The 57,069-nt window shown below is 60.2% G+C and carries 56 protein-coding genes (2 of these 56 only partly in view); 43 read left to right on the top strand and 13 right to left on the bottom strand.

All coding sequences use genetic code 11. The features are described from left to right. The 7 genes from gatC to CCK88_RS05330 form a co-directional block, all read left to right on the top strand. Nucleotides 1-163, top strand: partial view of an Asp-tRNA(Asn)/Glu-tRNA(Gln) amidotransferase subunit GatC gene (gatC, locus tag CCK88_RS05360; RefSeq protein WP_086469460.1) — the 3' portion only. Its footprint begins 125 nt before the window's first position; 163 of the gene's 288 nt are visible here — the last part of the coding sequence; the start codon falls outside the window, past its left edge; its stop codon occupies nt 161-163. Continuing rightward, nucleotides 164-646, top strand: a complete 483-nt coding sequence (locus CCK88_RS05355; protein ID WP_086469459.1) for a GNAT family N-acetyltransferase — start codon at nt 164-166, stop codon at nt 644-646. Then, complete coding sequence (locus tag CCK88_RS05350; protein WP_140048895.1) at nt 643-1,137, top strand: hypothetical protein; 495 nt, start codon at nt 643-645, stop codon at nt 1,135-1,137. The genes CCK88_RS05355 and CCK88_RS05350 overlap by 4 nt, the downstream gene beginning before the upstream one ends. Next, a complete protein-coding gene (locus tag CCK88_RS05345; protein WP_086469457.1) occupies nt 1,125-1,595 on the top strand; it encodes a hypothetical protein in 471 nt (156 codons plus the stop codon). The genes CCK88_RS05350 and CCK88_RS05345 overlap by 13 nt, the downstream gene beginning before the upstream one ends. Then, the gene (gatA, locus tag CCK88_RS05340; protein WP_086469456.1) at nt 1,588-3,072 is read left to right on the top strand and encodes an Asp-tRNA(Asn)/Glu-tRNA(Gln) amidotransferase subunit GatA; all 1,485 of its coding nucleotides are present in this window, start codon (nt 1,588-1,590) and stop codon (nt 3,070-3,072) included. Before CCK88_RS05345 ends, gatA begins: the two co-directional genes overlap by 8 nt. A gap of 130 nt (nt 3,073-3,202) precedes the next feature. Beyond that, nucleotides 3,203-3,520, top strand: a complete 318-nt coding sequence (locus CCK88_RS05335) for a hypothetical protein (RefSeq protein WP_086469455.1) — start codon at nt 3,203-3,205, stop codon at nt 3,518-3,520. Between the two features lie 22 nt (nt 3,521-3,542). Next, nucleotides 3,543-3,905, top strand: a complete 363-nt coding sequence (locus CCK88_RS05330) for a hypothetical protein (protein ID WP_086469454.1) — start codon at nt 3,543-3,545, stop codon at nt 3,903-3,905. Between the two features lie 50 nt (nt 3,906-3,955). Here CCK88_RS05330 and CCK88_RS05325 read toward each other — a convergent pair whose 3' ends face one another. Further along, nucleotides 3,956-4,675, bottom strand: a complete 720-nt coding sequence (locus CCK88_RS05325; protein ID WP_170926360.1) for a DUF998 domain-containing protein — start codon at nt 4,673-4,675, stop codon at nt 3,956-3,958. A gap of 122 nt (nt 4,676-4,797) precedes the next feature. On the opposite strand from CCK88_RS05325, the gene CCK88_RS05320 reads away from it, so the two are divergent. From CCK88_RS05320 to gatB, 3 genes are all read left to right on the top strand, one after another. Continuing rightward, nucleotides 4,798-5,112 (top strand): chorismate mutase, encoded by a 315-nt coding sequence (locus CCK88_RS05320; protein WP_086469452.1) that lies wholly within the window; start codon nt 4,798-4,800, stop codon nt 5,110-5,112. A gap of 9 nt (nt 5,113-5,121) precedes the next feature. Continuing rightward, nucleotides 5,122-5,631, top strand: a complete 510-nt coding sequence (locus CCK88_RS05315; protein ID WP_086469451.1) for a GNAT family N-acetyltransferase — start codon at nt 5,122-5,124, stop codon at nt 5,629-5,631. Nucleotides 5,632-5,712: 81 nt separating this feature from the next. Continuing rightward, entirely contained in the window at nt 5,713-7,212 is a 1,500-nt protein-coding gene (gene gatB, locus CCK88_RS05310; RefSeq protein ID WP_086469450.1) for an Asp-tRNA(Asn)/Glu-tRNA(Gln) amidotransferase subunit GatB, read from the top strand. A gap of 2 nt (nt 7,213-7,214) precedes the next feature. Here the strand turns inward: gatB and CCK88_RS05305 are convergent, their stop codons facing one another. The 5 genes from CCK88_RS05305 to purM all read right to left on the bottom strand — a co-directional run bounded on the left by CCK88_RS05305 (nt 7,215) and on the right by purM (nt 10,368). Beyond that, the gene (locus CCK88_RS05305; protein ID WP_086469449.1) at nt 7,215-7,403 is read right to left on the bottom strand and encodes a hypothetical protein; all 189 of its coding nucleotides are present in this window, start codon (nt 7,401-7,403) and stop codon (nt 7,215-7,217) included. 1 nt (nt 7,404) lies between these two features. Next, nucleotides 7,405-7,620: a hypothetical protein gene (locus CCK88_RS18205; RefSeq protein WP_140048894.1), complete on the bottom strand. Its 216-nt coding sequence runs from the start codon at nt 7,618-7,620 to the stop codon at nt 7,405-7,407. 51 nt (nt 7,621-7,671) lie between these two features. Continuing rightward, a complete protein-coding gene (locus CCK88_RS05300; RefSeq protein ID WP_086470825.1) occupies nt 7,672-8,562 on the bottom strand; it encodes a DMT family transporter in 891 nt (296 codons plus the stop codon). 148 nt (nt 8,563-8,710) lie between these two features. Further along, complete coding sequence (gene purN, locus CCK88_RS05295) at nt 8,711-9,295, bottom strand: phosphoribosylglycinamide formyltransferase (protein WP_086469448.1); 585 nt, start codon at nt 9,293-9,295, stop codon at nt 8,711-8,713. Beyond that, nucleotides 9,292-10,368: a phosphoribosylformylglycinamidine cyclo-ligase gene (purM, locus tag CCK88_RS05290; protein WP_086469447.1), complete on the bottom strand. Its 1,077-nt coding sequence runs from the start codon at nt 10,366-10,368 to the stop codon at nt 9,292-9,294. Before purM ends, purN begins: the two co-directional genes overlap by 4 nt. A 133-nt stretch (nt 10,369-10,501) precedes the next feature. On the opposite strand from purM, the gene CCK88_RS05285 reads away from it, so the two are divergent. From CCK88_RS05285 to CCK88_RS05270, 4 genes are read left to right on the top strand one after another with little or no spacing between them, the layout of a single operon-like run. Next, a complete protein-coding gene (locus CCK88_RS05285) occupies nt 10,502-11,593 on the top strand; it encodes an AI-2E family transporter (protein ID WP_086469446.1) in 1,092 nt (363 codons plus the stop codon). Then, complete coding sequence (locus tag CCK88_RS05280) at nt 11,580-12,308, top strand: P-loop NTPase family protein (protein WP_086469445.1); 729 nt, start codon at nt 11,580-11,582, stop codon at nt 12,306-12,308. The genes CCK88_RS05285 and CCK88_RS05280 overlap by 14 nt, the downstream gene beginning before the upstream one ends. Beyond that, on the top strand, nt 12,301-14,466 hold the full coding sequence (locus CCK88_RS05275) for an RNA degradosome polyphosphate kinase (protein WP_086469444.1): 2,166 nt from the start codon (nt 12,301-12,303) through the stop codon (nt 14,464-14,466). The genes CCK88_RS05280 and CCK88_RS05275 overlap by 8 nt, the downstream gene beginning before the upstream one ends. A gap of 2 nt (nt 14,467-14,468) precedes the next feature. Continuing rightward, nucleotides 14,469-16,004, top strand: a complete 1,536-nt coding sequence (locus tag CCK88_RS05270) for a Ppx/GppA phosphatase family protein (protein WP_170926359.1) — start codon at nt 14,469-14,471, stop codon at nt 16,002-16,004. Between the two features lies 1 nt (nt 16,005). Here CCK88_RS05270 and rnd read toward each other — a convergent pair whose 3' ends face one another. Continuing rightward, nucleotides 16,006-17,175, bottom strand: coding sequence for a ribonuclease D (gene rnd, locus CCK88_RS05265; RefSeq protein WP_140048893.1), 1,170 nt, complete (start codon nt 17,173-17,175; stop codon nt 16,006-16,008). Nucleotides 17,176-17,359: 184 nt separating this feature from the next. Here rnd and aspS point away from each other — a divergent pair, with 184 nt between their 5' ends. The 15 genes from aspS (at nt 17,360) to CCK88_RS05190 (ending at nt 33,988) form a co-directional block, all read left to right on the top strand. Further along, the gene (gene aspS / locus CCK88_RS05260; protein WP_086469442.1) at nt 17,360-19,150 is read left to right on the top strand and encodes an aspartate--tRNA ligase; all 1,791 of its coding nucleotides are present in this window, start codon (nt 17,360-17,362) and stop codon (nt 19,148-19,150) included. Nucleotides 19,151-19,302: 152 nt separating this feature from the next. Next, nucleotides 19,303-20,901 (top strand): EAL domain-containing protein, encoded by a 1,599-nt coding sequence (locus CCK88_RS05255; protein ID WP_140048892.1) that lies wholly within the window; start codon nt 19,303-19,305, stop codon nt 20,899-20,901. Nucleotides 20,902-21,088: 187 nt separating this feature from the next. Next, the gene (locus tag CCK88_RS05250; RefSeq protein ID WP_086469440.1) at nt 21,089-23,374 is read left to right on the top strand and encodes an NADP-dependent malic enzyme; all 2,286 of its coding nucleotides are present in this window, start codon (nt 21,089-21,091) and stop codon (nt 23,372-23,374) included. Beyond that, nucleotides 23,371-23,661: a Dabb family protein gene (locus CCK88_RS05245; RefSeq protein WP_086469439.1), complete on the top strand. Its 291-nt coding sequence runs from the start codon at nt 23,371-23,373 to the stop codon at nt 23,659-23,661. The genes CCK88_RS05250 and CCK88_RS05245 overlap by 4 nt, the downstream gene beginning before the upstream one ends. Nucleotides 23,662-23,733: 72 nt before the next feature. Next, nucleotides 23,734-24,132, top strand: a complete 399-nt coding sequence (locus CCK88_RS05240; RefSeq protein WP_086469438.1) for an FtsB family cell division protein — start codon at nt 23,734-23,736, stop codon at nt 24,130-24,132. A 113-nt stretch (nt 24,133-24,245) separates the two neighbouring features. Beyond that, the gene (gene pdhA, locus CCK88_RS05235; protein ID WP_086469437.1) at nt 24,246-25,265 is read left to right on the top strand and encodes a pyruvate dehydrogenase (acetyl-transferring) E1 component subunit alpha; all 1,020 of its coding nucleotides are present in this window, start codon (nt 24,246-24,248) and stop codon (nt 25,263-25,265) included. 8 nt (nt 25,266-25,273) lie between these two features. Further along, nucleotides 25,274-25,534 carry a hypothetical protein gene (locus tag CCK88_RS05230; protein WP_086469436.1) on the top strand — a complete coding sequence of 87 codons (261 nt, stop codon included), beginning with the start codon at nt 25,274-25,276 and terminating at the stop codon, nt 25,532-25,534. Nucleotides 25,535-25,542: 8 nt separating this feature from the next. Next, the gene (locus tag CCK88_RS05225) at nt 25,543-26,397 is read left to right on the top strand and encodes an alpha/beta hydrolase (protein ID WP_086469435.1); all 855 of its coding nucleotides are present in this window, start codon (nt 25,543-25,545) and stop codon (nt 26,395-26,397) included. After that, the gene (locus tag CCK88_RS05220) at nt 26,398-27,795 is read left to right on the top strand and encodes a pyruvate dehydrogenase complex E1 component subunit beta (RefSeq protein WP_086469434.1); all 1,398 of its coding nucleotides are present in this window, start codon (nt 26,398-26,400) and stop codon (nt 27,793-27,795) included. Nucleotides 27,796-27,806: 11 nt separating this feature from the next. Further along, on the top strand, nt 27,807-29,189 hold the full coding sequence (locus CCK88_RS05215) for a pyruvate dehydrogenase complex dihydrolipoamide acetyltransferase (protein WP_086469433.1): 1,383 nt from the start codon (nt 27,807-27,809) through the stop codon (nt 29,187-29,189). Nucleotides 29,190-29,201: 12 nt separating this feature from the next. Continuing rightward, the gene (locus tag CCK88_RS05210) at nt 29,202-29,852 is read left to right on the top strand and encodes an SGNH/GDSL hydrolase family protein (RefSeq protein ID WP_086469432.1); all 651 of its coding nucleotides are present in this window, start codon (nt 29,202-29,204) and stop codon (nt 29,850-29,852) included. 24 nt (nt 29,853-29,876) lie between these two features. Continuing rightward, nucleotides 29,877-31,316: a dihydrolipoyl dehydrogenase gene (lpdA, locus tag CCK88_RS05205; protein ID WP_086469431.1), complete on the top strand. Its 1,440-nt coding sequence runs from the start codon at nt 29,877-29,879 to the stop codon at nt 31,314-31,316. Between the two features lie 86 nt (nt 31,317-31,402). Beyond that, nucleotides 31,403-32,443 carry a Gfo/Idh/MocA family oxidoreductase gene (locus tag CCK88_RS05200; protein WP_086469430.1) on the top strand — a complete coding sequence of 347 codons (1,041 nt, stop codon included), beginning with the start codon at nt 31,403-31,405 and terminating at the stop codon, nt 32,441-32,443. Between the two features lie 149 nt (nt 32,444-32,592). Next, a complete protein-coding gene (gene lipA / locus CCK88_RS05195) occupies nt 32,593-33,543 on the top strand; it encodes a lipoyl synthase (protein WP_086469429.1) in 951 nt (316 codons plus the stop codon). 1 nt (nt 33,544) lies between these two features. Beyond that, nucleotides 33,545-33,988 (top strand): type II toxin-antitoxin system RatA family toxin, encoded by a 444-nt coding sequence (locus CCK88_RS05190; RefSeq protein WP_086469428.1) that lies wholly within the window; start codon nt 33,545-33,547, stop codon nt 33,986-33,988. A gap of 103 nt (nt 33,989-34,091) precedes the next feature. Here CCK88_RS05190 and CCK88_RS05185 read toward each other — a convergent pair whose 3' ends face one another. Continuing rightward, nucleotides 34,092-34,598 (bottom strand): CinA family protein, encoded by a 507-nt coding sequence (locus CCK88_RS05185; protein ID WP_086470824.1) that lies wholly within the window; start codon nt 34,596-34,598, stop codon nt 34,092-34,094. Continuing rightward, nucleotides 34,598-35,788 (bottom strand): bifunctional 2-C-methyl-D-erythritol 4-phosphate cytidylyltransferase/2-C-methyl-D-erythritol 2,4-cyclodiphosphate synthase, encoded by a 1,191-nt coding sequence (locus CCK88_RS05180; protein ID WP_086469427.1) that lies wholly within the window; start codon nt 35,786-35,788, stop codon nt 34,598-34,600. The genes CCK88_RS05185 and CCK88_RS05180 overlap by 1 nt, the downstream gene beginning before the upstream one ends. A 178-nt stretch (nt 35,789-35,966) precedes the next feature. On the opposite strand from CCK88_RS05180, the gene dusB reads away from it, so the two are divergent. From dusB to hflX, 7 genes are all read left to right on the top strand, one after another. Next, nucleotides 35,967-36,968: a tRNA dihydrouridine synthase DusB gene (dusB, locus tag CCK88_RS05175; protein WP_086469426.1), complete on the top strand. Its 1,002-nt coding sequence runs from the start codon at nt 35,967-35,969 to the stop codon at nt 36,966-36,968. A gap of 14 nt (nt 36,969-36,982) precedes the next feature. Beyond that, entirely contained in the window at nt 36,983-38,104 is a 1,122-nt protein-coding gene (locus tag CCK88_RS05170; protein ID WP_210189935.1) for a two-component system sensor histidine kinase NtrB, read from the top strand. Further along, on the top strand, nt 38,101-39,546 hold the full coding sequence (ntrC, locus tag CCK88_RS05165) for a nitrogen regulation protein NR(I) (protein ID WP_086469424.1): 1,446 nt from the start codon (nt 38,101-38,103) through the stop codon (nt 39,544-39,546). The genes CCK88_RS05170 and ntrC overlap by 4 nt, the downstream gene beginning before the upstream one ends. A 234-nt stretch (nt 39,547-39,780) precedes the next feature. Then, entirely contained in the window at nt 39,781-42,114 is a 2,334-nt protein-coding gene (locus CCK88_RS05160; protein ID WP_086469423.1) for a sensor histidine kinase, read from the top strand. Further along, nucleotides 42,115-43,497 (top strand): nitrogen assimilation response regulator NtrX, encoded by a 1,383-nt coding sequence (gene ntrX / locus CCK88_RS05155; RefSeq protein WP_086469422.1) that lies wholly within the window; start codon nt 42,115-42,117, stop codon nt 43,495-43,497. A gap of 181 nt (nt 43,498-43,678) precedes the next feature. Continuing rightward, a complete protein-coding gene (hfq, locus tag CCK88_RS05150; RefSeq protein ID WP_086469421.1) occupies nt 43,679-43,930 on the top strand; it encodes an RNA chaperone Hfq in 252 nt (83 codons plus the stop codon). A gap of 8 nt (nt 43,931-43,938) precedes the next feature. After that, on the top strand, nt 43,939-45,306 hold the full coding sequence (gene hflX / locus CCK88_RS05145) for a GTPase HflX (protein WP_086469420.1): 1,368 nt from the start codon (nt 43,939-43,941) through the stop codon (nt 45,304-45,306). Here the strand turns inward: hflX and mazG are convergent. The 3 genes from mazG to CCK88_RS05125 all read right to left on the bottom strand — a co-directional run bounded on the left by mazG (nt 45,303) and on the right by CCK88_RS05125 (nt 49,185). Next, nucleotides 45,303-46,112, bottom strand: a complete 810-nt coding sequence (mazG, locus tag CCK88_RS05140; RefSeq protein ID WP_086469419.1) for a nucleoside triphosphate pyrophosphohydrolase — start codon at nt 46,110-46,112, stop codon at nt 45,303-45,305. The two genes, hflX and mazG, sit on opposite strands and share 4 nt — an antisense overlap. A 433-nt stretch (nt 46,113-46,545) precedes the next feature. Beyond that, complete coding sequence (locus CCK88_RS05130; RefSeq protein ID WP_086469417.1) at nt 46,546-48,426, bottom strand: bifunctional sugar phosphate isomerase/epimerase/4-hydroxyphenylpyruvate dioxygenase family protein; 1,881 nt, start codon at nt 48,424-48,426, stop codon at nt 46,546-46,548. A gap of 87 nt (nt 48,427-48,513) precedes the next feature. Then, nucleotides 48,514-49,185, bottom strand: a complete 672-nt coding sequence (locus CCK88_RS05125) for a TetR/AcrR family transcriptional regulator (RefSeq protein ID WP_086469416.1) — start codon at nt 49,183-49,185, stop codon at nt 48,514-48,516. 187 nt (nt 49,186-49,372) lie between these two features. Here CCK88_RS05125 and CCK88_RS05120 point away from each other — a divergent pair, with 187 nt between their 5' ends. Then, on the top strand, nt 49,373-50,242 hold the full coding sequence (locus tag CCK88_RS05120) for a shikimate dehydrogenase (RefSeq protein ID WP_210189934.1): 870 nt from the start codon (nt 49,373-49,375) through the stop codon (nt 50,240-50,242). Here the strand turns inward: CCK88_RS05120 and CCK88_RS05115 are convergent. Continuing rightward, nucleotides 50,239-50,949 carry a GntR family transcriptional regulator gene (locus tag CCK88_RS05115; RefSeq protein WP_244557432.1) on the bottom strand — a complete coding sequence of 237 codons (711 nt, stop codon included), beginning with the start codon at nt 50,947-50,949 and terminating at the stop codon, nt 50,239-50,241. The genes CCK88_RS05120 and CCK88_RS05115 overlap by 4 nt on opposite strands. Nucleotides 50,950-51,122: 173 nt before the next feature. Here CCK88_RS05115 and dctP point away from each other — a divergent pair, with 173 nt between their 5' ends. The 6 genes from dctP to CCK88_RS05085 form a co-directional block, all read left to right on the top strand. Next, nucleotides 51,123-52,103: a TRAP transporter substrate-binding protein DctP gene (gene dctP, locus CCK88_RS05110; protein WP_086469414.1), complete on the top strand. Its 981-nt coding sequence runs from the start codon at nt 51,123-51,125 to the stop codon at nt 52,101-52,103. 86 nt (nt 52,104-52,189) lie between these two features. Then, nucleotides 52,190-52,708: a TRAP transporter small permease gene (locus CCK88_RS05105; RefSeq protein WP_086469413.1), complete on the top strand. Its 519-nt coding sequence runs from the start codon at nt 52,190-52,192 to the stop codon at nt 52,706-52,708. After that, nucleotides 52,705-54,024, top strand: a complete 1,320-nt coding sequence (locus CCK88_RS05100) for a TRAP transporter large permease (protein WP_086469412.1) — start codon at nt 52,705-52,707, stop codon at nt 54,022-54,024. Before CCK88_RS05105 ends, CCK88_RS05100 begins: the two co-directional genes overlap by 4 nt. Further along, a complete protein-coding gene (locus tag CCK88_RS05095; protein ID WP_086469411.1) occupies nt 54,021-54,452 on the top strand; it encodes a type II 3-dehydroquinate dehydratase in 432 nt (143 codons plus the stop codon). The genes CCK88_RS05100 and CCK88_RS05095 overlap by 4 nt, the downstream gene beginning before the upstream one ends. A 730-nt stretch (nt 54,453-55,182) precedes the next feature. Next, nucleotides 55,183-56,067 (top strand): helix-turn-helix domain-containing protein, encoded by an 885-nt coding sequence (locus CCK88_RS05090; RefSeq protein WP_086469410.1) that lies wholly within the window; start codon nt 55,183-55,185, stop codon nt 56,065-56,067. Between the two features lie 201 nt (nt 56,068-56,268). Further along, nucleotides 56,269-57,069, top strand: partial view of an ABC transporter substrate-binding protein gene (locus CCK88_RS05085; RefSeq protein WP_086469409.1) — the 5' portion only. 240 nt of this gene lie beyond the right edge of the window; only the first 801 of its 1,041 coding nucleotides appear in the window; its start codon is at nt 56,269-56,271; its stop codon lies beyond the right edge, outside the window.

Below are 57,069 nucleotides of genomic sequence, written 5' to 3'. Positions count from 1 at the left end.
CGAGGTGAATGTCGATGGCGTCGAAGCCATGACGTCCGTTACTCCGATGAGCTTGCGCAGGCGGGATGATGTTGTGACGGACGGCAATTATGCCGAGAGTATCGTCAAGAACGCACCGCTTACTGAAGACAATTTCTTCATGGTGCCGAAGGTCGTCGAATAAATGTCCATCGCGATAGTCGTCGAGACGCCGCTGCAGGACGATGTTCGGGGTCTCGTCTCGCGGCTGAATGATCATCTGCTACCGCTGTCGCCGGTCGAATTCCAGTTCAAGATGACCGTCGAACAGATGGCGGACAGCGACACGACGCTGTTCGTGGCGCGCAATGAGACGGGCAGGGCCGTCGGGATGGGTGCGCTCAAGATGCATGGCCCGCAGCTCGGCGAGGTCAAGCGCATGTACACGGTGCCGGAAGTGCGCGGGCAGCGCGTGGGACGGCAGTTGCTCGACCGGATCGTCGATCTCGCCCGCCAGCGCAATGTGCCCGTGATCATGCTCGAAACCGGTACGGGCGAGGGCATGGCAGAAGCACACCGTCTCTATTCGCGTTACGGATTTGTGACGCGGGGGCCGTTTCTCGATTATCCGGACAGCGAATGGTCGGCGTTTTTCGAGATGCGCCTCGATGCGGAGAAGGCAGCGTGAGGCTCATGATCGGCACGGCGCTGGTGCTTTTTGCAACGGGCGCTGCTGCGGCCAGCGACTACTATGACGCGGCTTACGTGTCCAAAGAGACGGTCTGTGAACGAGCCGGCGAAAAGCCGTTGGTCGATATTCTGTTCGAAGAAGATGCCTGGCTGGTGCTGCCGAGACAGACGATCATGGCGGCCGAGATCGGCTGCCGCTTGAACAATGTGCAGGAAATCGACAGCGCTTTCGGCGATGTGCCCGAAATCCTGGCTACGGCGCGGTGCCATGGGTTCGAGATCGATTTTCTCGACCAAATCGTGATCGAGGCGGACAGCTTTGGCATTAACCAGTCGTTTGGCGACGACGGTGTCGAACACCAGATCGGCGAGAAGGTGGAGGTGCTCTCTATGCGCGCCGATACCGGACCGGAGGACTACGAAAACTACGCGGGCGTCTACACCCGTTGCGACGCCCTGACCGAGGAAGCGCTGACGTGGGGCGAGTAAGCGCGGTCTTCGCGTTTGCCGTTGTTCTGATCGGGACGGTTCCCGCTCAGGCCCAGGAAGATCTGCGGATCGACCAGAGCAAGATCCACGTCACCGACCCGGCGGCATGCACTTTGATCGAGACAAAGGGCATCGAAGCCTTCATGGGCGGCGATTTCCTGGCGCTGAATTTTGCCAAGGGCATCCAGTCCATGGAATTCCAGTGCAACTTTTTCGACGTGAAGGGCCGCGAGGGGTCCTCGCATCTGTTTGTCAGTGCGGTCTGTGAGTTGCCCGGCGAGATCTATCCTGACACTCTGTCGATAAGTCCATATTCGGAGACCGAAATCATGGTTGTGTCGTCTTTCGACGCGGCCATGGTTGCTGCTGGCCTCTATGAACCATCCGGCGATGTTGCGATGCCGGGCGGAAGCCTCTACACACGCTGCGACAATCTTAGCGAGATTACCGTTGACTGACCTGACCAAGCTGAGCCTCGCCGATGCCCGCAAGGGCCTCAAGGACAAGAGCTTTACCGCACTTGAGCTGACCGATGCCTATATCGGCGCGATCGAGAAGGCCAATCCAAGCCTCAATGCCTATGTCGCCACGACGCCTGAACAGGCGCGCGACATGGCCAAGGCGAGCGATGAGAAGCTCGGCAAAGGGCAGGGTGGAACGCTGGAAGGCATCCCGCTGGGCATCAAGGACCTGTTCGCGACCAAGGGCGTACACACCCAGGCGGCCAGCCACATCCTCGACGGTTTCCAGCCCGAATACGAATCGACGGTGACTGCCAATCTCTGGCGGGATGGCGCGGTGATGCTGGGCAAGCTCAACATGGACGAATTCGCCATGGGCTCGTCCAACGAGACATCCTATTACGGTCCGGTGATCAGTCCGTTCCGCGCCGAGGGCAGCAATGCTAACCTGGTGCCGGGCGGCTCGTCGGGTGGATCGGCGGCGGCCGTGTCGGCCTGGCTCTGCGCCGCCGCGACAGCGACTGACACCGGCGGTTCCATCCGCCAGCCCGCAGCCTTCACCGGCACCGTCGGCATCAAGCCGACCTATGGTCGTTGTTCGCGCTGGGGCACGGTGGCCTTCGCCTCGTCTCTCGACCAGGCTGGTCCCATCGCGCGCACAGTGGAAGACGCGGCAATCATGATGACGTCGATGTCGGGCTTCGATGCCAAGGATTCGACCAGCGTCGACTTGCCGGTGCCCGATTTTGCCGCTGCGGTCGAGCGTGGTGTCAAAGGCCTCACCATCGGTGTTCCCAAGGAATACCGCATGGATGGCATGCCGGCAGAAATCGAGAAGCTGTGGGCCGAGGGGCTCAAGTGGCTCGTAGCCGAGGGCGCAACTGTCAAAGACATCTCTCTGCCGCACACCAAGTATGCGCTGCCGGCCTATTACATCGTGGCGCCAGCCGAAGCGTCATCGAACCTGGCGCGCTATGACGGTGTGAAATATGGCCTGCGCGTTTCGGGCAAGGACATCACTGACATGTACGAGCTGACCCGCGCCGCCGGTTTCGGCCGTGAGGTCAAGCGCCGGATCATGATCGGCACTTATGTGCTGTCAGCCGGCTATTTCGACGCGTACTACGTCAAGGCGCAAAAGGTGCGCACGCTGATCAAGAAGGACTTCGAAGACGCCTTCAATGCGGGCGTTGATGCGATCCTGACCCCGGCAACGCCGTCGGCTGCATTCGGTATCGGCGACGAGGCCCTGGCGGCCGATCCGGTGGCGATGTACCTCAACGACGTCTTCACCGTGACCGTCAACATGGCCGGTCTGCCGGGCATTGCCGTGCCGGCCGGCAAGGACACGCAGGGATTGCCCCTGGGTCTCCAGCTGATCGGCAAGCCATTTGACGAAGAGACGCTGTTCGCGGCCGCGCGTGTCATCGAAAAGAGCGCCGGCGGCGGCTTTGCCCCCAAGCAGTGGTGGTAACGCGTAACCTGTTACGCAAGCGGTGGCGCTTGATTGCGCCGCCGTTCCGCACTATTTGCGGCCCATGCACAAGTTGAAACTGGTGGAGACGCGCCCCGCTGCAGCGTCCGGGCCAACAGGAAATCTGCCAATGGCCTTTGATATCTTTACTTCGCTCGACTGGTCCGAGCCCCCCAAAGACATGAGCAAGCCCCTGCAGGCGCTGTGGTGGCTCAAGAAGGGCGAGTTGCGCGTGGGCCCCGAGTGGGAGAAAGCGCACAACATCGTTCAGGCGATGGAGGGCGTGCAGGCATTCGACTGGGTCCACGCCCTGATGCACTGGATCGAGGCAGACATGGGCAATGCCGACTACTGGTATCGTCGCGCCGGAAAGCGCCGTGCGACGGCAAGTGTCTCCCAGGAGTGGGAACATATCGCCGCGGCGTTGAGCGACGTCACCAAGCATTGAGTCCAGGAAGCGGGATAGCGCGATGACCCTCGAACAACGCATCGAGCATCTGGAACGACTGGTCGCAGCGCAAGGCGAAGTGATCGAGACGCTGACGACCACCGCGACCAACATGTACAACGTGCTGGTTGAATTGCAGACAACGAACGAGCGCCAGATCGTCGTCAACGAAACGACGCAGGCTTTCGTGGGCCAACTCTCGGCAGACCGGAGCTTTCAGGGCCTGATGTTCTACTGGCTGCTGCATTTCATGCAGGAGATCGATCACGTCGTGCCGGCGGGCACAGTGGATCTGATGCTCAACACGGTCGAGGAGAGCCTCGATCCGTCTGATGCAACATTTTACGACATGTGGAACGACCTGCGCGGCACGTCGTCCTTGTGACGATCCAGGCTGCCTCAGCATTGCCAGGTGAGAATGCGGGGCACGCCATCCTAGTTCGACGGGGCTGGGCGGCGTCGGAGCGCGGTCGATCCGGCGACGACATTGCGCGCAGCAATCCTTGGCCGGAAGTGCGCGCCAGCGGTTACTGACTGCGTCAACATTGCCGCGCCCAATCCAATGTACCAAAGGGTCTGGGGCCACACCGCCAGGCGTTCCATCGTCCCGCGGCCGAAGGGTTGGCCGCCCAGAGCGTGGCCGAGGCCGGCCAGCAGAACTATTACACCCACCATCAGTGTCCAGCGCGCGAGCGACGGGGCGTGATCCCAGAGCGAGCGGGCAAGGAGAAGGAATGCCACGCCAGGCCCGGCGATGGCCGTGACGGCGCCGACAATATGGAGCAGCATGTGGTCATCGACCGGAAAAGCGCCGACCATCATCGCCCCAATGCCTCCCAGGCCGAGGAGCAGGAGGCCCCAGGAGGCGAACAAATCCGTTGGCCAGAGGTTCCGCGTCAGCCAGACACCCAAGATGATGAGCGCTCCCTGCAGGACGATACCGACATTGAACACGTGATGTAGCGGCGAGCATACGAGGTCGGAATTGCCCGAGGTCGCAACCTCGAAAACACCACAGCTGGATATGCCTAAAAGGCTGATGTCATAGAGAAAGAGATCGTGGCCCGGCGCAGCCAGATGGGCGATCAACTGAGCGGCGAAGAATTCGGCGCTCAAAAGCCAGCAAATCGCGCCCCATCGTTCCTGGCTCGTCATCGGCTCCTCCGTAGAGGGAAAATGACCAACCTGCCGATGCGTTCCGATTGCGACGCATGGCCGGGTTGAAATCGCGCCGCCCCCAGTGCAAACCAGCACCATTCAACCAGAGAGGACAGGCCGTGACCGCTGCCAAGCTGCCCGCAGAATGCCAGACCAAGGACGACGTTCGTGCCGAGATCGACCGTATCGATCAGGCCCTGCTCAATCTGTTTGCGGAACGCCATGGTTACGTGACGCGCATGGCGGAAATAAAGACCGACCCGCACGAGGCCTACGATCCAACCCGGATCGAAGCCATCATCGCGAAAGTCCGCTCGCGCAGTTTGGACCTTGATCTCGACGAAGATCAGGCCGAACTTATGTGGCGGACCCTGATCAACTGGAACGTCAACTACGAGAAGGGCATCATCGCGGCGCGCAAACGCGCCAAGTAGGAGGCGACTATGCCGGGCATTCGGATACGCAAAGCGGAAATCACCGATGCCCCTCGTCTTGCCGATATCGCTTACCGGGCCTGGGAAAAAGGCATCCTGCCGATCCTGGCCGACCGGCCGGGCATGCGCGAGGCGGAACGCCGAAGGTTGTCACATGCCGTTGGCCATGGATGGCGAAGCACCATTGTGGCCGATGTGGATGGTGTTGTCGTCGGCTGGTGTTCGCGCGCGCCGGGGCGGAGCTACATACCGTACCTCTTCGTCGTACCTGAGCTGCAGGGGCACGGCATCGGTTCGGCCCTGCTTGATAGAATGGAAACCCTGCTCGAACTTCATGGGGCCGAACGTGTGCACCTCGAAACTCCAGCTGACCATGTGCGCGCAGTTAGGTTTTACGAGCGGCAGGGCTATCGAATCCTGGCCCTGCGACCCGACGGACGCGACGGACACGATCCATTTGTGAGCGTGCACCTGGAGAAGCGGCTCAAGCCCTATGACGGTGACATCGGCGAGGAGTGAGGCAGCGCCGAAGCTGTTGCAACACCCTGGCAAGACCGGTAAGCAGAAGGCCAGATTTGCCTTGTCTTTCAGGACTGCCCCGTGACCCTCGTTGATACCCGCACCCCCGACAAGAAACGCCTGATTTCCGGCTCGACCGGCGACTGGGAAGTGATCATCGGCATGGAAGTGCACGCGCAGGTGACCAGCGAGAGCAAGTTGTTCTCCGGATCGTCGACGGCCTTCGGCAACCCGCCCAATGCGAATGTGAGCTTCGTTGATGCGGCCATGCCGGGCATGCTGCCTACGATCAACGAAGAATGCGTGCGCCAGGCAGTGCGGACCGGGCTGGGGCTCAAGGCGCAGATCAACAAGCGCTCGGTCTTCGACCGCAAGAACTACTTCTATCCGGACCTGCCGCAGGGCTACCAGATCAGCCAGTTCAAGGATCCCATCGTTGGCGAGGGCAAGGTGCTGCTCGACGTCGACGGTGAGCGGATCGAGATCGGCATCGAGCGCCTCCATCTGGAACAGGATGCCGGCAAGTCGATCCATGACCAGCACCCCAACATGAGCTTTGTCGATCTCAACAGGTCCGGTGTCGCCCTGATGGAAATCGTGTCCAAGCCCGACCTTCGGTCTTCGGAAGAAGCAAAGTCATATCTCGCTAAGCTGCGCACGATCCTGCGCTATCTGGGGACCTGCGACGGAAACATGGAGCAGGGCTCCATGCGCGCCGACGTCAACGTCTCGGTGCGCCGCCCGGGTGGCGAGTTCGGCACGCGCTGCGAGATCAAGAACGTCAATTCGATCCGCTTCGCCGGCCAGGCCATTGAATACGAGGCACGCCGGCAGATCGACATTCTGGAAGATGGCGGCTCCATCGACCAGGAGACCCGCCTCTACGATCCGAAGACAGGTGAGACGCGGTCGATGCGATCAAAGGAAGAAGCGCACGACTATCGCTATTTCCCCGATCCCGACCTGCTACCCCTCGAATTTGACGACGCTTTCGTCGCTGCGATGGCGGAAGGTTTGCCGGAACTGCCGGATGAAAAGCAGGCACGCTTTATCGCGGACTACGGCGTGACAGCATATGACGCGATGGTGCTGACTCTGGACAGGGAAACAGCAGATTACTACGAGGCGTGCGTCGCCCATGGTGGCACCAAGCGTGACGGCAAGGCAGTCGCCAATATTCTCAACGGCGACGTAGCGGCGTTTGCCAATAGCCAGGGTCTGGCTGTTTGGGAAACCCATCTGCGGCCCGCGCAGATCTCCGGGCTCGTCGACTTGATCGCCGGTGGCACGATTTCGTCCAAGGGCGGCAAGGACGTCCTGCAGATCCTGATCTCGGAAGAGCCTGAAGCCGATCCGGCGGAGGTCGTCGAGCGTCGGGGGCTCAAGCAGGTGACCGATCTCGGAGCGATCGAAAAGATCGTGGATGACATCATCGCGGCCAACCCGGACCAGGTCGAGAAGGTGAAGGCCAAGCCCACGATGATCGGATGGTTTGTCGGTCAGGCCATGAAGGCTTCCGGTGGCAAGGCCAATCCGCAGGCCCTCAACGATCTCATGAAGGCAAAGCTCGGCATCGAATAGGCTCAGGGCGCCTTATCGCGGCTCGGTTCGGACGGGAGATCCGGATCGAGTTCGTCGTGATCTATATCCTTGCGCAACGGCGTGCTGTGTGGGTTGTCCGTGTCCTCGGTCGGCAGGTGCGTCGGCATGGACGGCGCGTGATCAGGGACGATTTCACGATTTTCGGGACGGCGTTCCAGTGGATCGGGCATTTCAGATTTCCCTTGGGCGTGGTTCGTGTCCGGGCTCCGGCGGAATTTCCGGGGTCCGGGGCGGCAACGGTTCTTCAACCGGCTGATCGGGCGTTGGTGGCATTTCCTCGGGGGCCTGAGGAAAGGGCTCGATCGGCTGCGGCGGTTCGGGCTGGGGCTGCGGCACGATCTCAGGGATCGGGCGCGGATCGATATCAGGTGTCATCGGATCGGGCATTATGGGTCTCCTGCCCAACCAACGGGAGGAGACCCTGAGAGTTCCTGCCGATCAGACCGGCGCGCGGCGCCAGATCTGACGGATGCGGCCGTCAATGAACAGGAGGCCGAAGAAGATTACCAACATGCCGACGAGCTGGATCGGCAGGATGGCTTCCCCGAGAACGGTGACGCCGATGATGAGTGCCGAGATCGGCGCGATGAACGTCGTGGTCGCGAAGTTGGTGGCGCCGACCCGCGGTAGGATGCGATACATAATCTGGAACGTGAAGGCCGTGGACAACAGGCCAATGGCGAGGGCTGCGCCGAAGGTTTCAGGCCGGTTCATGTGCGGTACGCCTTCTGTAAAGAATGCGACCGGCATGGCGATGACGGCTGCTCCAGTCAGAGCGATCGACGCGAAGGCTGTCGGCTCCACATGCTTGAAACTGCGCGTGATGTTAAGCGTCAGCGCGTAGCAGCATGTGGCGCCCAGGCAGGCTGCCACGGCCCACAGTTGGGATGTGCCGCCTGAGGACAAGGCAGGGGAGACCAGTATTGCGGCGCCAATGAAACCGATGCCGACGCCGGTGAACTTCGTTCCCGACGCTTTCTCTCCCCCGATCCAGAAATGCGAGATGACGGCCGTGACCATAGGTGTCAGAGCGTTGATGATGGCGGCAATGCCACTGGCAAGATGCGCCTGGGCGAGTGGGAAGAGTGCGAACGGTATGGCATAGGCGACGACGCCCAGCCCGGCGAGTTGCAACCATAGAACCGGATCACGCGGAACGGGTTTGCGCAGCGCGAACATCACGCACCAGCAGCCCAGGGCGCCGATGCCAACGCGGAGTGATGTCACCCAAAGCGGACCCAGTTCGCGGATGAGGATCGCATTGAAGACGAATGAGCAGCCCCAGATGGCGCCCAGCAGAACGATCCAGAACCAGTCGCGCAGACTCATGAAACCACCCATCTGAAACGCGCGGCACGCTACGCCCGGCACGAACAAAGGTCGAACCGATTTTCACAATGGCATCATCAAAGTTCGTGATGGCGCTAATTCAGACCTCATTGTGCTGACGCGAGGTGAGCGCCAGTTGGCGGATCGGCTAAAGCCGTACCTCGCCCGAGGCCAACAGTCGCAAAGCGTCCGGGTAGATCCTGTGTTCTTCCACCAGCACACGTGCCGACAGGGTTTCCGGCGTATCGCCGGCAAGCACGGGGACGCGAGCTTGGAGAATGACAGGACCCTCATCGAGCCCCGGCGTCACGAAATGGACCGAACATCCATGCTCCGTGGCGCCATCGGCCAGGACGCGTTCGTGGGTGTCTAGACCCTTATAGGCGGGGAGCAGGGATGGATGGATGTTGATCATCCGGCCCATCCAGCGATTGACGAAATCTTCGCCGAGGATACGCATGAAGCCGGCGAGGCAAACGTAGTCGGTCTCCCAGCTTTCGAGCACCCGGGTCATGGTGTCCTCGAACATTTCGCGTGATGGAAACTTACTTTGGGCCAGCGATGCCGTGGCGATGCCGTTGGCAGCGGCTGTGTCCAGCCCCGCGGCCGCGGCCCTGTTGGACAGCACACCCGTGATTTCGGCCGGATAGTCAGGAGATTTTGCGGCTTCGATCAGGGCGGCCATATTGGAGCCGCGACCTGAGATCAGGACGGCGACGCGCTTGCGGCTCACAGCGCCAGCTTGCCCGTGAACGTCACCGGTTCGCCGGTGCGCTCGGTCAGCTTGCCGACCACGCTGGCAATCTCACCCGAGGAAGTCAGGCTTTCAACGAGCTTCTCTGCGTCTTCAGGGGCAACTGCGACAAGCATGCCCACACCGCAATTGAACGTGCGGAGCATTTCTCGCTCGCTCATACCGCCGACCTTGGAAAGCCAGCCGAAGACGGCCGGGACGGATACAGCTCCCAAATCGATGTCGGCTGCGAGTGCGTCCGGGAGGACGCGCGGGATGTTGTCGATAAAGCCACCACCGGTAATATGGGCGAGAGCCTTGATGCCGATGCCTGCCTTGAGAGCGGCCAGCAGAGGCTTGACGTATATGCGGGTGGGTTCAAGCAGGGCTTCGGCCAGGGACTTTCCTGCCGAAAACGGCGCTTCGGCATCCCAGGCCAGACCGGAAACTTCGACTATCTTGCGGACCAGCGAATAACCGTTTGAATGGACACCGGAAGAGGCGATGGCGACAAGTGTGTCTCCCGGCGCGATATCCTTGCGTGGCAGCAGAGCGCTGCGTTCGGCGGCGCCCACGGCGAAGCCGGCAAGATCGTAGTCGTTGCCGTGGTACATGCCCGGCATCTCGGCGGTTTCCCCACCGATCAAAGCGCAGCCGGCGAGACGGCAGCCATGAGCTATGCCTTCGACAATTGCAGTCCCCTGAGCTACGTCGAGCTTACCAGTGGCGAAATAGTCGAGGAAAAAGAGGGGCTCGGCACCCTGGACGACCAGATCGTTGACGCACATGGCCACGAGGTCCTGCCCGATCGTGTCGTGCTTGCCGGTATCGATTGCGATTTTGAGCTTCGTACCCACGCCGTCATTGGCCGCAACGAGGACTGGATCTACGAAGCCTGCGGCCTTGAGATCGAAAAGGCCGCCGAAGCCGCCGATCTCTCCATCGGCCCCGGGCCGGCGCGTCGAGCGCACCGCCGGCTTGATGGCCTCGACCAGGGCATTGCCCGCATCAATGTCAACGCCAGCCTGCTTGTACGACAGGCCGTTTGATGGCAGGTTTTGTGCGTCGCTCATGAGCCTCGTGCCATGCTGGGGATTGCGGGCGCAAATGGCTGCGCGCGAACCGGGTTGCTTGAATATTTCGGTGTTGGCCGTTAGAGGGCCTGATAGCTTTTCGATTATCTAGACGCAAGGGCTGCCCGGCTTCATGGCACTCAGAAATCAAGTGTTCATCTGGATCGGGCTGCTGATCGCCCTCGTCCTCGTGCTTTGGATCTTCCGCGGCATTCTTTTGCCTTTCGTCGTCGGTGCGGCGCTGGCCTATCTTTTGAACCCGCTGGTCAATCAGCTGCAGAAGTGGCGGTTCAGTCGCGCTTGGGCGACTGTTGTGGTGCTGTTGAGCGTCCTCACCATCGTGGTGAGCCTGTTCTTCATGTTCGTTCCGCTGATCGGCCAGCAAATCATCGGCCTGATCCAGCGCCTGCCGCGCTATGTGACCGACCTCCAGCAACTTGCCGTAACCTGGTCGCCCGAAATCAACGAATGGCTGGGGCCGGAACGGGCCGCCCAGCTGCAATCGAGCCTCAACGACCTGGTGCGCCAGGCGCTCGGCTTCATCGCGACGCTTCCTGCTGAACTCGTCAATATCGGGCTTACCGGGGCGGCGGTTGTCGGATTCACGGTGCTGGCGCCTGTAGTAGCGTTCTACCTGCTGCTGGACTGGGAAGGGATGGTACGCGGCATCGACGACCTGCTGCCCAAGCAGCACAAGGGCGAGGTCAAGGGCATCCTGCGCGAGATCGACAAGTCAATGGCGGGCGTCATTCGCGGGCAGGGCAGTGTGCTGCTGCTCGACGCGGCATTCTATGCCACGGCGCTCAGTGTCATCGGGCTCAACTACGGACTGGCTGTCGGCCTCATCGCCGGTCTTTTCAGTTTCGTGCCGTTTGTCGGCTTTGCACTGGGGCTGGGCCTCTCGCTCGGTATTGCCCTCGTACAATTTTCGCCGAACTGGTGGATGATCGCTCTCGTGGCCGGCATCTACCTGTTCTGGCAGTTCATAGAAGGCAATGTGCTTTATCCCAAGCTGGTGGGCTCTTCGATCAACATCAACCCGGTGTGGATGATGTTTGCCCTGCTGGCCCTGGGTGCGCTGTTCGGTTTCGTCGGACTGCTGCTGGCGGTGCCGATGGCGGCGATTGCGTCGGTGCTGGTGCGCTACGGGGTGCGGAAGTACAAGGAGAGTACGCTCTACCTCGGCCCGCGAAACCGCATCCTGGATGAAAATGCCAAGCCCTGATCGAGGTCCCCGGCAACTGCCGCTCGACCTCGGCCATGAGCCTTCCCACGCCGAAGATGATTTTCTCGTCGGCGAAGGCAATTCCCTTGCCTATGCGCGCATTCTCGCCTGGCCGCACTGGCCCGATGGCGTCACGTTGCTGATCGGGCCGGCAGCATCGGGAAAATCTCATCTGGCGCGGATCTTCGCGGACCGCAGCAATGCGCTGCTCGCGACAAGCGACACGATACGAGACATAGCTTCGAGCCCGAGCCAGCGTGCCGTCGTTGTTGAGGACGTCGACCGGCTTGGCCACGATGAGCACGCCCTGTTTCACCTGTTGAACCAGGTGATGCGTGGCGAGCGCACGTTGCTGCTGACAGCGCGCGTCGAGGTTGCGCTTTGGCCCCTCCGCACCGATGATGTCCGCTCAAGGGTGCGGCGAGCACCTGTTTTCAGGCTGGAAGCGAGCGACGACATCGAACTGTCACAGATGTTCGTGAAACTGTTTGGCGATCGACAGATCAAAGTCGATCCCAAGGTCATCGGCTATGTGGTGCCGCGCATGGAGCGTAGCCCCGAGGAGGCCGCTGCCCTTGTCGACCTCATGGACAGGCTGGCCCTTGCAAAGGGGTCGGCCATTACCCGCGCGATAGCATCGGAGGCACTGGAGCAGCGGCAGGCTGCGCAGAAGCCGGACCGAAGAGAAGATTGGGACGCCCAGACCGATGAATGAGATGAGCGAGTATGCCGAGACCGAAAGCCCGGTTCCGGATGTCGAGGCACTGCGCATCAGCCCCGCGCGGTTCGTCAATCGTGAAGTGAGCTGGTTGCAGTTCAACATGCGGGTTCTGGAGGAAGCTGGCAACGCTTCCCACCCGCTGCTCGAGCGCCTGCGCTTCGTGTCCATTTCGGCCAACAATCTCGACGAATTCTACATGGTCCGCGTGGCCGGCCTCAAAGGCCAGATTCGTGCCGGACTGACCAAGCAGAGCGCGGATGGCCTTTCGCCAGCCGAACAGCTCGAAGAAATCGCAACGCTGGCCCAGCACCTGCAGCTCGAGCAACAGGACCACTGGAAGGACCTGCGCGAGGAACTGTTCGCACAAAACGTCGTCATCCACGAGGAGAACGATCTGACAGCCGAGCAGATCGCCTATCTGCAAAAGCTGTTCCGTGAGGAAATTTTTCCGGTCCTCACGCCGATCGCGGTCGATCCGGCGCATCCGTTTCCGTTTATTCCGAACCTGGGCCTGGCCCTGGCGTTCGAGCTCAAGCGGCCAAATTCGGATCAGCACCTGACCGCGCTGGTTCGCATCCCCGGCAATCTCGACCGGTTCATCAATCTGCCGAGCGGCCTCGTGTCGGAAGGCCGGTCGGAAGTCGTCACCATCGACACGCTGGTCAAGCTGTTCTTCCACAAGATGTTCCCGGGCCACGAGGTGGTCGGTTCGGGCGCCTTCCGCATCATCCGCGACAGTGAAATCGAAATCGACGATGAGGCGGCAGACCTCGTCGTGGAGTTCGAAAGCGCGTTGCGGCAGCGTCGTCGCGGGCAGGTGATCCGCCTCGAAATCGAGCGCACCATGCCGCGCGCTCTCAAGCGCCAGATCGGAGAACAGCTGGGCGTCAAGGAAGCCGATGTGTTCGAGGTCCACGGCTTCCTCGGGCTTGCCGATGCCCGCAAGATTTGTGACGTGGACAGGCCGGACCTGAAATTCCAGCCGTATCATGCGCGCTTCCCCGAACGTATCCGTGACTACAACGGTGACAGCTTCGCCGCCATTCGCGCCAAGGACATCCTGGTCCACCATCCGTTCGAAAGTTTCGACGTGGTGGCACAGTTCCTGATGCAGGCCGCGCGCGACCCGGACGTGGTCGCGATCAAGCAGACGCTGTATCGCACCTCATCGGACAGCCCGATCGTCAAGGCCCTGGTCATGGCAGCGGAAGCGGGCAAGTCGGTGACCTGTCTCGTCGAGCTCAAGGCACGGTTTGACGAAGAGGCCAATATTCGCTGGGCGCGCGATCTCGAACGCGCGGGCGCGCAAGTGGTTTTCGGGTTCGTGGAACTCAAAACCCATGCCAAGCTTAGCCAAGTGGTGCGCCGCGAGAAAGGCAAACTGGTCAGCTACTGCCATATCGGCACAGGGAACTACCACCCGATCACAGCCAAGATCTACACCGATCTAAGCTACTTCACGATCGATCCCTCGATTACACGCGACGTGGCGCGCGTGTTCAACTTCATCACGGGCTATGCCCGGCCCACCGAACTCGAGACCATTGCGGTGTCGCCGGTCAACCTTCGCCAGACCCTGGTCGACAATATCGGCCGGGAAATCGAACTGGCCCGCAGCGGCCAGCCAGCTTCGATCCTGCTCAAGATGAACTCGCTGGTCGATCCGCAAGTGATTGACGCGCTCTACGATGCGAGCCAGGCCGGCGTGAAAGTCGACCTCATTGTGCGCGGCATTTGCTGCCTGCGGCCCGGAATTCCGGGTTTCTCCGAAAACATCCGCGTCAAATCGGTGGTCGGACGCTTCCTCGAACACAGTCGCATCTACTGTTTCGGTAATGGCGAGGCGATGCCTTCACCGCGCGCCAAGGTCTATATATCGTCCGCGGATCTCATGGGGCGCAACCTCGACGGGCGCGTGGAAGTTATGGTGCCGATCCTCAACGAGACTGTGCACAAGCAGATACTCGATCGGATTCTGGTTGCCTATCTGAGGGACAACCAGCAGAGCTGGGAAGTGCTTCCCGATGGCAGCTCGCATCGTGTAAAGGTGGGCGAGGGTGAGGAGCCCTTCAACGCGCACGACTACTTCATGACCAATCCGTCCCTGTCCGGTCGCGGCAGTGCAGGCATGACGGAGAGCGACGAGGGATAAGTTTGACACAGTTCTGGGGCGTCGACGCCGATCCAACCGCGCAGGGGCGCATCAAGGGCGCCCGCCCAGTGGCTGTTCTGGACATCGGTTCGAACTCAGTTCGTCTCGTCGTTTACGAACGGCATGCGCGTGCACTGACGCCCCTTTACAACGAAAAATCCGCCTGCGCCCTCGGGCGCGGGATGGCCCAGACGGGCCGCCTCGCCGAATCCAATATGGCTATTGCGCTCGAGGCGATGAAACGCTTCGCGCTTGTCGCGCGCATGATGCGCGTGGGGAAGGTTTATGTCCTGGCGACTTCGGCGGTGCGCGATGCGGCGAACCGTGCCGAGTTCGTGAGTGCGGTCGAAGCTGTCATGGAAGCCCCTGTCAGAGTGCTGAGTGGTGAGGAAGAGGCCCACTATGCGGCGCTCGGCGTTGTCGCCGGTATTCCGGGGTTCGCCGGTGTCGTCGGGGACCTGGGGGGCGGCAGCCTCGAATTCTCGGACATTGCCAACGGGCTCGACACCAACGGCGAAAGCTTCGAACTCGGGGTGATCCGGCTGCAGGATGATGCCGACGGCTCGCCAAAGAAGGCCGCTGCGCTGGTGCGCGAACGGCTGGTCGGCTCCATCATCGACGGTGACGAGCAGGGCGGCCAGTTTGCCGCGATCGGCGGAACCTGGCGGTCGCTGGCCAAGCTTCATCAGGGCCATTGCGATTATCCGCTGCACATGGTCCAGGACTACGTTGTTCAGGCCGACGAGATGATCCGCTTCTGCGACGACATCGTTGCTGCGGACTCGCTCAAGAATTATCCAGGCTCAGGCAACGTCAGCAATTCGCGGCGTGAATTGGTGCCTTTCGGAGCCGCGGCGCTGTCAGAATTGCTCAAGGTCGGGAAGTTCGGAAGCGTCGTATTCTCTGCGCTCGGTGTCCGTGAAGGGTATCTTTACGGCAAACTAGACGACCGGGAGCGCGCGATAGATCCGTTGATCCAGGGTGCTGAAGAGCTCTCGATCCTCCGCTCGCGATCGCCTGCCCACGCGAACGATCTCATCGAATTCACCAGCCAGTATTTTGATTGTGCGCATGTAGCAGAAACACCGCAGGAGATGCGGCTGCGCATCGTGGCTTGTCTTCTCGCCGATATTGGCTGGCGGTCACATCCCGACTATCGCGGACCTCAGAGCGTCGATGCCGTGGCCTATGGATCGCTGACGGGCGTGGATCATCCGGGCCGGTCGTTTCTGGCTCAGGTCATGGCCATTCGCTACGACGGCCTCAAGAGCAAAGCGGCTCAGGCGCTGACGCCCCTGGGGGCGCCGGAGCTCACCGCGCGGGCCCGTTTGATTGGGGCGCTGATGCGCGTGGCGTATCCGATGACGGCAGCGATGCCAGGGATACTGCCCCGGGCGCATTTCAGCACTGAGGGCAAGTCGCTGCTGCTCAACCTGCCCAGCGACTTCGCTTTCCTCAATGGCGATCATCTGCGCAACAGACTAAGGCAGTTTGCAGAAGAAGCGGGATTTGCTGAATCCCGCGTCGTCGTGAGCTAGTTCACTCTGCTGCCTGGGTCGAGTTGACCGCAAACTCGATGATGCCCTTTCGGGTGGCGACGAGGCCTATGCGGCCATGCTTGATGGCCAATGCCTTCTCGCCAAAGAGCTTGCGGCGCCATCCTTTGAGGGCAGGCACGTCGGCGTCGTCATCGAGGACCAGAGCGTCGATTTCATCCGACGTGGCGATGATGCGGGCAGCTACACCATGTTGTTCGGAAACGGCCTTGAGCAGGACGCGGATCAAATCGCCAACCGCACCCTTGGGCGACGGGCCGCGGTAGCGTTCCGGCATGGCGGGCAGGGCGCCCTTGGGCAAGGCTTCGACGTCCCGAAGCAGGGACATGATTTCGCCGGCGGAGGCGCTGCGACCGAAACCGCGTGGCACGGCGCGAAGCTTCTCGAATGCGTCGGGCGTCAGCGGACGCTGGGCGGCCAGTTCTCCAAGCACGTCATCTTTCAGAATGCGGCTGCGCGGCTGGTCAGTGTCCTGCGCCTTCTGTTCGCGCCACTGCGCCAGCACTTTGAGGGCAGCGAGATCGCGCGGCCGGTTGAACTTCATCTTGAGACGTTCCCACGCCTGCTCGGGCTGCACGACATAGGTGTCGATGCTCCGGAGCGTGGTCATCTCGTCTTCGACCCAATCCCAACGACGTGTTTCCTCTACCTGCTTGCGCAGTTCGCGATAGATATCGCGCAGGTAGGTGACGTCGGCGAGCGCGTAGGTACGCTGCTTTTCTGTGAGCGGACGGGCAGACCAGTCGGTGAAGCGCGAGGATTTGTCCAGCTCGACCTTGCAGATGGCCCGCACGAGACTGTCGTAGGACGCGCTATCACCAAAACCGCAGACGCTGGCCGCCACCTGCGTGTCGAAGATATTGTGAGGCACGGCGCCGGTCAGCTTGACGAAGATTTCCACGTCCTGGCGCGCGGCGTGGAAGACCTTGGTCACGCCGGGATTGGCCAGCAGCTTGAAAAAAGGTGCGAGCTTGATGTCCGGCGCAAGCGGATCGATCAAAACCGCTTCGTCGTCTGTCGCTACCTGGATCAGGCAAAGACGCGGCCAATAGGTGGTCTCACGCAGAAATTCGGTATCGACCGTTACAAATTCAAACTGTGCGGCGCGCTCACAAAATTCGGCAAGCACGTCTGTGGAAACAATCAGGTCCATTCCGATACCGTCTCAAATTCGTCAATATTCTTCCTAGCAGGTGCTAGCCAATTGCTCCACCTTCGATTTCCCTTGCGATAAAGGTCCGAAAACCGATATGCCGCCGTTGCTTGACAAGCGGCGGCTGCCATGCGCTTTTCCCGCCCTAGATTCCGGCCTTTCTCCAGCATTTTCGAGACCTGACATGACCCTTCATCGTTACCGTTCCCACACGTGTGGTGCCCTTACGGCCGGTGATGCCGGCAATAATGTCCGCCTCAGCGGCTGGGTTCACCGCGTACGCGACCATGGCGGCCTGCTGTTTATCGACCTGCGCGACAACTACGGGATTACCCAATGCGTGATCGATCCTGATTCTGCAGCCTTTTCGGCCGCGGAAAAGGTTCGCTCGGAATGGGTGCTTCGTATCGATGGCGAGGTAAAGCTGCGCGATGCCGCGGCGGTCAATCCAAACATCCCGACCGGGACTATCGAGGTGTTCATTCGCGAGATCGAAGTTCTCTCGGAGGCCAAGGAACTGCCGCTGCCGGTGTTCGGTGATGCCGATTATCCGGAAGATATCCGTCTCAAATACCGCTTCCTCGACCTGCGTCGCGAGAAGCTGCACGCCAATATCCTGAAGCGCACAAAGATCATTTCTGCAATGCGCGCCGGAATGGGCGGGGCAGGGTTCACCGAATTTTCGACGCCGATCTTGACCGCGTCTTCGCCGGAAGGCGCCCGTGACTTCCTGGTGCCGAGCCGCATTCATCCCGGTACGTTCTTTGCGCTCCCGCAGGCACCGCAGCAGTACAAGCAGCTGCTGATGGTCGCTGGCTTTGATCGCTACTTCCAGGTTGCGCCCTGCTTCCGCGATGAAGATCCGCGTGCCGATCGCCTGCCGGGCGAATTCTACCAGCTCGACCTTGAAATGAGCTTCGTGACCCAGGAAGACGTGTGGAACACGGTCGAACCTGTGATCACCAATGTTTTCGAGCAGTTTGCAGATGGCAAGCGCGTGACCAAGGGCTGGCCGCGCATCCCCTACGACACCGCGATCCGCAAATACGGTTCGGACAAGCCTGACCTGCGCAACCCGATCGAGATCCAAGGCGTCACCGAGCATTTTGCCGGTTCGGGCTTCAAGGTCTTCGCCAACCAGATCGAGGCCGACTCCAAGGTCGAAGTCTGGGCGATTCCTGCCAAGAACAAGCCCGGCGCCGAGCCAATCGGCCGGGCATTCTGCGACCGCATGAACGCCTGGGCGCAGGGTGAAGGCCAGCCGGGGCTTGGCTACATCTTCTTCAAGGATGGGCAGGGCTCCGGCCCGATCGCCAAGAACATTGGCGAGGAGCGCACTGCTGCCCTCAAGGCCCAACTCGGGCTTGACGACGGCGATGCGGTGTTCTTCGTCGCCGGTCGCCCCGACAAATTCTACAAGTTCGCTGGCGAAGCCCGCACCAAGGTCGGCACCGATCTCGGCCTCGTCGATTCTGAACAGTTCGCGCTGTGCTGGATCGTCGATTTCCCGTTCTATGAGTGGAGCGAAGAAGAAAAGCGCATCGACTTCGCCCATAATCCGTTCTCGATGCCGCAGGGTGGCATTGACGGGCTCAATGGCGACGACCCGCTGTCGCTCAAGGCCTATCAGTACGACGCGGTGTGCAACGGCTTCGAAATCGCATCCGGCTCCATCCGTAACCAGGAGCCGGAAACCATGATCAAGGCGTTCGAGCTTACGGGCAAATCGCGTTCCGAGGTTGAAGAGCAGTTCGGCGGGCTGTATCGCGCATTCCAGTACGGCGCGCCGCCGCATGGCGGTGCAGCCTTCGGCATCGACCGCATCGTCATGCTTTTGTGCGGCGTGGCAAACCTGCGCGAAATCACCGCCTTCCCAATGAACCAGCAGGCACAGGACCTGCTGATGGGCGCGCCCAGCCAGGCTTCCGCCAAGCAACTTCGCGAACTCAGCATTCGTCTGAACGTGCAAAGCTAAACAGGTTTTCGGCCAAAGCGTTTGAGGTGGGGCGTCCAACAGGGCGCCCCATTCGTTTTCGAGTGGTTATCGGCAGTTAATCAGCATTAACGACCCGTTAAAACTTCACTTGGTAGTCAGGTAGGCAAGTTTTTCCGGGTGCGGATTCGCCGGTGAAGTCGAGATTTTCACATGTCCTGATGCTGATGGGCGCCATTCTGGCGTTCGTGCCCATTGTTGCGGTGGACTACTTGCTGGACGCTTATGTTCAGTACAGGCAGAAAGCGTATGCACAGCAGTATGTTGAGACGATCAGCTCGCGAATAAATTCGGGTGCAATGGATGGCGTGAGTACGCTACGCCAGGTGATCGCGGCCAGCCCTTCCCTATGTACGCCGACCTTTGTGACCAATGCCCAGACGGCTATCGAGGGCAGTCTCAATCTCAGACAGGTGCTGGTCGAGAACCTGGATGGCGTTCAATATTGCGATGCCTATGGACGTGTCGTCAGCTACTCGCCCCTTTCGCAGCCTTTGCCTATACCCGGCCTCACCGAAACCATGACTGTGGTCAAGCTGGGTGACCTGGACATGCCGGCGCTGAAAGTGACCCAGACCTTCGGCGAAACGCGGCGTGTCTCGGCATTCGTGCCCATGCTCGGCCAGTCCGAGACCTCACTTTCGGAGAACCTGCCCAACGGCGCCATGATGCGCGTGACGCTGACCAATGGGTTGTCGATCATGACGATCGGGGATCCGTCGGGATTTGACCGGAGGGTCGCCGGGTCAGACTACGTTAGCGCGCAAGGCTATGCCGGTCAGTTCCCGATCAAGGTTGAGTATGCCGTGCCATTTGCCATGGTGCGGGCGGACTACGCAGATCTCGACGTCGTATTCACGATCATTGCCTGCGTTTCGAGCGCTGTCTTCCTGCTCCTGAACCTGAGCTATGTGCGCCGCTCTCGCGTACCTGCCTTCGACCTCGAGCGTGCCATCGAGCGCAATGAGATCAAGCCATACTACCAGCCGGTCATCAATCTGCGCACAGGCGAACTCGTGGGTTGCGAAGTGCTGTGCCGTTGGGAAAAACGCAATGGCCAGGTTATTCCGCCCGGTGCGTTCATCGACTATGCAGAGGTTACTGGCCTTGCGATACCGATGACGGTCTCGCTGATGCAGCAGGTCCGAAATGATCTCGGCGACCTGTCCAAAACGATGCCAGACATGAAGATTTCGATCAATCTGTTCGAGGGACATTTCCGCGACGTCGGCATCGTAGAGGACGTGCAGGCAATTTTTGGCCAGTCGCCGATCAGTTTCCGGCAACTGGTGTTCGAAATCACCGAGCGTCGCCCGCTCAATAATTCAATGACGACGACCAGCGTTATTTCCGGTCTCCACGCCCTGGGAGCGCGGCTGGCAATGGACGATGCGGGAACGGGACACTCCAATCTCGCCTACCTTGCCACGTTGGGTGTCGACGTCATCAAGATCGACCGCATCTTCGTCGACATGATCAAGCCAGGGACAACGCAGGTGCCCGTGCTGGATGGGTTGATCGCGATGGCGAAGGACCTCGATTGCGAAATCGTAGCCGAGGGCGTCGAGACCGAGGAGCAGGCGCTTTACCTTCGCTCACGCGGGGTGCTGCATGCCCAGGGTTACATCTTCGCGCCGGCGTTGAAGATCGGGGCCTACAGGGAGCTGGCTTTAGCACTCCATGCAACGACCAAGAACCAGCCACGACTAGAGGTTGTCGCATCGGCCGCCTGAGTCCAGGTGTGACCTATTGCTACGCAGGCTGTCGCGAGCCTGTCACTGAAAACGTTGTAATCGCCGTCCGTCTCTTCCAGAGCCGTATTTTTGCCTTCGACTCGCTGGCTTAGGCTGATCCGGTCTTTTCAATCCCGATGATTGATGGCACCAACGCGGCCAACTGGACTGCCTGGGAGAGAGTTTCGTGTCGACCGATATCACCGAACAGCGCAAGGCCCTTCGTGAGGCGGCGCTGCATTTCCATGAGTTCCCCAAGCCGGGCAAGCTGGAAATCCAGGCGATCAAGCCGCTTGGCAACCAGCGCGACCTGGCCCTTGCCTATTCTCCCGGCGTTGCTGCCCCCTGCGAGGAAATCGCAGAATTCCCCGAGGCCGTGGCGCGCTACACGTCGCGCCAGAATCTTGTTGCGGTGATCTCCAATGGGACAGCCGTGCTCGGGCTTGGCAATATCGGCGCGCTGGCAAGCAAGCCGGTGATGGAAGGCAAGGCGGTTCTGTTCAAGAAGTTCGCCGGGATCGACGTGTTCGATCTCGAGATCGACGAGATCAATCCCCAGAAATTCATCGATGCCGTGGCGCCGCTGTGGCCGACCTTTGGCGGCATCAACTTGGAAGATATCCGGGCGCCGGACTGTTTCGAGATCGAGGAAACGCTGCGCGAGCGCATGCCGATCCCCGTGTTCCATGATGATCAGCATGGAACGGCCATCATCGTGGGCGCGGCTGTGCTGAACGGTCTCGAGCTTTCGGGTAAAAAGATCGAGGACGTGAAAATCTGTACGTCCGGAGCAGGGGCCGCAGCCATCGCTTGCCTCAACGTTCTGGTGGCGCTCGGCGCCAGGCACGAGAATATCTGGGTCGCCGACAAGGATGGTCTCGTCACCCACAAGCGCAACGACGTGAATGACAAGTGGCGCGGACAGTTTCGTCGCACCAGCGACGCCACAACGCTGGCCGAGGTTATTGAGGGCGCCGACGTCTTCCTGGGACTGTCAGCAGCCGGCGCGCTGAAGCCGGACATGCTGGCGAGAATGGCGCCGCGCCCGTTGATCCTTGCTCTGGCCAATCCGAACCCAGAAATCATGCCTGAAGTGGCGAAGGAAACGCGGCCGGATGCAATGGTCTGCACCGGGCGGTCGGACTATCCCAACCAGGTCAATAACGTTCTCTGTTTCCCCTTCATTTTCCGTGGTGCGCTTGACGTCCATGCGACCACCATCAATGAGGAGATGAAGCTTGCTGCGGTTCGTGCCATTGCCAAGCTGGCTCATGAACCGGGCCTTGAGGTTTCTCCTTCGGGGGCGCCCGCCGTTTATGGGCCGGAACACATCATTCCCAACCCGTTCGACCAGCGGCTGATTCTGCGGATCGCGCCCGCCGTAGCGCGTGCTGCGATGGACACGGGTGTAGCCAAGAAGCCGATCGAGGATTGGGAGGCCTATCTCGACAGCCTCAACCGCTTCGTGTTCCGCTCCGGCCTCGTGATGAAGCCGATCATTGATCGCGCACAGGGGCAGGGGAAACGTATCGCCTTTGCCGATGGAGAGGACGAACGCGTGCTGCGGGCGGCCCAAGTGCTGCTCGAAGAAGGCATCGCCCGCCCGATCCTGATCGGTCGACCTGCGGTCCTGGAGGCGCGTATCGAGCGCTTTGGCCTCTCGATCCAGCCCGGTCGAGATTTTGAGGTGATCAATCCAGAAGACGATCCGCGATATCGCGATTATGTCAGCCTGTTCCACTCGCTGGTGGGCCGTAATGGCGTGACACCGGACACCGCGCGCACAATCGTGCGCACGAATACAACGGTGATCGGCGCACTGGCCGTCAAGCGCGGCGAGGCGGACGCGCTGCTTTGCGGTCTACAGGGGCGGTTCATCAAGCATGTCCGCGACATCCGCTCGATCATCGGACTGCAGCAGGGTGTGACCGAGGCCTCGGCCCTTTCCATGCTGATCATGCCGCGCGGCGCGTTTTTCCTGACCGATACCTATGTCAGTCAGAACCCCAGCGCCGATGAAATCGTCTCAATCACGCTGCAGGCGCGCGATCATCTCAAACGCTTCAACATCGAGGCGCGCGCAGCCTTGTTGAGTTATTCCAATTTTGGATCGCGTGACGGCGATAGCAGCGAAAAGATGCGTGAGGCCTATGCCAAGCTCAAGGCGATCGCTCCCGAGCTGATCGTGGAGGGCGAGATGCAGGGCGACCTGGCGCTCAATGAGAGCCTGCGGGAGCGCTATATCCCAGACACGGTCCTCAAGGGCGAAGCCAATCTGCTGGTGTTCCCAGACCTTGACGCGGCCAATCTGTCGATGACGCTGCTTAAGGAGATGAACAATGCGCTGGCCGTCGGCCCGATCCTGATGGGCATGCAGGCTCCCGCGCATATTCTGGCGCCATCAGTCACCAGCCGAGGCATCGTCAACATGGCGGCGATCGCGGCAAATGAAGCTATGGGGGCAGCGAAGTGATCCGGCACACCGTCGTTTTCACTCTGAAGCATGGCGCGGGCTCAACCGAGGAGCGGGACTTTCTCGACGCCGCCCTCGTGCTGGCCGCGATACCGGGTGTGAACAAGTTCGAACGGCTGCGCCAGACCAGCCCGAAGGCAGATTTCGCCTTCGGATTCTCCATGGAGTTCGACGACGCCGCCGCGTATGAGGGTTACAACGATCACCCAGACCACGTGGCATTCGTGCGGGATCGCTGGGTACCAGAAGTGGACCGCTTTCAGGAGGTCGACTACGTGCCGCTCTAGGGATCGGTACAATCCTCAACCGTGCATTAAGGCATTGTCGGGCATGGTGGCGTACCTCGAATTGGTCTGCCCATGCCCACTCGTCTCAAACGTCCTCCATTCTGGCGTCCACTTGCCCTGACAGTCACGTTGCTGGGGTTTCAGGGCTATCTTGGCTATTCCGCCATCTCGGGGCAATTCGGCATCGCAAGCCGCGAAGAGATTCGCGCTGATATCGAGGTCCTGCAGGACCGTAGTTCTGCGTTGCAGGCCGAAATTGACGCATTCCGGCATCGCGTTTCTCTGATGAACCCACGTCACCTGGATCCTGACATTGTGGTCGAGCGGGCAAGAGCCTTGCTCAACATGTCCCATCCGGACGACATGCTAGTCATGGTAAGCCCGACCAACGGTCAACCAATTTCCGGTCAATTCGTAGAATTAACTGATGATGAGTTAAGGTCTATTATCGAAGCGGATTCAATACTTTAGCTTCGGATTGTCTCGGCTTGCTTTGCAATGTTATTGCCCGGCGGGTTGCGGTATGATGCGCGAAATGGCCTGATCGGCCTTAGCGGAACTTCCCGACCCAAGCGGAGATTAGCATGGCGCGCAAGGCGACGGCCACCAAGGCCAAGATGCAGCCCAACGTCCCCCAGTTCACCCAGGAACAGGACCTCGAGGCATTCCGCGAGATGCTGCTGATCCGCCGCTTCGAGGAGAAGGCCGGCCAGATGTATGGCATGGGCCTGATCGGCGGCTTTTGTCACCTTTACATCGGCCAGGAAGCCGTCGTTACCGGCATCACCATGGCCTCCAAGAAGGGCGAGGATTCCCAGATCACCGGATATCGTGATCATGGTCACATGCTCGTCATGGGGCTCGATCCCAAGGGTGTCATGGCCGAGCTCACCGGTCGCCAGGGTGGCCTGTCGAAGGGCAAGGGTGGCTCGATGCACATGTTCTCCAATGAGCATCGGTTTTACGGTGGCAACGGCATCGTCGGTGCTCAGGCGTCGCTCGGCACAGGCCTGGCATTTGCCAGCAAGTACAAGGGCGACGGTTCGGTAGCAATTGCCTATTTCGGCGACGGTGCGGCGAACCAGGGTCAGGTATACGAAAGCTTCAACATGGCCAAGCTCTGGAAGCTGCCGGTCGTGTACATCATCGAAAACAACAAATACGCCATGGGCACCTCGATCGAGCGCGCTGCGGCGACGACGGACTTTTCCATGCGTGGAGCCTCGTTCGACATTCCGGGCGAGCAGGTGGATGGCATGGATGTGCGCATGGTCTACGATGCCGCCCAGCGCGCCATCGAGCACGCTCGCTCGGGCAATGGGCCGTATATCCTCGAAATGCTCACCTATCGCTACCGCGGCCATTCCATGTCCGATCCGGCGAAATACCGTTCGAAGGATGAGGTCACCAAGTATCGTCAGGAGCGCGATCCGATCGAGCAGGTCCGCGCGCGCCTGATTGAAGGCGGCAAGGCCACCGAGGAAGACCTCAAGGCGATCGAGACCGAGATTCGCGCGATCGTCACGGAGGCCGCTGATTTCGCGACCAATGATCCCGAGCCCGATGCATCGGAGCTCTGGACCGACATCACCATCAAGGCCTGAGGTTCGCGATGAACGTCCTGCTCGGTGTCGTGTTGCTGTTTGCGGTTCTGTCGGCGGTGCTTGCCGCCGTACAGGCCGTCGCAATCAGCCGAATGGCCCAGGCAGGTGAATGGCGCGGCTGGCTGTTCGGCTGGTGGCGTTTCGCCGATGTTGAGCAGCGCGCAGGTCTCGCCGGTGAGGCGCAGGCCGCCATCTACAAGCGCGCCGTGATCGCCTTTGTCGTTTTCGTGTTGCTGGGCCTCCTGCTCAGCGGCATCGCAAGCCGGTAGGCGGCCCGATGAAGGTGGTCCGAAGCATTGCTCTATTAGTCGTGGTGGCGTTGGTCGCTGCCGGGACCTATTTTTTCTGGACTGTGTCGGTCAAGGATCTGCCCGAAGGAACCTATGAGAGCAGTGCGAATATCCTGGTCTATCCGACGCTATACGGGTTTGCGCTGAATCCTGTGTCGCGCACGGAAAAGCCCGGCCTGATCTTCATGGCTGGCGCGTTTGTGCCGGCCGATGCCTATCTGCCGTTTGCGCGCAAGGTGGCCGAGGCCGGATATCCAGTGCGGCTGATCGGCCTCGAGCTGGGCAGCTCCATGGCTCCTGGGCGGCAGCCTCGGCTTTTCGGAACAATCGAGGGGTTCATGGATGGCTCGCGCCCATGGGTTATCGGGGGGCATTCGCTCGGGTCCGCGCAGGCGACGATCTTTGCGGCGGAATATCCTGAGGACATTGCCGGTCTTTTCATTACCGGTAGCGGTTACCCCTATAACGACGTGTCGATGCTGACCGTGCCGGTGACGTTGATGCGCGCCACCAACGACAATGTCGCCAACAAGAACCCTGACCAGGAACGTTCTGCCAACCTGCCCGCGGGTGCCACCATCGCCGTGGTCGAAGGAGGCAGTCATGCGCAATACGGCTACTATGGTCCGCAAATCGGCGATGGTACCGCAAGCATTTCCCGGGACGCGCAGCAGCAACAGATGGTCGACGCGGCCCTGGCGCTGATGGCGCGTGCCGACGGTAACACCGCATTAGCGGGACTGGCCAAACCCTTACCTTTTTCGCAGGTCAAACAGACCCGCATCGCTACCCTCAATTCGCACACCGCTCGCGCCCCAAGGGCCGTGCAGCAGGAGAATTAAATGCCCCAGATCCTCATGCCCGCCCTGTCGCCGACAATGGAAGAAGGCAAGCTTGCAAAATGGGTCGTCAAGGTTGGCGACAAGGTCAAGTCCGGTGACGTGCTTGCCGAGATCGAGACCGACAAGGCCACGATGGAAGTGGAGTCTGTGGACGAAGGCGTGGTCAAGGAAATCCTCGTTGAGGAAGGCACCGAAGGCGTGAAGGTGAATACGCCGATCGCTCTCGTGCTTGCAGATGGCGAAGAGATTGGCGAGGGTACGCGCCCCGCAGCGCAAGCGACCTCATCCGATCCGGAAGGCGAGTCGGCAGTTGCGGAAGCCAGGCCGGTGCCCGCCGAAGCAAAATCGTCTCCGGCCATCGACGCTCCCAAGTTCGTAGCACAGGACGATGCGGATCTGCCGGGCGACGTGGAGATGGTCGAAATGACCGTGCGCCAAGCGCTCAATGAGGCCATGGCTGAAGAGCTGCGCCGCGACAAGGATGTCTTCGTGATGGGCGAAGAGGTTGCCGAGTATCAGGGCGCCTACAAGATTACTCAAGGGCTGCTCCAGGAATTCGGTCCGGACCGGATCATCGATACGCCGATCACCGAGCACGGCTTTGCCGGTCTCGCCGTTGGTGCGGCCTTTGCCGGTCTCAAGCCGATCGTGGAGTTCATGACCTGGAATTTTGCCATGCAGGCAATCGACCAGATCATCAACTCGGCTGCCAAGCAGCTCTACATGTCCGGTGGCCAGGTGACGGCGCCGATGGTGTTCCGCGGCCCGAACGGTGCCGCAGCCCGCGTTGCCGCCCAGCACAGCCAAGACTATTCGGCTTGGTACAGCCACGTTCCGGGCCTGACCGTGATCGCGCCTTTTAGCGCTGCCGACGCAAAGGGCCTCCTGAAGGCCGCCATCCGTTCACCGAACCCGGTCGTCTTCCTCGAAAACGAAATTCTTTACGGCTCCACCGGCCTCGTGCCGAAGATGGACGATTTCGTACTGCCGATCGGCAAGGCGCGGATAGCCCGCAAGGGTGCCGACGTGACCATTGTTTCGTTCTCCATGGGCATGCGCTACGCGACCCAGGCGACGGAAAAGCTGGTTGCGGCCGGTGTCGATGTCGAACTTATCGACCTGCGCACCCTGCGCCCGCTGGACATCGACACCGTCATCGAGTCCGTGAAGAAGACTGGCCGTCTGGTCACAGTCGAAGAAGGCTGGCCGCAGGGCGGCATCGGCGCCGATATCTCGGCCCGCGTCATGGAGCAGGCATTCGACTATCTCGATGCGCCCGTGCTGCGCGTGACGGGCAAGGACGTTCCGATGCCCTATGCCGCGAACCTTGAAAAGCTGGCCTTGCCCAATGTTGACGAAGTGATCGCGGCTGTGAATGCCGTGACCTATCGCTCGTAAGGAGACCCGGGATGCCAATCGATATCACCATGCCGGCGCTCTCTCCGACGATGGAAGAGGGCAAGCTTGCCAAATGGCACGTCAAGGAGGGCGACTCAGTTTCCTCTGGTGACGTGATTGCCGAGATCGAAACCGACAAGGCCACGATGGAAGTCGAGGCTGTCGACGAGGGCAAGATCGGCAAGATCCTTGTTGCCGAAGGCACCGACAATGTGAAGGTCAACGCCGTCATCGCCGTGCTGCTGCAGGAAGGCGAAGACGCCAGTGCTATCGGCTCAGGCGGTGCCAAGCCGGCCGAGGCACCGAAGGCCGAAGCCAAGACCGAAGCGCCGAAGGGCGATGCGGGCACGCTGCAGTATGACAAGGGCACGTCGACGACCTCGACCGCGCCCGTGTCCAACTCGAACACCGGCTCTAGCGCGCCGAAGGCCGCTGCTTCTTCGGCTCCGGCCAAGTCCGAAGGCGGGCGCGTTTTCGCTTCGCCGCTGGCGAAGCGCCTTGCGAAGGAAGCGGGGATCGATCTCGCTTCGGTGGCCGGGTCCGGCCCCAAGGGCCGCGTGATCAAGGCCGACGTGGAAGCTGCCAAGTCCGGCAAGGGTGCTGCCAAGCCTGCGGCCGGTGCGCCGGCTGCTGCCGCTGCGCCTGCGACAGGCATGAGCAAGAACCAGGTTATGGCGCTGTTCGAGGAGGGGACCTACGAAGTCGTGCCGAACGACGGCATGCGCAAGGTCGTGGCGGCACGCCTCACCGAATCCAAGCAGACCGTTCCGCACTTCTATCTCACGCTCGATTGCAAGATCGACGCGCTGATGGCCGCCCGCGAACAGATCAATGCCGCAGCGCCCAAGAGCAAGGACGGCAAGCCTGGCTACAAGCTTTCGGTAAATGACTTCGTCATGAAGGCCTGGGCTATTGCGCTGCAGCGCGTTCCGGCCGCCAACGCCACTTGGGCCGGGGATTCGATCCTCTACCACAAGCGTTCGGACGTCGCGGTTGCCGTGTCCGTCCCGGGCGGTCTCTTCACTCCAGTGGTGAAGTCGGCCGATACCAAGACCCTTCGCGAAATTTCCGAAGAGGTGAAGGACCTGGCGAGCCGCGCAAAATCCAAAAAGCTGGCGCCTCATGAATACCAGGGCGGTTCGTCCTCGGTGTCCAACCTCGGCATGTTCGGCATCAAGCACTTTGCCGCCGTGATCAACCCGCCGCATGGCACGATCCTCGCGGTCGGCGCTGGCGAAGAGCGCGTCTATCCCGAGAACGGGCAGATCAAGATCGGCCAGTTCATGACGGTCACGCTCTCCTGCGATCACCGCGCGGTCGATGGTGCCTTGGGTGCCGAACTGCTCGGCGTCTTCAAGGGATTGATCGAAAACCCGGTGATGATGCTGGCCTAAGGGGCAGGGCGCATGAAAACCATCCTAGCCTATGGCGACAGCCTGACTTATGGGGCCAATCCGCAACCGGGTGGCCCCCGTCATGCCTATGAGGATCGCTGGCCGACGGCGCTCGAGCGTGGTCTCGGTGGTCAGGCCCGGGTGATTGCCGAGGGTCTCGGCGGTCGCACGACGGTCTCGGACGACTGGTACGCGGCAGCCGATCGTAATGGCGGCCGCATCCTGCCGACGCTGCTCGAAAGCCATTCACCGCTCGATCTCGTCATCATCATGCTCGGAACGAACGATCTAAAGCCCGCGATCTGCGGTTCGGCGCTGGAAGCCTCCTTCGGCATGCGGCGGCTGGTGCAGATCATCCGCGGCCATTACGCCGGCAAGGGCGAACAGGCGCCGGAAATCATCCTCGTCGCTCCGCCGCTCGTTTGCGACAGCGACAATGCCGACATGATGGGTCATTTTGGCGGCTATGAGCACGGCCTCAATGAATCCCGCCAGTTCGCTGAGCATTACGCCAAGCGGGCAGGCGAGTGGAACACCGGCTTCTTCGACGCTGCGACCGTCGCCAAGGCTTCGCCGCTCGATGGCATTCATCTCGACGCGGCCAATACCCGCGCTATCGGCGAGGGTCTCGTGCCGCTCGTCAAACAGATACTGGGCCTCTGAGCCCGACACTTTCTGGAGGCCCTCATGGCTGACCAATACGATCTTCTCGTCATCGGCGCCGGTCCCGGCGGCTATGTCGCTGCCATTCGTGGCGCGCAGCTGGGCATGAAAGTTGCCATCGTCGAGCGCGAGCACATGGCGGGCATCTGCTCGAACTGGGGCTGTATCCCGACCAAGGCGCTGCTGCGTTCGGCTGAAATTTACGGCCATATGGGCCATGCCAAGGATTATGGGCTGACCGCTGAAAAGTTCGGCTTCGATCTCGACGGCATCGTCAAGCGTTCGCGCGCCATTGCGGCGCAAATGAACAATGGCGTGCAGTTCCTGATGAAGAAGAACAAGATCGACATCATCTGGGGCGAGGCGACGATCACCAAGCCCGGTGAGATCAAGGTTGCCGCTTCCAAGAAGCAGGTCGTTCAGCCGCAGGGCCCCGTGCCGAAGAATGCGCTCGGCGAAGGCACCTACAAGGCCAAGAACATCATCATCGCGACTGGTGCGCGTCCGCGCGTGCTGCCGGGCATCGAACCCGATGGCGACAAGATCTGGACCTATTTCGAAGCGCTGAAGCCGACCGAAATGCCGAAGTCGCTTGTGGTCATGGGCTCGGGCGCCATCGGCATCGAATTCGCCTCGTTCTACCGTTCGTTTGGTGCCGAAGTGACGGTGATCGAACTGCTGCCGCAAATCCTGCCAGTGGAGGACGCCGAGATTTCCGGGCTTGCGCGCAAGCGCCTCGAAAAGCGCGGCATCAAGTTCATGACGGAAGCCAAGGTCGCCAAGGTTGAAAAGACCGGTAATGGCGTCGTTGCCCATGTCGAGACCAAGGATGGCAAGACGCAGCAGATCGCTGGCGACAAGCTGATCTCGGCTGTTGGCGTCATGTGCAATATCGAAGGCCTCGGCCTTGAAACGGTCGGCGTGAAGACCGAGCGCGGCGCTATCGTCATCGACCATTATGGCGCGACCAATGTCGCGGGCATCTGGGCCATTGGCGACGTCGCCGGCCCGCCGATGCTGGCGCACAAGGCCGAGCATGAAGCCGTCATCACGGTCGAAAAGATCGCAGGCCTCAAGGTGCATGGCCTCGACAAGACCAAGGTACCGGGTTGCACCTATTGCGAACCGCAGGTGGCGAGCGTCGGCCTGACCGAAGCCAAGGCCAAGGAGGCCGGGCGCGAGATCAAGGTTGGGCGTTTCCCCTTCGTGGGAAATGGCAAGGCGATTGCGCTTGGTGAGCCCGACGGTCTCGTGAAGACCATATTCGACGCCAAGACCGGCGAACTCCTGGGCGCCCATATGGTAGGCGCGGAAGTCACTGAACTGATCCAGGGCTTCGTTGTGGCCATGAACCTCGAAACCACCGAAGAAGACCTGATGCACACCATCTTCCCGCATCCCACGCTCAGCGAGACGATGAAGGAAAGCGTGCTTGATGCATATGGTCGCGCCCTGAACATCTGACCCAGGTTGTTCGTTGGTCCAGGGAGAGCCCGGGCAGATTCACTCCGTCCGGCAATCAGGAACGCACAACCAAAGGAGTTTTCCACATGGTCAAGGCAATCCAGATCGGTCTGGGACACTGGGGATTTAGCTGGTCCAAGGAAGTTATCCCCAAAGTTCCCACTGTCGAGATGGTGGGCTATGTGGATACGAATCCCGAGGCGACGCAGCGGGTTCAGGCCGACTTGGGTATCGATCCCAAGTTGTGCTTTTCCAGCCTGGAGGATGCTGCCAAGCACAGCGACGCAACGCTGGCGCTTTGCACTCTACGAACCGAGGCACATTACCCCGTGGTCAAGCGCTGCCTCGAGCTGGGCTACAATGTCCTTGTCGAAAAGCCTTTCACGACCACGATCGCACAGGGCAAGGAACTGGTCGCGCTTGCCAAGGCGCAGGACAGGGTGCTGATGGTCAGCCAGAACTACCGCCACCAGCCAGCACCAATCGCGGCGGCGGACCTGGTGGCCGAGGGCAAGTTCGGTGCCTTCAACATGGTGTCTGTCGATTTCCGCCGACACGGCCCCAGCCAGGGGTATCGCTATTGGGACATGCCGGATCCACTGCTTGCCGACATGTCGATCCACCATTTCGATCTCATGCGTTTCGTTCTGGGAGACGAGCCGGTTCGGCTGTCCTGCCGCACGTGGAACCCGCCCGGCAGCCCCTTCCGCTTCGATCCAAGTGGCGTGGCCACCATCGAATTTTCCAAGGGCACGGTGGTTTCCTACCGCGCCAGTTGGCTCAATTCCGGACTGGTCACACCTTGGGCAGGGGAGTGGGTCATGGATGGTGCGGAAGGCCAGATCGCCTGGTCATCACGTGACCATTTCCGCGACAAGAAGGGCCCAGACGTTCTCAATCTGCTGCCGCTCGATGGCAAGCCGGAAAAGGTCAAACTCAGGGATGTCAAATTCCCTGATCGGACTGGAACGTTGAATGCTATCGCGGAAGTTCTTGACACCGGCGCTGTGCCGAGGGGCTTCTCGTCGGGTGCGGACAACCTTGGTTCGCTGGCGCTGGTGCAAGGAACGATCCTGTCAGCTTCGCGAGGGGGCGATTGGGTGGAGCTGAACGAGATACTCGGCTAGCGACCGTGCATGGCTGCCAATCATTGAGAAGGCCGGGTTGAACCGGTCCTCCAAGGGAGCGATATAGGGCTAACTCTTTGTGGTCGTGTGTCGGAGTGGCGAACCAGTTCCTGTTTCGCCTCAAACGCCCGGCCCCAGTCAGGACGAAAATGGTCACGCTCATCGACACTGCGGCCCGGCCGCGCCATCCGGAGAAAGCCAATCGGCCGGACAGCATCGTGCTGCGCAAGCCCGATTGGATCCGGGTGAAGGCCCCGGGTTCGCCGGTCTACAACGAAACGCGCAAGATCGTGCGCGAGAATAACCTCGTTACGGTCTGCGAGGAAGCTGGTTGCCCCAATATCGGCGAGTGCTGGAGCAAGAAGCACGCGACCATGATGATCATGGGTGAGATCTGCACCCGCGCATGCGCCTTCTGCAATGTGCGGACGGGCCTGCCGACCGCACTCGACCCCAATGAGCCGGAAAACGTCGCCAAAGCCGTGTCCAAGCTTGGACTTGAACATGTGGTGATAACTTCGGTCGATCGTGACGATCTCGCCGATGGCGGTGCGCAGCATTTTGCTGACGTTATTCGTGCCATCCGCGCGGCAACGCCCAAGACCACGATCGAAATCCTGACACCGGACTTCCTGCGCAAGGAGGGGGCGCTTGAAATCGTCGTGGCGGCCAAGCCCGACGTCTTCAACCACAACCTGGAAACCGTGCCATCCAAATATCTCAAGGTGCGGCCCGGCGCGCGCTATTTTCATTCGATCCGCCTGTTGCAGCGGGTCAAGGAACTTGATCCCAGTATTTTCACCAAGTCCGGCATCATGGTGGGACTGGGTGAGGAGCGGAACGAAGTGCTCCAGCTCATGGACGATTTGCGCTCTGCGGAGGTCGACTTCCTGACAATCGGCCAATACCTTCAGCCAACCAAGAAGCATTATCCCCTGCAGCGGTTCGTGACGCCTGAAGAGTTCAAGTCCTATGCGACCGTTGCGACCTCGAAAGGTTTCCTTCTGGTTTCGTCCAGCCCGCTGACCCGGTCGTCGCACCACGCCGGCGAGGACTTCGCCCGGCTTAGGGACAATCGGATGGCAAAGCTCGGCCACTGACATGAAGCGCTTCTATGAGCGGCATGTGCCGCATGTTCCCGAGCGCATGTTCGCCATCGTTTCGGGCCTGAACGATTACCCGCGATTCGTGCCGAACTGCCAAGCCATGCAGGTCCGACCGGACCCGGCTGCCGACGGCGAAGATGTGCGCCTGGCGCGCATGACGATCTCGTTCGGGCCGATCACCCAGGCCTATACAAGCCGGGTTACTCTCGATCCGGTCGCCCGGACCATTCGCGCCAAGGCGGTCGATGGGCCTTTCGCCTATCTCGACTCCGTATGGAGCTTCAAGCCGGAGGGGCAGGGGACGCGCGTCAGGTTCGAAATCGACTTCAAAATTTCCAACCCGCTCATCGCGGCTGTCGCCGAGCCGGCTTTTGCGGCGAAGCAGGAAGAGATCATGCGGGCATTTTGCGAAGAGGCCGACCGGCGCTTCGGGATATGAATGCGTGACATAGCCGGTTTGGCGCACGCTCTCATCGGAGAGGTTGGAGAGCTCCCACCACACATTCACGGAGACATGTCGGCTTGAGCGTGCCCGCCGGTGACTACTCGTTTGTCGGGTCGCTGGTCAGCACCTGCAGGACCAGGTCGAGCGCAGCATCTACGGTCGCCCTCCGAATTTCGTCTCGGCCGAGGTCGCCGAACCGATGCTCGATGACTACGGTCGCCAATTCGGACGACACGGCGACGTAGACAAGACCCACCGGTTTTTTCTCGCTGCCGCCGTCGGGACCGGCAATACCGGTCACCGCCACAGCATAGTCGACGCGGGCCGTGTTGCGGGCGCCATCTGCCATGGCGCGAGCAACCTGATTGCTGACCGCGCCATAGTCGCGGATCAGGCGTGGTTGAACCTGAATCATGCGGGACTTTGCCGAATTGGCGTAGGTTACATAGCCGCCATAGATGGCCGCCGATGCGCCGGGGATGTCTGTCAGCGCGGAAGCAATCATGCCGCCTGTGCAACTTTCCGCAGTCACCAGGGTCTGGTTTCGCTCAGCAAGGATGTCGATGATTTGCTTGCCGGCGGCAGGTCTGATCTTGCCGGCCATCATCTGCTCCTGGGCACTTCGACGCTGGCGCTTGCCATGGACACGATACCTTCCTCCCGCCCAATGAAACCGAGCTTTTCGTTCGTCGTCGCCTTAACAGCCACGCGGTCGGCGGTGATACCGAGGGTCTCGGCGATCACCGCGCACATGGCTGGGACGTGAGCTGCGATCCTCGGCGCTTCCGCGACAATTGTCACGTCCAGATTGACGATGCGCGCACCTCGTTCCTCAACAAGCTTGCCGGCATGGCGGAGGAAGACCGTGGAGGCCGCGCCCTTCCACTGCATGTCGCTTGGCGGAAAGTGCGTCCCGATATCGCCTTCGCCAATAGCGCCCAGAATGGCGTCGGTGAGAGCGTGCAGCGCGACGTCGGCGTCAGAATGTCCCTGTAGCTTGGCCGAATGCGGAATTTTCACCCCGCACAGCCAGACAGCGTCGCCCTCCGCGAATGGGTGAACATCATAGCCAGTGCCGATACGGGTCTCGAATCCTTCGCCTGACATGAGAATGCGCTCCGCCCGCTGGAAATCTTCTGGATGGGTGATCTTGATATTGTCGCGCTCGCCCTCAACCATGGAGACCCGGAGACCGGCCCATTCCGCGATCTCTGCGTCATCGGTGAATTCGCGGCGAACATTGGTTGCGCGCATGTGCGCCGAGAATATCTGGCCGAACCGGAAACCCTGAGGCGTCTGCGCAGCGAAAAGCTGACGGCGATCTTCCGTCTTCGCGATCTCAGTGCCATCGAGCGAGCGTTTGATCGTGTCCGTAACAGCCAGGGTCGGAAGGGCGCCGTCGTAACCGTCAAGACCAGCGATGACCCGGCCGATCAGATGCCTGGTGACGAATGGTCTGGCAGCATCGTGGATAAGCACGCGATCCGGACGTTGCGGTGCCAGGACCTTCAAGCCTTCGAGAACGGATAACTGTCTCGTCGGGCCTCCCGCTACGGAGGGCATGAGCCGATCATGCGCCAATTCGAGTGCGGCATAGCGGTCGACATGGTCCGGATGGATGACTACGAGAACCGACGAGATCGTTTCGACCGAAAGGAATGCAGTCACGGTGCGGGACAAAACCGCTTGGCCATCGACTACCCGGTACTGCTTGGGCGTAGCGTCCTCAACGGATCCAGCGCGCTCGCCTTTTCCGGCAGCGACGATGATGACGGCAGTGGTTTTAGGAGACATGTCGCAAGCACTTCGAAGCGGATACCGTCAACAAGCTGATGGTCTAGCGTCGGAGCCGCCATGCGGCAAGAGCAGGGCTGCCCTCCGCAGTCGTCGCGTCCAGAAGCGGTTGCGCATAGGCCTGAAATGATTATTGTGCAGGCACTATGGTGGAATTGAACATTTCTGGGGCAATTGAGTGACGGCTACTGCCTCCGCATTGAGCATCGGCGGTCATTCCGTTCGCAATCCGGCCTTCCTTGCGCCAATGGCGGGTATCACTGACCGACCGTTTCGCGAAATCGCCGAGCGCTTTGGCGCAGGTCTTGTCGTCTCGGAAATGGTTGCCAGCTCCGCGCTCACCACAGGCCACGAGGGAATGGTGCGAAAGCTTTCGCGCGCCGGCACCCTGCCGCATGCGGTTCAGCTTGCCGGTTGCGAACCCAGGTGGATGGCCGAGGGCGCAAGGATCGCAGAAGCTGCGGGCGCCGATATCATCGACATCAATTTTGGTTGTCCTGCCAAGCGCGTGACCAACGGTTACGCAGGATCCGCGCTCATGCGCGTCCCTCACCAGGCCCTCGAAATCGTCGAGGCGGTGGTGGGCGCAACGAACAAGCCGGTAACGGTCAAGATGCGTCTTGGGTGGGACGACGATAGCCTCAATGCACCACAGATCGCCCGGCTTGCCGTCGATGCAGGTGCACAGATGATCACTGTGCACGGTCGCACGCGGCAACAGTTCTACAAGGGCAGCGCGCGCTGGGAGCCTGTCCGGCGGGTCGTCGAGGCCGTAGATGTTCCCGTAGTTGTCAATGGCGACATCGTCGATCTGGAGACGGCCCGCCTTGCCCTCGAACAGTCCGGCGCGGCGGCCGTCATGCTTGGACGGGGCGCGCAGGGTCAACCCTGGCGGGTTGGGCAGATCGGCGCGGGGCTCAGCGGAGAGGATGCACCGGCTGCGCCCTGCGGACAGGCACTGGTGAACCTTATCCAGCAGCACTACGAGGACATGCTGATCGACTATGGGCGTGAAGTTGGCTTGCGCGCCGCGCGCAAGCATCTGGACTGGTATGCCGAGGCTGCTGGGCTCGAGCTCGACAAGCCGACCCGCAAGGCTCTGCTCGACAATGATGATACCAAGGCCGTGCTGTCGATGATCGGCACGCTGTTTTCCGGTGAATGGAGGAGTGCGGCGTGACGCATGCCGTTGTGATGGACGTGGATAGCCTACCGGCGCGCGCCGTGCTGCAGGCACTACCGCAACCTATTCTGGTGCTGGACGAGGCACGCGGAATTCAGTTCGTGAACTATGCCGCCGAAGCCTTTTTTGGCGCTTCCCTGAGCGTATTGACTCGGCAGCGCCTCGACGACCTCATTGCCTTTGGCTCCCCCATTATTTCGCTGGTGGAGACCGTCGCACAGCGCCGCGCACCCATGACGGAGTATCGCGTGCGGGTCGGTTCGTCGCGTTTCGGAGATGAGCGTATCGCTGATGTCTTCGCCAGCCCGATTTCGGATACCGATGGGCGTGTGGCGGTGCTGATCCAGGAACGCACCATGGCCGACAAGATCGACCGCCAGATGGTTTCGCGCGGCGCGGCGCGGTCGGTGACGGGGCTCGCGTCCATGCTGGCTCATGAGATCAAGAATCCGCTGTCCGGGATTCGTGGTGCAGCGCAGCTCCTCGAACAGTCCATTGCCGCCGATGAAGTGCCGCTTGCCCGTTTGATCCGCGAGGAGACCGATCGGATCGTCGGGCTGATCGACCGGGTTGAAGTGTTCGGTGATGAGCGCCCGCTCGAGCGTGAACCAATCAATATCCACGTGGTGCTGGACCGCGTGAAGCTGCTCGCCCGCAATGGGGTGGCGCGGGGCATTACTTTCTATGAAGAGTACGATCCGTCGCTGCCCCCGGTGCTCGGCAATCGCGATCAACTGATCCAGATCTTTCTCAATCTCATCAAGAACGCTTCTGAAGCGCTTGAACGAACACAGAAACCCGAAATTCGCCTGACCACAGCCTTTCGTCCAGGCATCCGCATCAGCGTCGCCGGCGTCGCTGAACGCATCTCGCTGCCGCTCGAGATTGTCATCGAGGACAATGGGCCCGGCGTGCCGCCCGATATCCTCCCATTCCTGTTCGATCCATTCGTTACGACCAAAACCAATGGTTCCGGGCTTGGCCTTGCACTCGTTGCCAAGATCGTGGGCGATCACGGCGGTGTCATTGATTGCGATAGCCGCCCTGGACGGACGCGTTTCCGCATCCTGCTGCCCGTAGCCAGCGGGGCTTTCCAGACTCCTGCCGACGCCGAAGAGGGTTCTGCCAAATGAGCCATGTCGTTCTGCTTGCCGATGACGATGCCGCCATTCGCATGGTGCTCAATCAGGCCCTGACCCGGGCCGGCTATGAAGTTCGACCCACTGGCAACATCTCGACGATGTGGAACTGGGTCAGCCGCGGCGAAGGTGACATCCTCATCACCGACGTTGCCATGCCTGACGGCAATGCTTTCGAGGTGATGCCCAAGATCAAGAAGCTGCGGCCCGAGCTGCCGATGATCGTCATGAGTGCGCAGAACACTTTCATGACGGCCATCCGCGCCTCGGAGGTAGGGGCGTACGAGTATCTGCCCAAGCCGTTCGACATCACCGAAGTGCTCTCGGTGGTCGCCCGGGCCCTGGCGGATGCAAAAAAGCCGACCAATGCAGAACGCAAGGCCGAAGAGCCTGGCGAAACCATGCCCTTGGTCGGCCGCTCGACGGCAATGCAGGATATCTATCGCGCCCTTGCGCGCCTGATGCAGACCGACCTCACGGTGATGATCACTGGAGAAAGCGGGACGGGCAAGGAACTGGTAGCGCGCGCGCTGCATGACTTCGGCAAGCGCAGAAATGGCCCCTTCGTGGCGATCAACATGGCCGCCATCCCGCGCGATCTCATCGAGGCCGAGCTGTTCGGCCACGAGAAGGGCGCGTTTACCGGTGCGAACACCCGCTCTTCGGGGCGGTTTGAGCAGGCCGAAGGCGGTACGCTGTTCCTCGACGAAATCGGCGACATGCCGATGGACGCCCAGACCCGCCTCCTTCGCGTGCTTCAGGAGGGTGAATATACGATGGTCGGGGGGCGCAACGCCATCAAGACCAATGTGCGCATCGTGGCCGCGACCCACCGCGACCTCAGCCAGATGATCAGGCAGGGCCTGTTCCGCGAAGACCTTTATTATCGCTTGAACGTGGTTCCGATCCGCCTGCCGCCCCTGCGGGAGCGCATCGATGATATCACGGACCTGGTTCAACACTTTCTGCGTCTCGCGCAACGTGAGGGCGAGCCGTCCAAGACGATTTCTGCAGACGCGATCCGGCTGATGCAGAACTACAATTGGCCTGGCAACATACGTGAACTCGAAAACCTCGTTCGACGCCTGTCAGCGCTTTACGCCGACGAGCAGATTTCGGCGGAAATCGTCCAGAATGAGCTCAACATCGTGGACCGACCGTCAGTCGGTGCCGCTGCCGGTCCAATGGACATCTCGATGGCCGTCGAGACGCATGTGGGGCAGATTCTGCGTGAACACGAACCCAATCTCCCGCCAAACGGCATGTATCAACGCGTCATCGACAAGGTTGAGGCGCCGTTGATCGCGATGGCCCTCAACGCCTGTGGGGGCAACCAGATCAAGGCAGCGGACCTGCTTGGGCTTAACCGGAACACATTGCGCAAGAAGATCCGGACGCACTCTATCGAGATCGTGAAGCACAGCCGGCGCAATTGACGATGCCTGGCTTCTGACGCCACAGCTCGTCCAACTGATGCGCCTGAGCTATGCGCGTGGCCGCTTGCAGGGCCAAGCGCTGCCAGTGTCACATTTTGGCAACAATTCTCTTGAAGGGTCAGGAGAATTGGGTCAGGCTTCGCATTCCTGTCAGCGCCGCTCTAATTGGAGGGCAGTCAAGGAGCGCCCAGGCGCGTTCACCTAAGGCGGGAAGCGAAGGAAACTGGACGACTTATGACCGAACTGGTCACAACCAGCCACGACAAACAGGTGACCGGCAGCCCGGGCTCGGGAAGGGTGCGTCTTCTGTTCGCAAATATGGGGCAGAACCGGGCACTTCGGGTGCTGGGTTTCGTAGTCGTGTTTGCGTCCGTGTTGATGTCGTCCCTGTCCTTTCTGATCCTGTCGGGCATTACGCCGATCGAGCCGTCACCGACCATGTGGACGGTCATCTGGATGGTGACGGGTCTGCTCGTACTTCTGGTCCTGGCCTTGGTGGTAACAGAGGCAGTGCTGCTCTATCAGGCGCGGCTTCGTGGGGAGCCGGGTGCAGGGCTGCAGGTGCGCATGGTGGCGATGTTCGCCTTCGTTGCGGCCGTTCCTGCGGCGCTTGTGGCCGTCGTTGCAACGGTTGCTCTCAATCAGGGGCTCGACCAATGGTTTTCGGAGCGAACACGAGCGATCGTGGAAAGCTCACGCCTTGTTGCACGTTCCTATATGCTCGAGCATGCGCAGGTGCTGCGTGACGACATCATCTGGGTGGCCAACGAGCTCGAGCAGGCGCGCGCGACGTATCAGAACGAGCCCGAGCGCTTCGAGCGAATCCTGACAGCCCTGGCCGTCACACGATCGTTGCCATTCACATCGCTGATCGACCGTTCCGGCGAAACACTCATGCGCGCGCAGATCAACGTCGCCGGTTCGTTTCCCAAGCTTCCCGCCGGCGTGACTGATGGTGTGGTGGAGGGCATTCCGACGCCGATCGCTCCCGGCGCGACACAATTCGTGGGATCGGTGATCAAGCTGCGCGGCTATGACGAAACCTATCTCTTCGTCGCTCGACCGGTGGATGCGGAAGTCCTCGAATACACGCGTCTGACCGACGAGAACATCACGGAATACCGGCAGTATGCCTCAAGCCGGCTCGTGCTGCAGATCACCTTTACTATCATGTATGTCGGGCTCGCCGTGGTGCTGCTCCTGGCGGCGCTATGGGTGGGCATCGCGCTCGCCAACAGGTTTGTCGACCCCATTCGAAACCTCATGATCGCGTCACGGCGGGTCAGTGCGGGCGATCTGGACGTGCAGGTGCCGGTGCAGGAGGGCAGGGGCGATCTCAGAGACCTCTCCAACGGTTTCAACAGCATGACGCAGCAGCTCAAGACACAGCGCCTCGACCTGCTCAAGGCGAATGAAGTCAACGAAAAGCGGCGGCAGTTCACCGAGGCTGTGGTGGAAGGCGTGTCGGCTGGAATTATCGGTCTCGATCCATTTGGGGCCATCACTCTAGTGAACGCCCGCGCCTGCGAGATGCTGAAGCGCACGGAAATCGAGCTGATGGGCGAGCCGATGGAAGGGATCATGCCCGAGATCAGCCAGACGCTCGAAAAGGCACGCTCCGCCCGACGCGGCCAGGTGCGCGACCAGATCCAACTCGGCAATGAAACCGACCGTCGCATCTATCAGGTGCAGCTCACCCGCGAAGGTTCGATAACCGAATCAAAGGGATATGTACTCACCTTCGACGACATTACCGATCTTGAATCGGCGCAGCGGACGAGCGCCTGGGCGGACGTGGCTCGCCGGATCGCGCACGAGATCAAAAATCCTCTGACCCCTATCCAGCTTTCCGCGGAACGCTTGCGGCGTCGCTACGGCAACAAGCTGGAAGACGACAGGGATGTATTCGACAAATGCATCAACACGATCGTGCGCCAAGTTGGCGACATCGGCAGAATGGTCGACGAATTTTCGGCTTTCGCAAGAATGCCCGAATCCGCGCCCGAGACCGGAGATCTAAGCGATACCATCCGCCAAGCCGTGTTTTTGGAGAGCGTCCGTCTGCCCGAAGTCAATATCGTCACGCTCCTGCCCGAAGACGCGATCATTGCGTGGTTCGACGGGCGCCTCGTGTCCCAATCGCTCACCAACCTCATCAAGAACGCCGTGGAGGCCTTTGAGGGGCTTTCGCTCAACAGCGAGTGGCAGCCGACGATCACGGTTGAAGCGCATCTCGAAGGCAATCATGCCCGGGTTTCGGTGTCCGACAACGGCAAGGGCTGGCCCTCGGAAAATCGTCAGAGGCTGCTCGAGCCGTACATGACGACACGAGAGAAGGGGACCGGTCTTGGCCTCGCCATTGTTGCGCGCATTATCGAGCAGCATGGTGGTATCGTAGAACTGGTGGACGCCGATCCCGATCCGCAGGGCCGGGTGGGCGCATGCGTGACCTTCACGCTTCCTTTGCATTCCCCTGCAATGACCTCAAAACCAACCGAAACCGAATACGCCGATAATCGTCCCGCCCAAGAGGAGGAGCCGCAATTTTCTGCGGTTGTGCATAAATAAATGGCTCTAGACATTCTGATCATCGACGACGAGGACGATATCCGCGACCTGATCGCCGGAATTCTCGAGGACGAGGGTTACGAAGCCCGTCAGGCGCATGATGCCGATAGCGGGCTCAACGAAATCGCACGGCGCCGTCCGAGCCTGGTATTTCTCGATATCTGGATGCAGGGATCGCGCCTCGACGGGCTTCAGTTGCTGGATGTGTTCCAGAGCCAGCATCCGGACATGCCTGTCGTCATGATTTCGGGTCACGGCAATGTAGAAACCGCGGTGTCGGCGATCCGGCGGGGTGCCTACGACTATATCGAAAAACCGTTCAAGATCGATCGACTGCTGCATGTGACGCAACGTGCCATCGAGGCGACGCGGCTGCGGAACGAGGTCGCCGAACTCAAGGAAAGATCGCCCAGCAAGAGCGCCGAGATGGTCGGTACTTCGCCAGCTTTGCAGCAAATCCGCGGAATCATCGACAAGTCGGCACCGACCAATTCGCGCATCTTCATCTCGGGTCCGTCAGGTGCCGGCAAAGGGCTCGTGGCGCGGCAAATCCATCAGCGCAGTCCGCGGTCTAGTGCGCCGTTCATCGAGATAAACGCCTCTCTTTACGCACCTGATGAAGTTCAGGTCGTACTATTCGGTCGGGAAGCGCGAGACAAGTCAGGTTTGCTCAAGGTTGAAGTCGGCGCGCTCGAGCGAGCCCACGGCGGAACGCTCTACCTGTCCGAAGTGACGACGCTTCCCCAGCAGGTACAGACCACACTGTTGCGGACGCTGGTCGAGAACCGTTTCAACCGCGTTGGCGGGACACAGGCAGTGCCGATCGACGTCCGGATCATTTCTTCAAGTTCGCAGAATGTATCCGCCCAGGTGGATGCCGGCGAATTCCGCTCCGACCTCTTCCACAGACTGTCCATTGTTCCGCTTCCCATCACGCCTTTGCGCGAGCGGCGCGAGGACGTGCCACCGCTGGTCAGCGTGTTCATTGATCAGGTCTGCCGGATGCATAATCTGCAGCGGTTGAGCATTGGCGAAGACGCCATGGCGGTGCTTCAGGCACAAGAGTGGCCAGGCAATGCCAGGCAGCTTCGCAATTCGCTCGAGAGACTGCTGATCCTGATGAAGGACCAGCAGCCGGAGAATGGCCTTATCACTGCGACGATGCTTCCCTCCGATATCGGCGAGGTGCTACCGACCGTGGGGGATACGGACTCATCGGCACATCTGATGAGCCTGCCGCTAAGGGATGCCAGAGAAGTGTTCGAGCGCCAGTATCTGCTGGCTCAGATTGAGCGGTTTGGAGGCAATATCTCCAAGACAGCTGAGTTCGTCGGGATGGAGCGAAGTGCCCTCCACCGCAAGATCAAGTCGCTGGGTCTCTGAAAATGCTATGAAAATGCCGCGCTGCCATGCAACGACGGCGGTAGGCAGTCAGCGACTTCTGTGCCATAGTGCTTTACATATGATAATTCGGATCCAGGGGCTGGGCGGCAGTCCTTCGAGGTCCGGCCGCAAGTTAATGCGGAAACAACAGCGACAATAAAGCCGCGATAACGAGGCCTAAATGCCCAGCGAGAAGCAACAAAACCTCCAGGACTCCTTTCTCAATCACGTGCGCAAGCAGAAGGTGCCCGTCACCATATTTCTGGTGAACGGCGTGAAGCTACAGGGTGTGATCACCTGGTTCGATAATTTCTGCCTGTTGCTGCGCCGGGACGCGCAGTCGCAACTGGTCTACAAGCACGCCATTTCGACCATCATGCCTGGTGCGCCGATCCAATTGTTCGATCCCGAGCAGAACCACGACCACGACTGACGGCGCCTATGGACGAATTTGACGACGAAACGGGCCATCATGCGGGTGGCCCGAAGCCCTATATCGATCGGCAGGAAAAGCCGACACGCACGGGGCTCGTTTGTCCTGATGTCCGCGACAAATCCTCGTATCACAGCATTGACGCGCGCCAAGCCGAGTTCGAAGGCTTGGCGGGGGCAATACGCCTCGATGTCATTTTCTCCGATGTCGTCAAGGTCCGCGAAATCCGTCCGGCCACCTACATTGGTGGCGGTCATGTCGAAACGCTGGCCGACAAGGTAAAGGCCGAGGGTATCGAGCTGCTTCTGGTGGATGCGCCGCTAACCCCAATTCAGCAGCGCAACCTCGAGCGCGAGACGGGGACCAAAGTGCTCGATCGGACCGCGCTTATTCTTGAAATTTTCGGCGAACGAGCGGCGACACGAGAAGGGGTGCTGCAGGTCGAGCTGGCACACCTCAATTATCAGAAGGGCCGGCTGGTCCGGTCATGGACACACCTCGAGCGGCAACGCGGCAGCGGCGGCACTGGCTTCATGGGTGGCCCGGGCGAAACGCAGATCGAAAGCGACCGTCGGCAAATTACCGAGCGGATCGTCTTACTCGAGGATCGCCTTGAAAAGGTGAAGAAGACGCGGGCCCAGCAGCGTGCGCAACGCACGCGCGCTGCAATCCCGGTTGTTGCGCTGGTAGGCTATACCAATGCTGGTAAGTCGAGCCTTTTCAACAAGCTGACCGGGGCAGGGGTGTTTGCCGAGGATCTGCTTTTCGCAACCCTCGATACGACGGTGCGAAAGATCGAGCTGCCGCATGGTCGCGATGTGATGCTCAGCGACACCGTTGGCTTCGTGGCCGACCTGCCGCATGACCTTGTTGCCGCTTTTCGGGCCACGCTTGAAGAAGTGGTCGACGCCGACATCATCCTGCATGTGCGCGATATCGCCAATCCCGACCACTCTGCCCAGGCCCAGGATGTGCTGACGGTCCTCGATGAGCTAGGCGTTGCCTCGGAATCTACGCCCATTATCGAAGTCTGGAACAAGATCGACCTGCTGGACGAACCAGGTGTTGCTCTGGCTTCCGCGACGCCCGCAGGCAAGGTCCTGGCGACCATGCCGGTTTCCGCTCATACAGGCGAAGGCATCAAGGATCTGCTGGAACTGGTCGAACGGTCGCTCGGCGAACAGGCCAGGACCTATCACGTCCATGTGCCGCACAGTGCCGGTGCCGATATTGGATGGCTTCACAATCATGCAGAAGTCATCACGCGCGAAGTGCCGACGGAAAAGGGCTCTGACTTTGTTGTCCGTGTCGATCCACGCCACCGCGCGGCGTTCCTCGAACGGTTCAACGGCAGGATTGCCTTGTCCGATCTCTAAGACTTGTCGCGCGCCCGGATTTCGTTCCAGTAGCCGTCGAGGCGTTCGAGACCGGCATCTTGCGGGGCAATTCCGTCGTCGCGACAGCGGCTCTCGACGTAGTGGAAGCGCCGGGTAAATTTGGAGTTGGCGTCGCGAAGCGCAGCCTCGGGGTCAACCCCCGCTTTCCGCGCCAGGTTGGCTACGGCGAATAGCAGATCGCCGATCTCTTCATGGATGCCCTGGGCGTTTCCGGATGCCTCAGCCTCAGCGACTTCCGCCAGCTCTTCCACCACCTTTGCGCGAACCGCTGGCAGATCAGGCCAGTCAAAGCCTACCTTGGCGGCCCGCTTGGTCAGTTTCTCGGCGCGGGCGAGGGCAGGGAGCACCTGAGGCACGTCGTCCAGGACCGAAGGCGCGACATCGCCCTTGCGTGCCGCCTTGGCAGCGCGCTCTCCGACCTTGATGGCTTCCCAGCGATCCTGGGCATCATCAGCGCCGTCTGCGGTCACATCGCCAAAAACGTGCGGATGGCGTCGGATGAGCTTTTCGGTAATGGCCAGCACGACATCGCCGATATCAAAGTGCCCGGCCTCTTTTGCCATTTGAGCATGGTAGATCGGCTGAAGCAGCAGATCGCCCAGTTCCTCGCGCAGGTCACCAAAATCCTCTCTCTCGATGGCGTCGGCAACCTCGTAGGCTTCCTCGATCGTGTAATGGCGTATCGAGCGGAAATCCTGCTCCAGGTCCCACGGACAACCGCCAACAGGGTTGCGGAGAGCCGCCATGATTTCGATCAGACGGGAAATGTCACGTGACGGCTGCATGGCATGCTTTCAGATCCGGGAATCGGTTTGCGCACAATAGCCGCGTCAACGCTGTGAAGCAGGCCGATTTTGCCGACGGCGGCAAAAGTTGCCCTTCCAAACACTTCGAGGAACTGCGCATGCAGCCAAATATCTACCGTGACAGATCGGCGGCGATGGCACGGCGATTGCATCCCGTATCCTCGATTGGGGTGTGATCATGATCAAAGAGAACGGCCTACAAGCTCATCTTCTCGAACGCATGTTCAGGACGGTAGACGCAAACTGCGACGGGTTCGTTTTAGCAGATGACTTTTCGGCGCTCCTTTCACTCGCAGGCGAAAATGCCGGCAGGGCGCTCGTTACTGCTTCGGACGCCGACAGGAAGGGTTCGGCAACTTCATTCGGCGCTGAGCGAGAAGGCCGATAGCGGCCATGGGTCGTCATAGTTGAATTATGCTGGCTGGACCGCAGTACTCCGCCTTTGCGCGGCGATGCGGAAAGGCGCATTGACGGCGCCGTATCCTGCGTAGCCCCCGGTCCTCTGTACAATTTCGAAGAAAAAGCCGTCGCCAAAGCTGGCTGAATACAGCTGATAGTATTCTCCGGCCGCGTCCCGATCGTAGAGGATGTTGAGTTCGCGCAGTCTGTCCAGCAGGTCTTTTTCAAGACCGAGCCTTGCTGCAAGATCATCGTAAAAGTTCTGCGAAATCGGCAATGCCCTGAAGCCGTTCCGACGCAGCGTTTCGGCCGTCGCGAAGATATCCTCGGACGCAAAGGCCAGATGCTGGACACTTGACCCGAAGGTCTCGCTGATGAAGCGGCCCGCCAGGGTGCGGTGATGATCAGCGCCGTTCAACGTTAGTCGCAGACTGCCTTCAATATTTTCGATGACTTGGCTACGCACCAAACCTGATGGGTCGACAACGTCAACCATCGGTCCCTTGTCGACGACGAAGATGGACCGATAGAACAGGATCCAGGTCAACATCTCCTCGTAAATCATCGTCTGCGCGACATGATCTATTCGGACCATGCCTGCGTCGGAGGTGTCGTGCTCAAGCTCGGACCGGAATTCGACGTCCCACACTCTGGCGAGGTCAGAAGCGTCATCGAGAAAATATAACAGTCCGCCGCCGATACCCCGAATTGCGGGTATGGCGAGTTCACCGGGATTTACGCGTTGAGTGAACGGTTGGGCGCCGAGCGCCTTTGCGCGGGCCAGGGCGCCCTGGGCATCCTTCACCTTGAGACCCATGGCATAAGCAGACGGGCCGTGCGTGAGGTAGGCGGCATGCGCAAAACCCTCGCGCTCCGAGTTGATGACGATGTTTATGTCGCCTTGGGTGAGCCTTTGAACACTCTTGCTCCGGTGCGTGCCGGTATGCGCGAAGCCCATCTGGATCAGTGTTCGGCGCAAGGATTCGGCCTTGGCTTCATCCGCGGTAAATTCGACGAACGCAACACCCTCCACGGGCATCCGGGGCGGCAGGTGAGCCGACGCAGAGGGCAGCGATGGCTCGGCTTCGTGCACTTGATCCATGAGGAAAACCAAGGATCGATGGCCATCCTGTGCTATCGTGCGTGGTGAGCCGGAGCGGAACTGATCATTGAATATTTCCAGCGACAGCGGTCCGTCATATCCCGTGGCGAGGATTGATCGAGTGAAATCCACAATGGGAAGATCGCCCTCTCCCGGCATATTGCGAAAGTGTCGGCTCCAATAGAGCAGGTCCATGTCCAGCGCTGGTGCATCGGCCATTTGGACAATGAATATCTTATCGCCGGGGATGGATCGTATCGTGTCAGAGGGAATGCGGCGCGACAGGCTGTGGAAACTATCGAGGATCAAGCCGACATTGGAGTGGTCGGCCCGACGGACGATTTCCCAGGCGTCGCGATGATCGTTGACGTGCCGGCCCCAGGCCAGCGCTTCATAGCCGATCTTGAGGCCACGTTTCGCCGCGCGCTCACCCAGCTCACGAAGGTCGGCGGCAGCCCTGTCGATGCCGCCAAGTGCCATTGGAGAGACACTGGAGCACACCAGCATGAGTGGAGCTCCCAATTCCACCATTAGGTCGAACTTGCGCTCGGCACGGTCGAAAGTCTGGCTTCGCTGCGGTTCAGGCAGGCCTTCGAAATCTCGGAATGGTTGGAAGAGCGTGATTTCGAGCCCTAAATCCGCCGCCATGCGTCTGACTTCCGCAGGACTACGGTCGAAGGCCAGAAAATCGTTCTCGAATATCTCTACGCCATCGAAGCCGGCTGCTGCTATAGCCTCGAGCTTTTCGCGGAGATCGCCACTTATCGAGACAGTCGCTATCGAAGTCTTCACTTTCCAACCTCATGAACGAACTGGTTCGTACAATGTGGAGGAAGCGACGGTGTGTCAACCAGTGGTGGGCCGGCGGCGCGGCTTGGCTCAGGTCTTTATGACAAAGCGCAGAACCATTTCGACGGTGTTGTTCTTAAGACGTTCCTGGGCCTCTGAATCACCGAAGTCACGGCCGAAAAGTTTGGAGAACGTCGCGCGATTGGACACGTTGAAAAAGCACAGGGCACTGATTTGCCAGTGGATTTCCAACGGATCGAGACCCTGCCGGAAAGTTCCGTCGGCAACGCCGCGGTCGTAGAGGCTTCTGATGTTGCTGATCGCAGTCACATTGAGATCGCGGACGAGGCTGGACTTGGCTAGATATTCACCGTGATGGATGTTTTCGATCATCACCATGCGGATGAATGCCTCGTGAGCGTGGTGGTGCTCAAAGGTGAACTCGACAAGCCGGCGAAGTCCGTCGATAGGGGACAAGCCGTTGATGTCCAGTTCGGCCTCTCCGGCTCGGACCTGAGCATAGGCATGCTCGAGCGTGCTGAGATATAGGCCTTCCTTGTCCCCGAAGTAATAATAGATCATGCGCTTGGATGCGCGTGTCTTGGCTGCGATCTCATCGATACGAGCGCCCGAAAGCCCGTTGAGAGCGAACTCTTGGCTGGCGACTTCGATGATGTTGCGTTTCGTGCCTTCAGGGTCCTGCTGTCGGGTGGAAGTCTTTTGACCTTCCTTTGGCGTCGGCGCTCGAGTGTCGGCAGCCATGCGTTGAGCCTCCTCCGTCCACATTGACTAAACTAACCAGTTCGTACATTGTGGCTTACCTTTGTGCCTCCTATTAGCGGGGTGGGGCGCTGGAAAACAAGAGCGGACGGGCATCCCTTGCCTGCGTCGCCAAGGAGACGGGCCAGTGGCGAGATTGGAGTATATTCAGAACGCCCTTGGAGACCTGATCGCCGGTCGTACGGAAGGACGGCAAAGCGCAGAAATCCGAATCGGATTGGTGGGTCGGGGGATAGGCAAGTCGCTCACCCCGATCATGCATGAACAGGAGGGACGGCGGCTCGGGCTTCGTTACCGCTATGATCTCGTCGATTTCGACGCTCTCAAGCTTGAGGACCGCGATCTGGCCCTAGTCGTGCGCTTGCTGGAAGCTGCCGGATTTCGTGGACTTAATGTGACGTTTCCTTTCAAGCAGTCCGTGCTCGCGCTGCTCGACGAACTTAGCGACAGCGCGCGGGCGGTCGGCGCAGTCAATACCGTGGTTTTTACGGAAGGCAAGCGGCGCGGTCACAATACCGATTGTTTCGGTTTTGCGGAAAGTATGCGTCGTGGTTTGAGCGACGTTGATCTGAGGCGCGTTGTGCAGATTGGGGCAGGGGGCGCCGGTGGGGCAGTGGCAAAGGCTCTGAGCGATCTGGGCGTCCGTCAATTGGCAATCTTTGACATCGACGAAGACAGAGCCCATCGCCTCGCGTCTAACATCGCCTCGACGACCCTCAGTGTCACGTCCCACGGTTCGGGCGCACTTTCCACCATTTTGCCGAATGCGTCCGGAGTGGTGAATGCGAGCCCAGTCGGAATGGACAAACTGCCCGGTTTGCCGCTGGATCCGAACCTGCTCACATCGAAGCAGTGGGTCGCCGATATCATTTATTTTCCGCGAGAGACTGAGCTCATCAGAACAGCCAGAGCTCGCGGATGCGCGGTGCTGACAGGTGGGGGCATGGCAGTGTTTCAGGCTCTGCGTGCATTCGAGCTCTTCTCAGGAATGCGCCCAGACAGCGCCGAAATGTCCAAGACGTTCTTGGAGTACGCCTAGGCAAGGCGACCCGTGGACAGAACATGTTCCACACCGCGATTGACATGACTGGCCAGCATAACAAGCGCGCCCTCCGTATTCCGTTCGAGAGCAAGCCGGTAGAGGGCCTCGTGGTCTTCGACGACACCGGTTCCTCGGAAACTTGCTGCCAACATGTGGTAGCGCAAGAATCTATCGAAGATTGCCGAGTGGAGTTTGAGCAGGGCCTGCGATCCACAGGCCGAAATCAGCGCATTGTGAAACTCGAAGTCGTATCGCACCCAGTTGCTGGTCTGCTTGGAATGTCCGGCGAGCAGGGCTTTTTCGATTGTTGCCAACTTGTAGTGCGCTGATACGACCTGCCCCTCCCAATCCAGTTCGCCCCGCTCAAAAGACAGTCGCAATGCGTGGCTCTCGAGCAAGAGGCGCAAGTCAGCAATTTCGCGCAGGTCGTCCGCCGTGGCGGGTGTGACGGAAAATCCCTTCTGCCCTTCAGCGACGACCAGGTTTTCACTAGCCAATCGATTGAGGCACTCCCTGAGGGTGCTGAGCCCGGTGCCGTAGCGATCGCGCAGCGGTTCCAGCCGCAGCTTCTGCCCAGGCAGCAAGTGGCAAGCAATGATATCCGCACGAAGCCGCGCATAGGTGACTTCGCCAATGGTGGTCTCGGACCGCTCTTCAAAATGCTCGGACATGTCACATCGGTTATTATAGACAATATCGGACATATACCCGATTGCCCTGTGCAAATGAAGATGTCAGAAACATGATATGCTCGTGTTGACATGAACGTACTAGTTCGTACAAAGTGCTCGGAGCCGGGACGGGAGGTCTGCGGTTAGGGGTCGCAGAAGATAAGCTGCGACCGCAATCGGAGCGCCAAACGCTCCCTGGAGGAAACATGACTATTTCGCTTTCGCGTCGCGCATTGCTGGTCGGCGGCGTCTTACTGGCAGCCGCATTTCCCGCCATGGCGCAAGACAATCCAACACTGCGGTTTTCGGCAGTGTTCTCCGAGCAGGATATCCGGGCCGAGATGATGTCGCTGATGTCGTCGCAGGTCGCTGAGATCGCCACGATTGAAACCTACCTCGGCGGCAACCTGTTCAAGCAGGGGACAGAACTCGTTGCGCTGCAGCGCGGCAACCTCGAGATGGGCAATATTGCACCGCAGGACATCTCCAATCAGATTCCTGCCTGGTCAGTCTTGACGTCCGCTTACCTTTTCCGGGATGCCGACCATCTGCGCACTTTTTTCAACAGCGATGTGGGCGCCGAATTCAAGGCGATGGCCGAAGAGCAGCTGGGTATCTACATTCTCGGTCCGACTTATTTCGGCGCACGTCAGGTTGGCCTGATCACCGAAAACAAGATCAACACCCCCGAGGACATGGCCGGCATCAAGCTGCGCATGCCCGGTGGTGACGCATGGCAGTTTCTTGGCACGGCCATCGGCGCAAATCCTACACCCATGGCCTATGCCGAAGTCTATACCGGCCTGCAGACGGGTGCCATCGATGGTCAGGACAACCCGCTTCCCAACGTCGAGAACATGAAGTTCTACGAAGTGATGAAGCAGATCGCACTGACTTCGCACCTCGTCGGCTTCGACCTCCTCGTCATCAACAAGGCCTCCTGGGATGCCATGTCGCCTGAGCAGCAGGAAGCGTTCCAGGCAGCAGCCGACGTCGCCATCGACTTCAGCCAGCAGGAGCACCTAGCGCGCGAGGCTGAACTCGCCGAGCGCTTCAAGAGCGCGGGTCTCGACGTCTACACACCCGACCTCGACGCTTTCCGCGCCTTTGCCCAGCAAAAATATCTCGAGTCCGAACTGGCCAAGGACTGGCCCGAAGGCATCGTTGATCGCATCAACGCACTCTGAGCCCTGATCCAACGAGGCGGTGCCGAGGCACCGCCTTTTCGCATGCGGCGCGCCGGCGCGGACGGTTCGCCAGCCTGGAGCCTCGAATGTCACCACCCCTGCGCAATGCCGGCCGATGGCTTTATGCCCGCGCCGAAAATCTTCTTGCTGCCATGCTCGCCACTATGTTCGTGGTGTTCATCGTCCAGATCGTCTTCCGCTATCTGCTGAACCTTCCCATTGGCTGGACACACGAAATCAGTGTGGTGATGTGGCTTTGGATGGTGCTGTTCGGTACCGCCTTCGTGGTGCGCGACAGCGAGGAAATCCGATTTGACATCCTTTACGGGGCGGTGGGTCCGCGCGTTCGTCGCGCCATGGTCTTGGCAAGCAGCCTGACACTCGTCGTGCTCTTCGCCATCTCGCTGCCGGCCGTCATCGACTACATCCTGTTCATGAAAGTCGAACGCACGGCCTACCTCAAGATCCGCTTCGACTACCTCTATTCAATCTACGGCATTTTCGCAGTGGCCATGATCGTGCGTCAGCTCTATTTGGCCTGGCAGGCGGCGTGGGGCAGGGGGGCCGATGACTTCGACCATTCCAAGGTGAGTTCAGGCGTATGACCACCATTTCCCTTGCCTTCAGTCTCGCCCTTGGACTCATCACGGTTCTCGCATTTCTGGGTCTCCCCATGGGATTGGCGATGATTTGCGGATCGGTGCTCTACCTGCTGATGCGCGGCCAGGATCCTGGCATCGTCGCCGAACAGTTTCTAAACGGCATGTATTCCAACTACATCATGCTGGCCGTTCCGCTGTTCATTCTTGCCGCCGAAATCATGAATTCGGGGACGTTGTCGGACCGCCTGCTCAAATGGTGCGACGCGCTTGTCGGACGTTTCCGCGGCGGTCTCGCACAGGTCAACGTCCTGCAGTCGATCGTCTTTGCGGGCATGTCCGGCTCGGCCGTTGCCGATGCGGCAGGCTCGGGCAAGATGATGCAGCATATGATGACGCAGAACGACAAGTATACGCCGTCCTATGCGGCAGCCCTCACGGCGGTGACAGCGGTGATCGGGCCGATCATTCCGCCCTCAATTCCAATGGTGCTCTACGCGCTCGTGGCGGACACGTCGATCGGCTACTTGTTTCTGGGTGGCGTCGTGCCGGGGCTGCTCATGGCCGGTTTCATGATGGTACAGATTGCCATCACCGCTCGGGTCAGGGACTTTCCTGTCGAGGAGCCGGTGCCGCTGCGCAAACTGCCGCGCATGACATGGGAGGCACTTCCTGTCCTCTTCATGCCGATCGTGCTCATGTATGGCATCTATGGCGGCATCACCACGCCGACTGAAGCGGCAGCGGTGGCTGCGGCCTACGCTCTGCTGGTTTCGGCCGTGGTGTACAGGGCCGTGAAGGCGCCGGACCTCTACCAGTCCGTGCTCACCAGCGCCAAGACCACCGCCTCGATTGGTATGCTCATCGCCGGCGCGCTTGTGTTCAACTACGTCGTTACCGTCGAGAACATTCCCCGCACCATCAGCGCGATCCTGATCTCCTGGGATCTCAACCCGATCACCTTCCTGATCATCGTCAACATCATCCTGCTGATCCTGGGGTGTGTGCTCGAGGGCACAACCATCCTGCTCGTCATCGTGCCCGTGCTGATCCCGACGGCACAAGCGCTTGGCATTGACATGGTCCATTTCGGCGTCGTTGCGGTGGTCAACATCATGCTGGGGCTGATTACGCCGCCCTACGGTTTGCTGCTCTTCATCATGACCCGAATATCGGGCTCACCCATGAAGCACATCATCGGGGACGTTATGCCTTTCCTGTGGACGCTGATCGGCGCGCTGATCCTCTTTACATTCGTGCCCGAAACCGTCCTTTGGCTTCCCAAGTTGTTTGGCTACGTGCCGGGAGGGGCGGGCCTGTGAAACCGATCTATGTTCTGAACGGCCCCAATCTCAACCGCCTTGGCAAGCGCGAGCCGCACATCTACGGCACCACCACGCTGAGCGAGGTGGAAGCGATGTGCCGGCACGAAGCCGGAGACCGGCCACTGGTGTTTCGCCAGACGAACAGCGAGGAGATGTTGATCAACTGGGTGCATGAAGCGATCGATGAAGGCGATGGCATCCTGATCAATCCGGCGGCGTTCACCTTCACGTCGCTGGCCTTGCTCGACGCACTCAAGATGTTTGAGGGGCCCGTGATCGAATTGCACATCTCCAACATCCACAAGCGTGAGCCGATCTATCATCGTTCATACGTGTCCATGCGCGCCGACGCCGTAATCGCCGGACTTGGCGCCGGCGGTTACCGCGTGGGGGTCAGGGCTGTGCTGAGTCTGGTCAAAGGCTGAACCGCGCTGAGTGCAGATACAAGGCCCGGCATTTGTGCCGGGCCACGCCTTGTTCAAAGGGCAGCGCTAACACTGGTTGCAGGACCGACAACAGGGGCGGTGTTCCCAACTCCTCATTTCGCATAATATATATTATGGAACTTTGAGGCGATCGAGGGAGTGCCGTTTGTTGGGCGTTGGCTCGAAACATCGCTATTTGTCGTCCTCAGTTTTTGGCGCTTTGCGGTCTCCAGTAGTCATGTCTGAGCCCGTACTGAAGGTTTCGTGCGCGGGCACAAAATCTCACCTCATCTGGATTCTCCGCCAACAGGCCAACTATGCACGTCACCTGAGTGATACCGCGGCGCTCTGCGGCAGCGGGTCGGCTGTTTGCGATATTGACCACATGGTGCCGATCAACAACGGGAGATGCGAGATCATCCTGAGGCTGCTTACGGTAGTACCTTGCAGCGGCATTCCACAAAGCGACAACTCGCCCGTATTTCGTGAGCATTGTGTGAAGCGCAGTCCCTACCCTGTAGCTTGCTGTGCTGACTGTTGAGCAACGTACCTCACGTTGATAAAAACTGGCGAGCCAAGAATTCTAGGCGACAAAAAAGTATCAAATAAATGACAAGCGCGTGGTAGCGCCGCATGATGGTTCGGACTTAGCTTGTGAATGTGGAGACCGGGATCAACTCGGCCCATGTCGAGCCAAGGCCCAAGGTGTGCTGGCTTGTGGAGGACTGTCGTGCAACCGGATCTCGAACTCGTCCGTATCGGCGAAACTGAGTCATTCAAGGCATGGGAACACGGTTATCCGTTTCACACGGTGCGCTGGCACTTCCATCCCGAATACGAACTGCACCTGGTTTGCGCTACCTCCGGCCGCTACTTCATCGGCGATTTCATTGGCCAGTTTGCCCCCGGCAATCTCGTGCTTGTCGGTCCAAACCTGCCACACAATTGGGTCAGCGAGGTCGACGACGAAGCCATTGTACCGTTGCGCAGCCGGGTGATGCAGTTCACCGAAGATTTCGTAACCCGGACCGTGGCCTGTTTTCCTGAACTCGTCGATGCGCGAAAGCTCTTCGAACGGAGCAAAGCCGGCGTACTTTTCAGCTCGGGCACTTCGGCGCGAGTAGCGGAGCTTATGCGCCGCATCGTCCCCGCCAATGGGACTGAACGCATCGCGCTTTTCCTAGGCATCGTTGCAGCGCTGGAACAGGATCGCGACGCACAGACACTGACGAGCCAACAATACCTGCCGGACCCTTCGGGTTTCATGTCCACCGGCATCAACGAAGTGCTGGCCCACATCAATGACAATCTCACGGAAACGCTGGACGAAGAAACTTTGGCGCAGCTGGCTGGGGTAACGCCCTCGACGCTGTCGCGCAGTTTCCGCCGCCATACCGGGCAGTCCCTGACCAAATATGTCAACCGGTTACGTGTGACGCTCGCCTGCCAGTTGCTCATGTCGTCGGACTTCGCGACCATCACGGATGTTTGTTACGCCTCTGGCTTCAACAATGTCTCCAATTTCAACCGTCAGTTCCTGGCCTTGCGCGGGGTGACGCCAACGCAGTTCCGGCGACTGCTGCTCGAAAACAAAAACATCGAGGAGGCCGCATGAATCCAGCCTTCCTACCTCCGTCCGGCTAGACCGCACCGGGCTGACGACCCTGCCCGAGGCAGGGACCTGACCATCCATTCGCAACCGCAAACCGGCGGATCAAGAATTTACGTCTTGATCGCAGAGGACTGTTTTTGCCGAGCGAAGGGCTCAAAGCCGACCTCATGTCGGAGAACCAAGAAGCGTTTCTGGAGGAGAAACATGAACGCCACTGCCCTCAAAACTGCCGCCGCCATCGCAATTTCTATGGCCGGTGCAACCGCTGCCCAGGCAGCCACAACCGTCGCTTTCCTGATGCCTGATCAGGCTTCGACCCGCTATGAAGAACACGATTGGCCGGGCTTCGAAGCTGCAATGAAGGAGCTGTGCGCCGACTGCACGCTGATTTATCAGAACGCCAATGCCGATGCGGCTCTGCAGCAGCAGCAGTTCAATTCGGTGATAGCGCAGGGCGCGACCATCGTCGTGCTCGACCCGGTCGATTCCGCAGCAGCCGCGGCGTTGGTGGAAATCGCCCATTCGCAGGACGTCAAGGTGATCGCTTATGACCGTCCCATTCCCGACCTGCCTGCGGATTATTATGTTTCCTTCGACAACGAAGGCATCGGCAACGCCATTGCCCAGTCACTGGTCGATCACCTCAAGGCCGAAGGCGTCGCGGAAGGTTCGGGGGTGCTGCAGGTCAACGGTTCGCCGACCGACGCCGCTGCCGGCCTCATCCGCGACGGCATCGACAAGGCGCTTGATTCATCGGGCTACGAGACGCTTGCAGAGTTCGACACGCCGGATTGGGCACCGCCCGCTGCGCAGGAATGGGTCGCTGGCCAGATCACTCGCTTCGGCGACCAGATCGTGGGCGTCGTCGCCGCCAATGACGGGACGGCCGGTGGCACCATTGCCGCCTTCAAGGCCGCCGGCGTAGACCCGGTCCCACCCGTTTCCGGCAATGACGCCACGATCGCTGCACTGCAGCTGATCATCGCCGGCGATCAGTACAACACC

The sequence above is a fragment of the Devosia lucknowensis genome (genome assembly GCF_900177655.1).
Classification (GTDB): Bacteria; Pseudomonadota; Alphaproteobacteria; order Rhizobiales; family Devosiaceae; genus Devosia; species Devosia lucknowensis.
The sequence above is the reverse complement of the archived record's forward strand: the minus strand, read 5'-3'. Positions and strand labels throughout refer to the sequence as shown.

Coding starts and splice junctions, on each gene's coding strand:
- CCK88_RS05240 (WP_086469438.1), top strand. CDS start 23,734: ATGCCCACTCGTCTCAAACGTCCTCCATTCTGGCGTCCACTTGCCCTG.
- CCK88_RS05220 (WP_086469434.1), top strand. CDS start 26,398: ATGCCCCAGATCCTCATGCCCGCCCTGTCGCCGACAATGGAAGAAGGC.
- purM (WP_086469447.1), bottom strand. CDS start 10,368: ATGAGCGACGCACAAAACCTGCCATCAAACGGCCTGTCGTACAAGCAG.
- CCK88_RS05275 (WP_086469444.1), top strand. CDS start 12,301: ATGAATGAGATGAGCGAGTATGCCGAGACCGAAAGCCCGGTTCCGGAT.
- lipA (WP_086469429.1), top strand. CDS start 32,593: ATGGTCACGCTCATCGACACTGCGGCCCGGCCGCGCCATCCGGAGAAA.
- CCK88_RS05160 (WP_086469423.1), top strand. CDS start 39,781: ATGACCGAACTGGTCACAACCAGCCACGACAAACAGGTGACCGGCAGC.
- CCK88_RS05335 (WP_086469455.1), top strand. CDS start 3,203: ATGGCCTTTGATATCTTTACTTCGCTCGACTGGTCCGAGCCCCCCAAA.
- CCK88_RS05125 (WP_086469416.1), bottom strand. CDS start 49,185: ATGGCTGCCGACACTCGAGCGCCGACGCCAAAGGAAGGTCAAAAGACT.
- CCK88_RS05100 (WP_086469412.1), top strand. CDS start 52,705: ATGACCACCATTTCCCTTGCCTTCAGTCTCGCCCTTGGACTCATCACG.
- hflX (WP_086469420.1), top strand. CDS start 43,939: ATGGACGAATTTGACGACGAAACGGGCCATCATGCGGGTGGCCCGAAG.
- pdhA (WP_086469437.1), top strand. CDS start 24,246: ATGGCGCGCAAGGCGACGGCCACCAAGGCCAAGATGCAGCCCAACGTC.
- CCK88_RS05280 (WP_086469445.1), top strand. CDS start 11,580: ATGCCAAGCCCTGATCGAGGTCCCCGGCAACTGCCGCTCGACCTCGGC.
- ntrX (WP_086469422.1), top strand. CDS start 42,115: ATGGCTCTAGACATTCTGATCATCGACGACGAGGACGATATCCGCGAC.
- mazG (WP_086469419.1), bottom strand. CDS start 46,112: ATGCAGCCGTCACGTGACATTTCCCGTCTGATCGAAATCATGGCGGCT.
- dctP (WP_086469414.1), top strand. CDS start 51,123: ATGACTATTTCGCTTTCGCGTCGCGCATTGCTGGTCGGCGGCGTCTTA.
- CCK88_RS05315 (WP_086469451.1), top strand. CDS start 5,122: ATGCCGGGCATTCGGATACGCAAAGCGGAAATCACCGATGCCCCTCGT.
- CCK88_RS05305 (WP_086469449.1), bottom strand. CDS start 7,403: ATGCCCGATCCACTGGAACGCCGTCCCGAAAATCGTGAAATCGTCCCT.
- CCK88_RS05170 (WP_210189935.1), top strand. CDS start 36,983: ATGGACGTGGATAGCCTACCGGCGCGCGCCGTGCTGCAGGCACTACCG.
- CCK88_RS05325 (WP_170926360.1), bottom strand. CDS start 4,675: ATGACGAGCCAGGAACGATGGGGCGCGATTTGCTGGCTTTTGAGCGCC.
- CCK88_RS05215 (WP_086469433.1), top strand. CDS start 27,807: ATGCCAATCGATATCACCATGCCGGCGCTCTCTCCGACGATGGAAGAG.
- CCK88_RS05210 (WP_086469432.1), top strand. CDS start 29,202: ATGAAAACCATCCTAGCCTATGGCGACAGCCTGACTTATGGGGCCAAT.
- CCK88_RS05330 (WP_086469454.1), top strand. CDS start 3,543: ATGACCCTCGAACAACGCATCGAGCATCTGGAACGACTGGTCGCAGCG.
- CCK88_RS18205 (WP_140048894.1), bottom strand. CDS start 7,620: ATGCCCGATCCGATGACACCTGATATCGATCCGCGCCCGATCCCTGAG.
- CCK88_RS05105 (WP_086469413.1), top strand. CDS start 52,190: ATGTCACCACCCCTGCGCAATGCCGGCCGATGGCTTTATGCCCGCGCC.
- CCK88_RS05225 (WP_086469435.1), top strand. CDS start 25,543: ATGAAGGTGGTCCGAAGCATTGCTCTATTAGTCGTGGTGGCGTTGGTC.
- CCK88_RS05190 (WP_086469428.1), top strand. CDS start 33,545: ATGAAGCGCTTCTATGAGCGGCATGTGCCGCATGTTCCCGAGCGCATG.
- hfq (WP_086469421.1), top strand. CDS start 43,679: ATGCCCAGCGAGAAGCAACAAAACCTCCAGGACTCCTTTCTCAATCAC.
- CCK88_RS05180 (WP_086469427.1), bottom strand. CDS start 35,788: ATGTCTCCTAAAACCACTGCCGTCATCATCGTCGCTGCCGGAAAAGGC.
- lpdA (WP_086469431.1), top strand. CDS start 29,877: ATGGCTGACCAATACGATCTTCTCGTCATCGGCGCCGGTCCCGGCGGC.
- CCK88_RS05200 (WP_086469430.1), top strand. CDS start 31,403: ATGGTCAAGGCAATCCAGATCGGTCTGGGACACTGGGGATTTAGCTGG.
- ntrC (WP_086469424.1), top strand. CDS start 38,101: ATGAGCCATGTCGTTCTGCTTGCCGATGACGATGCCGCCATTCGCATG.
- CCK88_RS05355 (WP_086469459.1), top strand. CDS start 164: ATGTCCATCGCGATAGTCGTCGAGACGCCGCTGCAGGACGATGTTCGG.
- CCK88_RS05185 (WP_086470824.1), bottom strand. CDS start 34,598: ATGGCCGGCAAGATCAGACCTGCCGCCGGCAAGCAAATCATCGACATC.
- CCK88_RS05285 (WP_086469446.1), top strand. CDS start 10,502: ATGGCACTCAGAAATCAAGTGTTCATCTGGATCGGGCTGCTGATCGCC.
- aspS (WP_086469442.1), top strand. CDS start 17,360: ATGACCCTTCATCGTTACCGTTCCCACACGTGTGGTGCCCTTACGGCC.
- CCK88_RS05115 (WP_244557432.1), bottom strand. CDS start 50,949: ATGTCCGATATTGTCTATAATAACCGATGTGACATGTCCGAGCATTTT.
- rnd (WP_140048893.1), bottom strand. CDS start 17,175: ATGGACCTGATTGTTTCCACAGACGTGCTTGCCGAATTTTGTGAGCGC.
- CCK88_RS05230 (WP_086469436.1), top strand. CDS start 25,274: ATGAACGTCCTGCTCGGTGTCGTGTTGCTGTTTGCGGTTCTGTCGGCG.
- CCK88_RS05300 (WP_086470825.1), bottom strand. CDS start 8,562: ATGAGTCTGCGCGACTGGTTCTGGATCGTTCTGCTGGGCGCCATCTGG.